Annotated in this window: 57 protein-coding genes and 1 pseudogene (2 of these 58 running past the window's edge); 25 read left to right on the top strand and 33 right to left on the bottom strand. The window is 74.0% G+C overall.

Annotated elements, in window-relative coordinates; all coding sequences use genetic code 11:
• Positions 1 to 948, top strand: partial view of a GNAT family N-acetyltransferase gene (locus ACWEMJ_RS00805; RefSeq protein ID WP_452134750.1) — the 3' portion only. The gene continues 93 nt to the left of window position 1, outside the view; the window shows 948 of its 1,041 coding nt (coding positions 94-1,041); its start codon lies beyond the left edge, outside the window; the stop codon is at positions 946 to 948.
• On the opposite strand, the gene ACWEMJ_RS00800 is transcribed toward ACWEMJ_RS00805, so the two are convergent.
• Complete coding sequence (locus ACWEMJ_RS00800; RefSeq protein WP_452134749.1) at positions 935 to 1,354, bottom strand: YchJ family protein; 420 nt, start codon at positions 1,352 to 1,354, stop codon at positions 935 to 937. The genes ACWEMJ_RS00805 and ACWEMJ_RS00800 overlap by 14 nt on opposite strands.
• Before the next feature lie 291 nt (positions 1,355 to 1,645).
• Between ACWEMJ_RS00800 and ACWEMJ_RS00795 the strand changes: the two genes are divergently transcribed.
• The gene (locus ACWEMJ_RS00795; protein WP_452134748.1) at positions 1,646 to 2,134 is read left to right on the top strand and encodes a hypothetical protein; all 489 of its coding nucleotides are present in this window, start codon (positions 1,646 to 1,648) and stop codon (positions 2,132 to 2,134) included.
• Positions 2,135 to 2,141: 7 nt separating this feature from the next.
• Here the strand turns inward: ACWEMJ_RS00795 and ACWEMJ_RS00790 are convergent, their stop codons facing one another.
• On the bottom strand, positions 2,142 to 2,534 hold the full coding sequence (locus tag ACWEMJ_RS00790; RefSeq protein WP_452134747.1) for an RNA-binding S4 domain-containing protein: 393 nt from the start codon (positions 2,532 to 2,534) through the stop codon (positions 2,142 to 2,144).
• Positions 2,535 to 2,652: 118 nt separating this feature from the next.
• On the opposite strand from ACWEMJ_RS00790, the gene ACWEMJ_RS00785 reads away from it, so the two are divergent.
• The gene (locus ACWEMJ_RS00785; RefSeq protein ID WP_452134746.1) at positions 2,653 to 4,653 is read left to right on the top strand and encodes an oxidoreductase; all 2,001 of its coding nucleotides are present in this window, start codon (positions 2,653 to 2,655) and stop codon (positions 4,651 to 4,653) included.
• A 52-nt stretch (positions 4,654 to 4,705) separates the two neighbouring features.
• Here the strand turns inward: ACWEMJ_RS00785 and ACWEMJ_RS00780 are convergent, their stop codons facing one another.
• Positions 4,706 to 6,139 (bottom strand): M1 family metallopeptidase, encoded by a 1,434-nt coding sequence (locus ACWEMJ_RS00780; protein WP_452134745.1) that lies wholly within the window; start codon positions 6,137 to 6,139, stop codon positions 4,706 to 4,708.
• A gap of 26 nt (positions 6,140 to 6,165) precedes the next feature.
• A complete protein-coding gene (locus ACWEMJ_RS00775; protein WP_452134744.1) occupies positions 6,166 to 7,086 on the bottom strand; it encodes a M20/M25/M40 family metallo-hydrolase in 921 nt (306 codons plus the stop codon).
• A 148-nt stretch (positions 7,087 to 7,234) separates the two neighbouring features.
• On the opposite strand from ACWEMJ_RS00775, the gene ACWEMJ_RS00770 reads away from it, so the two are divergent.
• The 3 genes from ACWEMJ_RS00770 to ACWEMJ_RS00760 all read left to right on the top strand — a co-directional run bounded on the left by ACWEMJ_RS00770 (position 7,235) and on the right by ACWEMJ_RS00760 (position 10,679).
• Positions 7,235 to 7,954: a response regulator transcription factor gene (locus ACWEMJ_RS00770; RefSeq protein ID WP_452134743.1), complete on the top strand. Its 720-nt coding sequence runs from the start codon at positions 7,235 to 7,237 to the stop codon at positions 7,952 to 7,954.
• On the top strand, positions 7,944 to 9,773 hold the full coding sequence (locus tag ACWEMJ_RS00765) for a sensor histidine kinase (protein ID WP_452134742.1): 1,830 nt from the start codon (positions 7,944 to 7,946) through the stop codon (positions 9,771 to 9,773). Before ACWEMJ_RS00770 ends, ACWEMJ_RS00765 begins: the two co-directional genes overlap by 11 nt.
• Positions 9,774 to 9,866: 93 nt before the next feature.
• The gene (locus ACWEMJ_RS00760) at positions 9,867 to 10,679 is read left to right on the top strand and encodes a S1 family peptidase (RefSeq protein ID WP_452134741.1); all 813 of its coding nucleotides are present in this window, start codon (positions 9,867 to 9,869) and stop codon (positions 10,677 to 10,679) included.
• Here the strand turns inward: ACWEMJ_RS00760 and ACWEMJ_RS00755 are convergent.
• Entirely contained in the window at positions 10,637 to 10,879 is a 243-nt protein-coding gene (locus ACWEMJ_RS00755; protein WP_452134740.1) for a hypothetical protein, read from the bottom strand. The two genes, ACWEMJ_RS00760 and ACWEMJ_RS00755, sit on opposite strands and share 43 nt — an antisense overlap.
• A gap of 71 nt (positions 10,880 to 10,950) precedes the next feature.
• Complete coding sequence (locus tag ACWEMJ_RS00750; protein WP_452134739.1) at positions 10,951 to 11,664, bottom strand: carbon-nitrogen hydrolase family protein; 714 nt, start codon at positions 11,662 to 11,664, stop codon at positions 10,951 to 10,953.
• 433 nt (positions 11,665 to 12,097) lie between these two features.
• Here ACWEMJ_RS00750 and ACWEMJ_RS00745 point away from each other — a divergent pair, with 433 nt between their 5' ends.
• The 3 genes from ACWEMJ_RS00745 (at position 12,098) to ACWEMJ_RS00735 (ending at position 15,116) form a co-directional block, all read left to right on the top strand.
• Positions 12,098 to 12,898 (top strand): bestrophin-like domain, encoded by an 801-nt coding sequence (locus ACWEMJ_RS00745; RefSeq protein WP_452134738.1) that lies wholly within the window; start codon positions 12,098 to 12,100, stop codon positions 12,896 to 12,898.
• A gap of 233 nt (positions 12,899 to 13,131) precedes the next feature.
• Positions 13,132 to 14,697, top strand: a complete 1,566-nt coding sequence (locus tag ACWEMJ_RS00740) for a S8 family serine peptidase (RefSeq protein WP_452134737.1) — start codon at positions 13,132 to 13,134, stop codon at positions 14,695 to 14,697.
• Positions 14,698 to 14,828: 131 nt separating this feature from the next.
• Complete coding sequence (locus tag ACWEMJ_RS00735; RefSeq protein ID WP_452134736.1) at positions 14,829 to 15,116, top strand: antibiotic biosynthesis monooxygenase; 288 nt, start codon at positions 14,829 to 14,831, stop codon at positions 15,114 to 15,116.
• A 78-nt stretch (positions 15,117 to 15,194) separates the two neighbouring features.
• Here ACWEMJ_RS00735 and ACWEMJ_RS00730 read toward each other — a convergent pair whose 3' ends face one another.
• Positions 15,195 to 16,055: a S1 family peptidase gene (locus ACWEMJ_RS00730; RefSeq protein ID WP_452134735.1), complete on the bottom strand. Its 861-nt coding sequence runs from the start codon at positions 16,053 to 16,055 to the stop codon at positions 15,195 to 15,197.
• A gap of 237 nt (positions 16,056 to 16,292) precedes the next feature.
• Between ACWEMJ_RS00730 and ACWEMJ_RS00725 the strand changes: the two genes are divergently transcribed.
• Positions 16,293 to 16,814, top strand: coding sequence for a PadR family transcriptional regulator (locus tag ACWEMJ_RS00725; RefSeq protein ID WP_452134734.1), 522 nt, complete (start codon positions 16,293 to 16,295; stop codon positions 16,812 to 16,814).
• A gap of 10 nt (positions 16,815 to 16,824) precedes the next feature.
• Here ACWEMJ_RS00725 and ACWEMJ_RS00720 read toward each other — a convergent pair whose 3' ends face one another.
• Positions 16,825 to 17,478: a TNT domain-containing protein gene (locus ACWEMJ_RS00720; RefSeq protein ID WP_452134733.1), complete on the bottom strand. Its 654-nt coding sequence runs from the start codon at positions 17,476 to 17,478 to the stop codon at positions 16,825 to 16,827.
• Positions 17,479 to 17,708: 230 nt separating this feature from the next.
• Between ACWEMJ_RS00720 and ACWEMJ_RS00715 the strand changes: the two genes are divergently transcribed.
• The 4 genes from ACWEMJ_RS00715 to ACWEMJ_RS00700 all read left to right on the top strand — a co-directional run bounded on the left by ACWEMJ_RS00715 (position 17,709) and on the right by ACWEMJ_RS00700 (position 20,768).
• Positions 17,709 to 18,818 (top strand): LLM class flavin-dependent oxidoreductase, encoded by a 1,110-nt coding sequence (locus ACWEMJ_RS00715; RefSeq protein WP_452134732.1) that lies wholly within the window; start codon positions 17,709 to 17,711, stop codon positions 18,816 to 18,818.
• A gap of 5 nt (positions 18,819 to 18,823) precedes the next feature.
• Positions 18,824 to 19,432, top strand: coding sequence for an FMN reductase (locus tag ACWEMJ_RS00710; RefSeq protein WP_452134846.1), 609 nt, complete (start codon positions 18,824 to 18,826; stop codon positions 19,430 to 19,432).
• Positions 19,433 to 19,442: 10 nt separating this feature from the next.
• Positions 19,443 to 19,799 (top strand): GNAT family N-acetyltransferase, encoded by a 357-nt coding sequence (locus tag ACWEMJ_RS00705; protein WP_452134731.1) that lies wholly within the window; start codon positions 19,443 to 19,445, stop codon positions 19,797 to 19,799.
• Positions 19,800 to 19,901: 102 nt separating this feature from the next.
• Positions 19,902 to 20,768 (top strand): DUF1028 domain-containing protein, encoded by an 867-nt coding sequence (locus tag ACWEMJ_RS00700; protein ID WP_452134730.1) that lies wholly within the window; start codon positions 19,902 to 19,904, stop codon positions 20,766 to 20,768.
• A 72-nt stretch (positions 20,769 to 20,840) separates the two neighbouring features.
• On the opposite strand, the gene ACWEMJ_RS00695 is transcribed toward ACWEMJ_RS00700, so the two are convergent.
• On the bottom strand, positions 20,841 to 22,169 hold the full coding sequence (locus tag ACWEMJ_RS00695) for an erythromycin esterase family protein (protein ID WP_452134729.1): 1,329 nt from the start codon (positions 22,167 to 22,169) through the stop codon (positions 20,841 to 20,843).
• A 257-nt stretch (positions 22,170 to 22,426) separates the two neighbouring features.
• On the opposite strand from ACWEMJ_RS00695, the gene ACWEMJ_RS00690 reads away from it, so the two are divergent.
• Together ACWEMJ_RS00690 and ACWEMJ_RS00685 are read left to right on the top strand one after the other, a co-directional pair.
• Positions 22,427 to 22,906: an Lrp/AsnC family transcriptional regulator gene (locus tag ACWEMJ_RS00690; protein ID WP_452134728.1), complete on the top strand. Its 480-nt coding sequence runs from the start codon at positions 22,427 to 22,429 to the stop codon at positions 22,904 to 22,906.
• Between the two features lie 200 nt (positions 22,907 to 23,106).
• Positions 23,107 to 23,541: an ATP-binding protein gene (locus ACWEMJ_RS00685; protein ID WP_452134727.1), complete on the top strand. Its 435-nt coding sequence runs from the start codon at positions 23,107 to 23,109 to the stop codon at positions 23,539 to 23,541.
• A gap of 156 nt (positions 23,542 to 23,697) precedes the next feature.
• Here ACWEMJ_RS00685 and ACWEMJ_RS00680 read toward each other — a convergent pair whose 3' ends face one another.
• On the bottom strand, positions 23,698 to 24,861 hold the full coding sequence (locus ACWEMJ_RS00680) for an alpha-hydroxy-acid oxidizing protein (protein ID WP_452134726.1): 1,164 nt from the start codon (positions 24,859 to 24,861) through the stop codon (positions 23,698 to 23,700).
• A 62-nt stretch (positions 24,862 to 24,923) separates the two neighbouring features.
• Positions 24,924 to 25,925, bottom strand: a complete 1,002-nt coding sequence (locus ACWEMJ_RS00675) for a LacI family DNA-binding transcriptional regulator (RefSeq protein WP_452134725.1) — start codon at positions 25,923 to 25,925, stop codon at positions 24,924 to 24,926.
• 84 nt (positions 25,926 to 26,009) lie between these two features.
• On the opposite strand from ACWEMJ_RS00675, the gene ACWEMJ_RS00670 reads away from it, so the two are divergent.
• Positions 26,010 to 26,921, top strand: coding sequence for a helix-turn-helix domain-containing protein (locus ACWEMJ_RS00670; RefSeq protein ID WP_452134724.1), 912 nt, complete (start codon positions 26,010 to 26,012; stop codon positions 26,919 to 26,921).
• Between the two features lie 306 nt (positions 26,922 to 27,227).
• Here the strand turns inward: ACWEMJ_RS00670 and ACWEMJ_RS00665 are convergent, their stop codons facing one another.
• Genes ACWEMJ_RS00665 through ACWEMJ_RS00655 form a run of 3 tightly spaced genes read right to left on the bottom strand, consistent with a single transcriptional unit; the run spans position 27,228 to position 29,443 of the window.
• A complete protein-coding gene (locus tag ACWEMJ_RS00665) occupies positions 27,228 to 27,644 on the bottom strand; it encodes an HIT family protein (RefSeq protein WP_452134723.1) in 417 nt (138 codons plus the stop codon).
• Between the two features lie 21 nt (positions 27,645 to 27,665).
• On the bottom strand, positions 27,666 to 28,871 hold the full coding sequence (locus tag ACWEMJ_RS00660) for a hypothetical protein (protein ID WP_452134722.1): 1,206 nt from the start codon (positions 28,869 to 28,871) through the stop codon (positions 27,666 to 27,668).
• A 44-nt stretch (positions 28,872 to 28,915) separates the two neighbouring features.
• Positions 28,916 to 29,443 (bottom strand): SigE family RNA polymerase sigma factor, encoded by a 528-nt coding sequence (locus tag ACWEMJ_RS00655; RefSeq protein WP_452134721.1) that lies wholly within the window; start codon positions 29,441 to 29,443, stop codon positions 28,916 to 28,918.
• A 132-nt stretch (positions 29,444 to 29,575) separates the two neighbouring features.
• Between ACWEMJ_RS00655 and ACWEMJ_RS00650 the strand changes: the two genes are divergently transcribed.
• Both ACWEMJ_RS00650 and ACWEMJ_RS00645 read left to right on the top strand, forming a co-directional pair.
• Positions 29,576 to 31,633 carry an MDR family MFS transporter gene (locus ACWEMJ_RS00650; protein WP_452134720.1) on the top strand — a complete coding sequence of 686 codons (2,058 nt, stop codon included), beginning with the start codon at positions 29,576 to 29,578 and terminating at the stop codon, positions 31,631 to 31,633.
• A gap of 109 nt (positions 31,634 to 31,742) precedes the next feature.
• The gene (locus tag ACWEMJ_RS00645; RefSeq protein ID WP_452134719.1) at positions 31,743 to 32,735 is read left to right on the top strand and encodes a YdcF family protein; all 993 of its coding nucleotides are present in this window, start codon (positions 31,743 to 31,745) and stop codon (positions 32,733 to 32,735) included.
• Here ACWEMJ_RS00645 and ACWEMJ_RS00640 read toward each other — a convergent pair.
• The 5 genes from ACWEMJ_RS00640 to ACWEMJ_RS00620 form a co-directional block, all read right to left on the bottom strand.
• A complete protein-coding gene (locus ACWEMJ_RS00640) occupies positions 32,732 to 33,742 on the bottom strand; it encodes a hypothetical protein (RefSeq protein WP_452134718.1) in 1,011 nt (336 codons plus the stop codon). The genes ACWEMJ_RS00645 and ACWEMJ_RS00640 overlap by 4 nt on opposite strands.
• A 190-nt stretch (positions 33,743 to 33,932) precedes the next feature.
• Entirely contained in the window at positions 33,933 to 34,640 is a 708-nt protein-coding gene (locus ACWEMJ_RS00635; RefSeq protein ID WP_452134845.1) for a sulfite exporter TauE/SafE family protein, read from the bottom strand.
• A gap of 40 nt (positions 34,641 to 34,680) precedes the next feature.
• The gene (locus ACWEMJ_RS00630) at positions 34,681 to 35,016 is read right to left on the bottom strand and encodes a deoxyxylulose-5-phosphate synthase (protein ID WP_452134717.1); all 336 of its coding nucleotides are present in this window, start codon (positions 35,014 to 35,016) and stop codon (positions 34,681 to 34,683) included.
• A 62-nt stretch (positions 35,017 to 35,078) separates the two neighbouring features.
• Positions 35,079 to 36,011: a 1-phosphofructokinase family hexose kinase gene (locus ACWEMJ_RS00625; RefSeq protein WP_452134716.1), complete on the bottom strand. Its 933-nt coding sequence runs from the start codon at positions 36,009 to 36,011 to the stop codon at positions 35,079 to 35,081.
• 99 nt (positions 36,012 to 36,110) lie between these two features.
• Positions 36,111 to 36,965, bottom strand: coding sequence for an Fpg/Nei family DNA glycosylase (locus ACWEMJ_RS00620; protein ID WP_452134715.1), 855 nt, complete (start codon positions 36,963 to 36,965; stop codon positions 36,111 to 36,113).
• A 141-nt stretch (positions 36,966 to 37,106) separates the two neighbouring features.
• On the opposite strand from ACWEMJ_RS00620, the gene ACWEMJ_RS00615 reads away from it, so the two are divergent.
• Positions 37,107 to 37,955: an EamA family transporter gene (locus ACWEMJ_RS00615; protein ID WP_452134714.1), complete on the top strand. Its 849-nt coding sequence runs from the start codon at positions 37,107 to 37,109 to the stop codon at positions 37,953 to 37,955.
• A gap of 66 nt (positions 37,956 to 38,021) precedes the next feature.
• Entirely contained in the window at positions 38,022 to 38,159 is a 138-nt protein-coding gene (locus ACWEMJ_RS00610) for a hypothetical protein (protein WP_452134713.1), read from the top strand.
• Positions 38,160 to 38,223: 64 nt separating this feature from the next.
• On the opposite strand, the gene ACWEMJ_RS00605 is transcribed toward ACWEMJ_RS00610, so the two are convergent.
• Positions 38,224 to 39,639: an aminotransferase-like domain-containing protein gene (locus ACWEMJ_RS00605; protein ID WP_452134712.1), complete on the bottom strand. Its 1,416-nt coding sequence runs from the start codon at positions 39,637 to 39,639 to the stop codon at positions 38,224 to 38,226.
• Positions 39,640 to 39,683: 44 nt separating this feature from the next.
• Here ACWEMJ_RS00605 and ACWEMJ_RS00600 point away from each other — a divergent pair, with 44 nt between their 5' ends.
• On the top strand, positions 39,684 to 40,604 hold the full coding sequence (locus ACWEMJ_RS00600) for a DMT family transporter (RefSeq protein ID WP_452134711.1): 921 nt from the start codon (positions 39,684 to 39,686) through the stop codon (positions 40,602 to 40,604).
• 22 nt (positions 40,605 to 40,626) lie between these two features.
• Here the strand turns inward: ACWEMJ_RS00600 and ACWEMJ_RS00595 are convergent, their stop codons facing one another.
• The 9 genes and pseudogenes from ACWEMJ_RS00595 to ACWEMJ_RS00555 form a co-directional block, all read right to left on the bottom strand.
• On the bottom strand, positions 40,627 to 41,400 hold the full coding sequence (locus ACWEMJ_RS00595; protein WP_452134710.1) for a glycosyltransferase family 2 protein: 774 nt from the start codon (positions 41,398 to 41,400) through the stop codon (positions 40,627 to 40,629).
• Between the two features lie 33 nt (positions 41,401 to 41,433).
• Entirely contained in the window at positions 41,434 to 42,378 is a 945-nt protein-coding gene (locus ACWEMJ_RS00590) for a reductase (RefSeq protein WP_452134709.1), read from the bottom strand.
• An 85-nt stretch (positions 42,379 to 42,463) separates the two neighbouring features.
• A complete protein-coding gene (tgmC, locus tag ACWEMJ_RS00585; RefSeq protein WP_452134708.1) occupies positions 42,464 to 43,609 on the bottom strand; it encodes an ATP-grasp peptide maturase system methyltransferase in 1,146 nt (381 codons plus the stop codon).
• Positions 43,606 to 44,547, bottom strand: a complete 942-nt coding sequence (tgmB, locus tag ACWEMJ_RS00580; RefSeq protein ID WP_452134707.1) for an ATP-grasp ribosomal peptide maturase — start codon at positions 44,545 to 44,547, stop codon at positions 43,606 to 43,608. Before tgmB ends, tgmC begins: the two co-directional genes overlap by 4 nt.
• A gap of 29 nt (positions 44,548 to 44,576) precedes the next feature.
• Entirely contained in the window at positions 44,577 to 44,765 is a 189-nt protein-coding gene (locus ACWEMJ_RS00575) for a putative ATP-grasp-modified RiPP (protein WP_452134844.1), read from the bottom strand.
• Between the two features lie 268 nt (positions 44,766 to 45,033).
• Positions 45,034 to 45,880, bottom strand: a pseudogene (locus ACWEMJ_RS00570) (helix-turn-helix domain-containing protein).
• 26 nt (positions 45,881 to 45,906) lie between these two features.
• Entirely contained in the window at positions 45,907 to 46,434 is a 528-nt protein-coding gene (locus ACWEMJ_RS00565; RefSeq protein ID WP_452134706.1) for a DUF6879 family protein, read from the bottom strand.
• Positions 46,406 to 46,669, bottom strand: a complete 264-nt coding sequence (locus ACWEMJ_RS00560; protein ID WP_452134705.1) for a hypothetical protein — start codon at positions 46,667 to 46,669, stop codon at positions 46,406 to 46,408. Before ACWEMJ_RS00560 ends, ACWEMJ_RS00565 begins: the two co-directional genes overlap by 29 nt.
• 224 nt (positions 46,670 to 46,893) lie before the next feature.
• Positions 46,894 to 47,220 carry a rhodanese-like domain-containing protein gene (locus tag ACWEMJ_RS00555; RefSeq protein WP_452134704.1) on the bottom strand — a complete coding sequence of 109 codons (327 nt, stop codon included), beginning with the start codon at positions 47,218 to 47,220 and terminating at the stop codon, positions 46,894 to 46,896.
• A gap of 43 nt (positions 47,221 to 47,263) precedes the next feature.
• Here ACWEMJ_RS00555 and ACWEMJ_RS00550 point away from each other — a divergent pair, with 43 nt between their 5' ends.
• Complete coding sequence (locus tag ACWEMJ_RS00550; RefSeq protein ID WP_452134703.1) at positions 47,264 to 47,899, top strand: TetR/AcrR family transcriptional regulator; 636 nt, start codon at positions 47,264 to 47,266, stop codon at positions 47,897 to 47,899.
• Positions 47,900 to 48,011: 112 nt separating this feature from the next.
• On the opposite strand, the gene ACWEMJ_RS00545 is transcribed toward ACWEMJ_RS00550, so the two are convergent.
• The 4 genes from ACWEMJ_RS00545 to ACWEMJ_RS00530 all read right to left on the bottom strand — a co-directional run bounded on the left by ACWEMJ_RS00545 (position 48,012) and on the right by ACWEMJ_RS00530 (position 51,664).
• Entirely contained in the window at positions 48,012 to 48,518 is a 507-nt protein-coding gene (locus tag ACWEMJ_RS00545) for a hypothetical protein (protein ID WP_452134702.1), read from the bottom strand.
• 197 nt (positions 48,519 to 48,715) lie between these two features.
• Positions 48,716 to 49,228 (bottom strand): hypothetical protein, encoded by a 513-nt coding sequence (locus ACWEMJ_RS00540; protein ID WP_452134701.1) that lies wholly within the window; start codon positions 49,226 to 49,228, stop codon positions 48,716 to 48,718.
• Between the two features lie 172 nt (positions 49,229 to 49,400).
• Complete coding sequence (locus tag ACWEMJ_RS00535; protein ID WP_452134700.1) at positions 49,401 to 50,486, bottom strand: sugar ABC transporter substrate-binding protein; 1,086 nt, start codon at positions 50,484 to 50,486, stop codon at positions 49,401 to 49,403.
• Between the two features lie 161 nt (positions 50,487 to 50,647).
• Entirely contained in the window at positions 50,648 to 51,664 is a 1,017-nt protein-coding gene (locus tag ACWEMJ_RS00530; RefSeq protein WP_452134699.1) for an EamA family transporter, read from the bottom strand.
• Positions 51,665 to 51,895: 231 nt separating this feature from the next.
• Here ACWEMJ_RS00530 and ACWEMJ_RS00525 point away from each other — a divergent pair, with 231 nt between their 5' ends.
• Positions 51,896 to 53,347 carry a lipase maturation factor family protein gene (locus tag ACWEMJ_RS00525; protein WP_452134698.1) on the top strand — a complete coding sequence of 484 codons (1,452 nt, stop codon included), beginning with the start codon at positions 51,896 to 51,898 and terminating at the stop codon, positions 53,345 to 53,347.
• Positions 53,348 to 53,596: 249 nt separating this feature from the next.
• Positions 53,597 to 54,519, top strand: the beginning of a protein-coding gene (locus tag ACWEMJ_RS00520; protein WP_452134697.1) for a hypothetical protein. 1,381 nt of this gene lie beyond the right edge of the window; the window shows 923 of its 2,304 coding nt (coding positions 1-923); the start codon lies at positions 53,597 to 53,599; the stop codon falls past the right edge of the window.

Raw genomic sequence — 54,519 nt, 5'->3', positions numbered from 1 at the left:
TCGTGGTTCGCCGGGCCGGACTGGGTGCTGGCGTGGTGGCGGACGCTGGGGGCCGGGCGGCGGGGCGAGGTCGCGGTGTGGCGCGGGGCGGGGGGCGAGGTGGAGGCGGTGCTGCCGCTGGGGCGGGAACGGGTGCGGTGGGAGCACCGGGTGCCGCTGGGGGTGCCGGTGCTGAGCCTGCTCGGGGCCGGGCCGGGGGCCGCCGACCACTGCGGGCCCGCCGTCCGGCCGCACCGGCGGGGCGAGGTCGCCGAATGGCTCGCCGCCGAGGCCCGCCGCCGCACCCTGTGGCTGCCCGCACTGGACCCGGCGCACCAGGACCTGCTGCCGCCCGGCGCCCGGCCCGTCACCCGCACCGCCTGCCCGCGCCTGGACCTCACCGCCGGGCCGGACCGCCTCGGGTCGCGCGACTTCCGGGCCGCCAACCGGCGCGCCCACCGCCGACTGGCCGCCGCCGGCGTCACCTTCTCCTGGCTGCCGCCCACCGCCGCCGAACCCGCCCTGCTGGACGAACTGCTCCGCCTGCACAGGCTGCGCCGCCGGGCCGCCGCCGGCGGGGCCAGCAGCTTCGACGAGAGCCGACTGCCGCTGCACCGCGCACTGCTGGCGAGCGCCCGCCCGGACTTCGGCCCGGCCTTCCAAGTGGCGCGCCACGACGGCGAGTTGATCGGCGTCCTGTACGGATTCCGGTGGGCCGACCGGTTCGCCTACTACCAGATCGGCTGGGACCAGCGGTGGGCTGCCGAATCGCTGGGCACCGCCCTGATCGACGCGGCGGTGCGCAACTGCGCGGCGCAGGGCGTGCGGGTCTTCGACTTCCTGCGCGGCGACGAGCCGTACAAGTACCGCTTCGGCGCGCAGGACCGCACCGACACCGGGTGGCTGCTGCCGCGAGGCGTCGGCGGGGCGCTGCTCGGCCTCAAGTACCGGCTGCTCAGGGCTGGATGACGCCGTCCACGTACACCCACTCGCCCTGGTGGCGGACGAACCGGCTGTGCTCCCGCATCGCCCCGGCCCGCCCGCGCTCGCGGTAGTGGGCGCGGAACTCGACGGTGCCGTCCTGGTGGAACGGCCCGCCGTCGGTCGCGCCGAGGATCTCCAGGCGCTCCCAGCGCAGCGACGGGTCGAAGTCCACCGACGCGGGCCGGGTCTCCGGGTGCCAGGACCGCAGCAGGTACGGCTCGTCCCGCACCGCGAAGGCGCTGAACCGGGACCGCATCAGCTGCTCGGCGCTGCTCGCCGCCGCCTCGCCGCGGTGCAGCCGCCCGCAGCAGTCGGCGTACGCGGCGGGCCGCCCGCACGGGCAGTCGACCGGGGCGGCGGGGGAGGGGGAGGGGGTGCGTCGACGGGCCATGGCACCCATTATCGCCGCCACCGGCCCGGCCCCCGCCCCCAGGCGTTCTGCGGGCCCGGGCGCGGACGAGGGTGAAGTCCATCGGCCGGCGCTCGCGGAGGTTCTGGTCGAGTGGGCGGAGCGGTTCGTCGAGGAGCCGGTCCTCGACCTGCCCGACGGCAGGCGCTCGCACCGGCGGTCCGCCGCGCCGGGCGCCGCCGACGGGCGTGGTGCGGCCGTTCCGGGGCAGGATGGGCGAAGTCCGTGCCCGGACGGGGCGGACGGCGACCGGTCGGGCGAAGGAGATCCGCGATGAGCGACCACCACCACAACGTGCTGCTGCTCGGCTTCGCCGACGGGGAGGCGTGCCGCCGGGCGTACGAGGACGCGATGCACCTGCCGGGGCTGCGGCAGCTCGCGGTGCTGGAGCGCAGCGCCGAGGGGATCGTCGACATCCCGGAGAGCCACATCCGCGGCGCGGGCGTGCCGACCGTCGGCTCGGGCCTGGTGGGCGGGCTGGTGGGCCTGCTCGGCGGCCCGATCGGGGCGCTGCTGGGCTTCGCGGCGGGCGCGGCGATCGGCAACGCCGCCGAGCAGAGCGAGATCACCGACGGCGGCGCGGGCCTGATTGTGCTGTCCTCACGGGTGGAGAACGGGCGGGCGCTGCTGGTGGTCGACCTGGTCGAGCACGACAGCGCACCCGCCGACGAACTGGCCGCGAAGTACGGGGCCCCGGTGGAGCGGATCTCCGCCGAGCAGTTCGCCGAGCAGGTGCGCGCCGCGAAGGAGAGCGCCGGCTGAGGCGGGCTCAGAAGTACGGGCGGTAGCCGTCGCGGAGCTTGTCGAGGTCGCGCCGCTCGCGCTTGGTGGGCCGCCCGGCGCCCCGGTCGCGCAGGCCGACCTCGGCGGGGCGTTCGGCGCGGGGCGGCGGCGGGGGGCTGTGGTCCACGTAGCAGGTCTCGGCGACGGGGGCGCCGACCCGCTTGGCGATCGGCCGGACCACCTGGACGATCCGCTCCCGGCCCTCGATCCGCACCCGTACGTCGTCGCCGGGCTTGACGTGCTGCGCGGGCTTGGCGGTGGCCCCGTTGACCTTCACGTGCCCGGCCCGGCAGGCCGCGCCCGCCGCCGAGCGGGTCTTGATCAGTCGGATCGCCCAGATCCAGCTGTCGATCCGCACGCTCGCCTCGTCCGTACTCATGGCCCGACCCTATCGCCGCGCGCGGCCGGGCCGGGAAGCCCGGAGCTTTGTGCAACTAGTTGCAGAGAGAGTCCGCCGCGCCCTACCGTTGGGTAACAAATCCTGACCGGAGGCGTCGATGACTGCTGCGTACCCCCACCTGCTGGCCCCGCTCGACCTGGGCTTCACCACGCTGCGGAACCGGGTGGTGATGGGTTCCATGCACGTCGGCCTGGAGGAGGCCGAGCACGGCTTCGAGCGGATGGCCGCGTTCTACGCCGAGCGCGCCCGGGGCGGCGTCGGCCTGATCGTCACCGGCGGCATCGCCCCCAACGAGGCCGGCCGGCCGTGGGGCGGCGGCGCCAAGCTCACCACCGAGCAGGAGGCCGCCGAGCACCGCGTGATCACCGACGCCGTGCACGCCGAGGGCGGAAAGATCGCCCTGCAGATCCTGCACTTCGGCCGCTACGCCTACCACCAGGACCTGGTCGCCCCGTCCGCCCTGCAGGCCCCGATCAGCCCGTTCGTCCCGCACGAGCTGACCGAGGACGAGATCGAGCAGACCATCGAGGACTTCGCCCGCTGCGCCGAACTCGCCCGCTCCGCCGGGTACGACGGCGTGGAGATCATGGGCTCCGAGGGCTACCTGATCAACGAGTTCATCGCCCGCCAGACCAACCACCGCACCGACGGCTGGGGCGGCTCGTACGAGAACCGGATGCGCTTCCCGATCGAGATCGTCCGCCGGGTGCGCGAGCGGGTCGGCGCGGACTTCATCCTGGTCTACCGCCTGTCCATGCTGGACCTGGTACCCGGCGGCTCCACCTTCGACGAGGTGGTGCGGCTCGCCGGCGAGATCGAGGCGGCCGGCGCCACCATCATCAACACCGGCATCGGCTGGCACGAGGCGCGCATCCCCACCATCGCCACCTCGGTGCCGCGCGGCGCGTTCGCCTGGGTCACCAGGAAGCTGATGGGCAAGGTCGGCATCCCGCTGGTCACCACCAACCGCATCAACACCCCGGAACTCGCCGAGGAACTGCTCGCCACCGGCCACGCCGACCTGGTCTCGCTGGCCCGCCCGATGCTCGCCGACGCTGCCTTCGTCAACAAGGCCGCCGCCGGCGCCCCCGAGGCCATCAACACCTGCATCGGCTGCAACCAGGCCTGCCTCGACCACACCTTCAGCGGGAAGATCACCTCCTGCCTGGTCAACCCGCGCGCCTGCCACGAGACCGAACTCGTGCTCTCTCCCACGCGGTCGAGCAAGCGGATCGCCGTGGTCGGCGCCGGCCCGGCCGGCCTGGCCTTCGCCGTCTCCGCCGCCGACCGGGGCCACCGGGTCACCCTGTTCGACGCCGCCGAGGAGATCGGCGGCCAGCTGAACGTCGCCCGCCGCGTCCCCGGCAAGCAGGAGTTCGACGAGACGCTGCGCTACTACCGCCACGAACTCGACCGCACCGGCGTCGAGTTGCGCCTCGGAACGGTCGCCGACGCGGACGCCCTGACCGGCTGGGACGAGGTCGTCCTCGCCACCGGCGTCACCCCGCGCGTCCCCGAGATCGACGGCATCGACCACCCCAGCGTGGTCGGCTACCTCGACGTGCTGCGCGACGGCGCGAAGGTCGGCGACCGGGTCGCGGTGATCGGCGCGGGCGGCATCGGCTTCGACGTCGCCGAGTACCTCACCGACCCGGGCAGCGAGGACTTCCTCGCCAAGTGGGGCGTCGACGCCGAGCACACCACCCCCGGCGGGCTCGCCGCCCCCGCCCGCCCCGCCGTGCCGCGCAGCGTCCACCTGCTCCAGCGCAAGACCGGCAAGGTCGGCGCGGGCCTCGGCAAGACCACCGGCTGGATCCACCGCACCGAACTGCGGCACCGGGGCGTGGTGATGGTCCCCGGCGTCGAGTACCGCCGCATCGACGACGCCGGCCTGCACGTCACCGTCGGCGGCGAGGAGCAGGTGCTCCCCGTCGACACCGTCGTGCTGTGCGCCGGCCAGGAACCCCGCCGCGAGCTGGTCGACGCGCTGCGCGAGCGCGGCGTCGAACCCCACCTGATCGGCGGCGCCGACGTGGCCGCCGAACTCGACGCCAAGCGGGCCATCGACCAGGGCACCCGCCTGGCCGCCGCCCTCTGACAGCCGCCACGGCGGGCGCGGGGGGTGCGGGAGGCGACTCCCGCGCCCGCCGTCAGGCCAGTGCGGCCAGGCTGCCCGGGTAGAGGTACTCCTTCGCGGGGAGCGTCGTCCCGTGCGCCCAGGCGTCGAAGAAGCCCGTGAGGTCGCGGCCGGACACCCGCGCCGCCAGCGCCTCGAACTGCGGGAACGAGGCGTTGCCGTAGGCGTGGTCGGCGGTCCAGCGGCGCAGCGTGGCGAAGAACGCGTCGTCGCCGACGGTGCGCCGCAGGGCGTGCATCATCAGCGAGCCCTTGAAGTACAGGGCGGCGTCGAGCTCCTTGCCCGCGCCGGGGTCGTACAGCTTCGTCGACCAGTAGGCGGGGTCGTCCTTCGCGGAGGCCAGCTCGGCGGCGTAGAACCCGGTGTCGAGGTCGGCGCCCTTGTGCTCCTCCCACAGCTGGTTGGCGTACTGGGCGACGCACTCGGCGAGGCAGCCGTCGCGCCAGTCGGAGAACGAGACGCTGTTGCCGAACCACTGGTGGGCGTTCTCGTGCACCACCGGCGCGTCGAAGATCGCCCCGCTGTACGTCGGCCGGCTCTGCGTCTCCAGGGCCACCGGGCCGGCGTTCTCGTCCCGCGCCGCGCCCACCACGATCGCGCCCGCCGAGGAGAACGGGTACGGGCCGAACTTCGAGGCCAGGAACGCCAGGATGTCCCGCTGCTCGGCCTCCGCCGCCGGGTCGATCACGGCGTCCGGGCTGTACGCGGTGATGATCGGTGTGCCGTCGGGCAGTTGGTCCCGGTGGACGGTGAACCGGTCGATGGCGACCGTGCTCAGGTACGTCGCCATCGGGCGGTCCTCGTGCCAGCGGAAGGTGGTGCTGCCGCCGCCGGTGGTGGTCGGCCCCGGCCGGCCGTTGCCGATGGCGGTCCAGCCGTCGGGGACGGTCGCGGTGAGCGAGAAGGTGGCCTTGTCGGACGGGTGGTCGTTGGACGGGTACCAGGACGTCGCGGAGTGCGGCTCGCCCGCCGCGCTCGCGCCGCCGTCGGCCAGCGTGTGCCAGCCCTCCGGGTCGGGCCGGCCCGCGTACTTCACCCGGACGGCGAACGCGGCGCCCCGGGCGATCCGCTGGGCCGGGACGACGTCCAGCTTGTGCTCGCCGGAGCGCGAGAACGACCGGGCCGGCACGCCGTTGACGGTGACCGAGGCGACCGTGAAGCCCTTCAGGTCCAGGCTCAGGCGCTCCAGCGCCCGGGTGGCCCGGGCGGTGACGGTGGTGTCGCCCGTCAGGTGGTCGGCGCGGGCCGGGTCGTAGGCGATCCGGACGTCGTAGTGACCCACGTCGTAGCCGGAGTTGCCGTCGTCGGGGAAGTACGGGTCGCCGATCCCGGTCGCGGTCCCGGCCGTGGTCGCGTTCGCGTTCGCGGCGGAGGCGGGCAGGGCGGTCAGGGCGACGCCGAGGGCGGTCGCGAGGGCGAGGGCGGTGGCGGTCGGTCGGGTGCGCATCGGTGCTTCCTGGGGGTGGCGGGCGGTCACGGGCGGGTGGCGGCGAGCTGCCACACCACGCCGATCAGGGCGTTGGTGCTGGTGGTCTCGACGGCCGGATCGACGTTGGCGAGGTTGTCGCAGGCCTCGTGGATGCAGTCCGAGATGCCGGTGCTGAAGCCGGAGGACGGGATGCCGGCGGCGCCGAACGACTCGTTGTCCGACCCGCCGACGCCGATGTCGAAGGTGTCCAGGCCGCGGGCGGCGAACCAGGAGGCGAAGGCCCGCCCGGCGGCCTCGTCGGCCCCCGGCCCGTCCTGCACCACGAGCCACTTGTCGGTGTCGCGGCTGCCCGTCTGGTCGAAGTTCAGGTAGAGGTCGATCGCCCGGCGGTCACGATCGGTCAAATTCCGGACGTAGTGGGCGGAACCGATCAGCCCGACCTCCTCCGCCCCCCACCAGGCGAACCGCAGGTGCCGGGCCGGCCGGAGCCCGGAGTCGGCGACCCGGAGCGCGGCGGCCAGGACCGCGGCCGAGCCCGAGCCGTTGTCGTTGATCCCTGGCCCCTCGGCGACGCTGTCCAGGTGGGCGCCGGTGAGCAGCACGTGGTCCGGGTCGCCGCCCGGCCAGTCGGCGATCAGGTTCCAGCCCGCCCGGCCGTCGTGCTCGAAGCGCTGCAGCTCGGTGCGGAAACCCGCCCGGTCCAGCGCGCGGCGCACGTACGCCAGCGACTGCGCGTAGCCCGCCGTGCCGTGCGCGCGGTTGCCGCCGTTGCGGTCGGCGATCCGCTGCAGGGCCTCCAGGTGCGGCATCACGTCCCGCGCCGAGACGGTCGGAGCGGCCGGGAAGGTCCGGGCGACGGTGGCCGGAGCAGCCGGGGCGGCGGTGGCCGTGGCCGCCGTCGGCAGCAGGGACAGCGCGAGCGACGCCCCGAGGACGCGGACGGCGAGCGGCAGGGAGGACTTCACACGGAGGCCTTTCGACGGGAGCCGGCGGACACCGCCACCCTGGCCGCCCCGTGTCAGGAAGTTGTCAGGAACCGGTGGGGAAGCCGTCCCGGAGCCGCCCGCACCGGCCGGCGCACCGTCCACCCGAAGCCCTCTTACGATCATCGGCATGTGCGCACACGTCGTCGTCGCCGAGGACGACCCCAAACAGGCCGACCTCATCCGCCGCTACCTGGAACACGAGGGACACCACGTCGTCGTGGTCCACGACGGCCGCTCCGCGCTGCGGGAGGCCCGCCGCGAAACGGCCCAACTCCTGGTCCTGGACGTGATGATGCCGGTGCTCGACGGCCTCGACGTCTGCCGGGCCCTGCGCGCCGAGTCCGCCCTGCCGGTGCTGATGCTGACCGCCCGCACCACCGAGGAGGACCTGCTGCTCGGCCTCGACCTCGGCGCCGACGACTACCTCACCAAGCCCTACAGCCCCCGCGAACTCGTCGCCCGGGTCCGCGCCCTGATCCGCCGCGGCACCCCGGCCGCCCCGCCCCCGCCCGCCGCCGGGACGCCGCCCGCCGCGCTGCGCGCCGGACCGCTGACCGTCGACCCCGCCCGCCACGAAGTCACCGCCCACGGGCGGCCCGTCACCTGCACGCCCGCCGAGTTCCGGCTGCTGGAGGTCCTCGCAGCCCAGCCCGGCCGGGTCTTCACCCGCGCCCAGCTGCTGGAACACCTGCACGGCATCGACCGGTACACCACCGCCCGCACCGTCGACACCCACGTGATGAACCTGCGCCGCAAGATCGAACCGCACCCGCGCCGCCCCAGCACCCTGCTGACCGTCTACGGCATCGGCTACAAGCTCGCGGAGGTGCCGCGCGTTGCCCCGTGACACCCCGCTGCGCCGCAGCCTGACCGCCCGGCTGCTCGCACTCTCCGCCCTGGTGTCGCTCTGCTCCATCGCCGCGACGGCCTGGCTGGCCGCCCGCACCACCACCGGCGCGATCCAGCAGGAACAGACCCAGGCCATCGCCGACCACACCCGGATCTACCGCCAACTGCTCGGCTACGCCGCCACCCACCCCGACTGGAACGACGCGCAGGACACCGTCCGGCAGCTTGCCGCCGCCACCGGGCAGCGCATCGTCCTCACCACCCCCGGCTTCGAACCGGTCCTCGACTCGACCCCCGGGCAGGGCGGCCCGGCCCTGCCCCGCACGCCCACCGGCATCGTCGACCCGCTCTCCGTCGACCTCGCCCTGCAGCCCGACGCGCCCGCCGACCGGATCGACGCCCGCGCGGCCGGCCCGTTCCGGCCGACCCCGGACGAGCAGCGGAGCCTGCGCAACGAACTGCAGCAGCAGGCCGACTGCCTGCGCGCCACGCTCGGCGTCGAGGCCACCGTCACCGACGACCCCGCCGGGCGGCCGCGCCTGCGCACCCCCGACAGCCGGCCCCTCGGGGTGCGCTGCTCGACCCCCATGGTGGCCAGCGCCCCCACCCGCACCGAGGACGCCGCCCTGGCCGACCTCACCGGACTCGTCAACGCCTGCCTGGCGCGCCGGCAACTCCCGCCCGTAGCACTCGAATTGGGCCCGGACGGGGTGCCCGTCGCCGACCCGGGGGAAGGCCGGGCGGTCTCCGCCTGCCTCACCAACGCCCGCCGGCAGCAACTCGTCGAGTACGTGGCGCCGCCCCTGCTGCTGTTCGTCGGCACCCCCGCCGGCCCCGCCGACGCCGCCGGCCCCGCCCCCGTGCTGACCGCCGCGCACCCCGGGCGGGTCACCGAAGTGGCCGCCCTGGTCCTGGTGGTGACGGTCGCGGTCACCCTGACGGTCGGCCTGCGGCTCTCCCGGCCGCTGCACGCGCTCACCCACGCGGCCCGCCGGATGGCCGACGGCGACCTGACGGCCCGGGTACGGGTGACCGGCCGCAACGAGATCTCCATGCTGGCCGCCGCGTTCAACGCCATGGCGGAGCGGCGCAAGCAGCTGGAGGACCTGCGCAAGGCCATGGTCGGCGACATCGCGCACGAACTGCGCACCCCGCTCAGCAACATCCGCGGCTGGCTGGAGGCGGTGGAGGACGGCCTCGCCACCGCCGACCGCGCCCTGACCGGCTCCCTGCTCGAAGAGGCCATGCTGCTCCAGCACCTCATCGACGACCTGCGGGACCTCGCCGCCGCCGACGCGGGCGAGCTGGTCCTGCACCGCGAACCTGTCGACGTCGGCGACCTGTTGGCGCAGGTCGCGGGCGCCCACGGCGCACAGGCCCGGGCCGCCGCGGTGGCGCTGGCCGTCGAGACCTCCCCGGCCGCCGCCGAGGTCTTCGCGGACCCGGTCCGCCTCCGGCAGGCCGTGGGCAACCTGGTCTCCAACGCCGTCCGCCACACCCCGCCCGGCGGCGCCGTCACGCTGCGCGCCCGCACCGAGGGCGCCGCCCTGCTGCTCCAGGTCGCCGACACCGGCACCGGCATCGCCGAGGCCGACCTCCCGCTGGTGTTCGAGCGCTTCTGGCGCGCCGACCGCTCCCGCACCCGGCAGACCGGCGGCACCGGCCTCGGCCTCGCCATCGTCCGCAAGCTCGCCGAACTCCACGGCGGCGACGCCCACGCCGCCAGCACCCCGGGCGCGGGCTCGACCTTCACCCTCCGCCTCCCGCTGGAACCGGGGGCGTTGCGGGGGACAACCCCACCATCCCGCTCCGGCTGACCGGACGCGGTTTCCGCCTGCTGCCACCATGGGCCGGTGGATCTTGGTGGCGCAGGCTGGGCGGGCAAGCACTTCCGAACGAAGGACACCCGCGTGTTCAAGCTCAACTCCCGTCGCGCCGCCGCCCGGACGGCCGTCGCAGGCGCACTGGCCGCCCTCGCCTGCACCACCGTCATGGCGGGCAGCGCCGGAGCGATCATCAACGGCGACGCCGCCGGCGAGCGCTACCCCTTCATGGCGGCGATCCCCATGGCGGTCCCCGAGGCCGGGCTGCTGGACGCCAGCTGCGGCGGCTCGCTGATCGACCGCCAGTGGGTGCTGACGGCGGCCCACTGCGTGACCGGCGAGGGCATCGAGCTGGCCGGCACCGTCCGCGTCGGCAGCGACCGGCGGACGTCCGGCGGAACCGTCCGGAACATCGACCGGACCTTCGTGCACCCGGGCTACGTGAACGGCGGCGGCACCAGCTACAACAAGGACGACGTCGCCCTGATCCGCCTCGACCGTCCGGTCGCCCAGCAGCCCGTCCCGATCGCCAGGGCGGCGGGAGCGCCCGGGACGCCCACCCGGCTGCTCGGCTTCGGCACCACCGTGGAGGGCGAGTTCGCCTTCTCCGAGCAGCTGCGGCAGCTGAACACCCGCCTCGGCGCCGTCTCCGAGTGCGCCCCCGGCTACGCGGACTCCACCAGGCTCTGCACCGTCAGCCTCAAGGCCGAGGCGATGGCCTGCCACGGCGACTCCGGCGGCCCCCAGCTCCAGAAGGCCCGCAACGGCCGCTGGGAACTGGTCGGCGTCACCTCGGGCCCGGGCGCCCCGGGCGTCCCCTGCTCGGGCGGCCCGGGCCTGTACAGCAGCGCGCCGGCCTACGCGCCCTGGATCAAGCAGACCATGAAGGCCAACGGCTGAGCCGTCTCCGGCACCTGCTCGCGCACCAGCACCGCGGTGGCCTCCTGGGCGGCGGTCAGGGCCTTCTCGTCCAGTGGCGGCCTCGGGTCCGGCCCGGCGGCGGTACGCGGTGCTCGCCCGGTCGGCCGGGGCGCGTGGCGGCCGGTCGGCGCCTTCTCCCGCGGTTCCCCGGGGTCGAAGGCCCACCGGATCCACGCCACCCGCATCACGGCCGCGACCTGATCATCAGGGGCTTACCGCTGACCACGTCCTGATTGATCCGAACGCCGCTTCAGCCGACCTCGGCGAGCACGTAGCCCGGTGCCTCGGTGCCGGCGTCGGCGGTCCGTTCGCCGTCCGGGCCCCAGGCGCCGGCGGCGCCGCAGCCCACGCCGTCCTCGTTGTCGCCGAGGACGTTGCCGAGCACCACGTGGAGACCGAACTCCCGGGCCCGCACCGGATAGACCTGCTCGAACGAGTCGTTGTCGGCGGAGAGCACCGAGCTCGCCAGGTAGACGGTGCAGCCGTCGGCGGCGGCCCGCTCGGCGAGCTCCGGGAAGCGGTTGTCGTAGCACGTGGCCAGCGCGAACCGGGTGCCCTCCAGCTCGAAGCGGCCGTCCCGGCCGCCCGCTGCGAAGACCTCCTGCTCGATGCCGTACAGGTGCTGCTTGTCGTACCGGGTGAGAAGTCCGCCGTCCGGGCCGATGACGAGGGAGGTGACTGCGGGCCGGCCCTCCGCCGTGTGCACGGGACCGTTGACGACCGCCGCCGCCGAGACGAGGCGGCACGCCTCCCGTACCGGTTCGAGGCGGGCGTCGTCCTCGGTGAGGACGAGGCCGGGGGTGTCGCGGATCAGCGTCGGCTCGTAGCCGGTCACGGCGAGCTCGGCGAAGACGACCACGCGGGCGCCGGCGGCCCCGGCGGCCCGGATCAGCCCGGCGATGGTACGGACGTTGGCGTCGATGTCCCCGGCGACCGGGGCGAACTGGGTGGCTGCGACGATCATGGCCTCCATCATCGCCGACGGCCGGACCGCGGAAGAACCCAGCCCCACAGGGCGGGGAGGCGCTGGAGATCACGGAAAGTCACCGCCGCGTTCGGCAGCACCGACAACTCGCGCCAGGTGAACACGCGAGCCCACCAGTCACAGTTGATCCTGTGGTGGGAGGGGCAACGGACGCTGCGTGGGCCCGGATCGAGCCGCTGCCGCCGCAGCGGGACGGGGCCGGGCGTTCTTGGCGGGATCACCGGCGGGCACACCGCGTGCAACGGCCGACCCCGGGGCGTCTGCTCCCGATGGAGCAACTCCCGCACCCATGTCGCGCACCCGGACGATTCGGTCCCCGGCCCCGGAGCACCGCTCGCCGATGATCCGAATGCCCGCCCTGCCCGCACGCCGCGCGGCAGGGGTCCGTTCCCGCATCCCGGAGGTGCCCGTCGTGGTCCTGGTCATCGTCGTCGCCGCCGTCGCACTGCTGGTCGGCCTCGCCGCCAACCGCTACCTGCGCCCGCTGCTGCTGAAGGAGGACGACGACACCGGCATGGCCGTCAAGGACCTCGTCGGCCCGCTGCTCACCCTGACCGTCCTGCTGCTCGCCTTCGTCCTGGTCACCGCCAACGGGTCCTACGGCAAGGCCGAGGTCTCCGCCCGCGGCGAGGCCCGCGCCCTCGACCAGCTCGTCGAGACCGCCGAATACGCACCCGCCGCCCAGCGCAACCGGATCCAGGCCGACGCCGTCTGCTACGCCCGCGCGGTCCGGCTCCAGGAGTGGCCGGCGATGTCCGACGGCCACGGCTCCAGCGCGCCCAACGCCTGGACGGCCGACTTCCGGCAGACCTTCGGCGAACTCCAGGGCCAGGCCGTCTTCGGCATGCTGATCTCCGCCGACAACACCCGCTCCGACGAACGCGACGAGCGCCTCACCCAGGCGTCCGCCAGCATCCCCAGCGCCGTGCTGTGGTTCCTGCTCGCGACCCTCACCATCACCGTGGTCGCGCTCGGCGTCTGCCTGCCCCGCCGCAACAACCGCGGACAGATCATCACCCTCGTCGTGATCACGGCCCTGCTGACCACCGCCCTCGTCCTCATCCGCGACGTCGACCGGCCCTTCGGCGGGATCATCGACGTCAAGCCCACCGCGATCGCCGAGATCGAGCGCCAGGCCTACCGCGACTTCCACGCCAACGACCCCAACGGCCAACTTCCGTGCGACGACCGGGGCAACCGCCGCTCCGCCTGACCCGGATCCGGAGCACCGCCGGCCGTCCGCTCGTCCAGGGGCGGCCGGCGGCACAACCCGGCGCTGCGGGCGGCGCGGCGACGCCGTGACTACGTCGGACGACGGACCGGCCGATGGCCCGTTCGTCGTGCTTGCCGGTTTCCTGATTGCACGTCAATCTCCTTGTGCCCGACGGTAGTTGGAGATATCGGACGGGCGCGGCGAGCCGCGCCCGAGGGGGCAGGGGGATGGCGATGGCGGTGCGACGGCGGGTGCTCCGGCGGGTGCTCCGGGGGGTGGCCGCGGGGGCGGCGGCCCTGGTGCTGGGCGTGGGGGGTGCGGCGCCGGCGGCGGCGAGCGCTCCGGAGGGGGTGGTGCAGGGGGCGGGGACGCCGGGGGCGATCGCCGGGAGCTACCTGGTGGTGCTCGCCCCGCAGAAGGCGGGGGCGGTCGCGCAGGTCGGCGCTTCGCTGGCCGCCCGTTACGGCGGGGCGGTGGGGCGGACGTTCGAGACGGCGCTGCGCGGCTTCTCGGTGCGGCTCCCGGAGCGCCAGGCGCGGCGGCTCGCGGCCGACCCCGCGGTCGCGCTGGTGTCGCAGAACCACCGGGTCTCGGCCGACGGCAGCCAGGCGGGCCCGCCGTCCTGGGGGCTGGACCGGATCGACCAGCGGCGCCCGCCGCTGACCGACCGCTTCGACTACCCGGCCGGCGGCGGGAAGGGGGTGACGGTGTACGTCGTCGACACCGGCGTCCGGATCAGCCATGACGACTTCGGCGGCCGGGCCTCCTACGGCTTCGACGCCATCGACGGGGACGCCGTGGCGGACGACGGCCACGGGCACGGCACCCACGTGGCCGCCACCGCGGTGGGCGCGACGTACGGGGTGGCGAAGCAGGCGTCGGTGGTGGCCGTCCGGGTGCTGGACGACGACGGGAGCGGCACGACCGAGCAGGTCGTCGCGGGCGTCGACTGGGTGACCTCGCACGCCGTCAAGCCCGCCGTCGTCAACATGAGCCTGGGCGGCGAGCCCGACGAGGTGCTCGACACCGCCGTGCGCAACTCGATCGCCTCCGGTCTGACGTACACGGTCGCGGCCGGGAACCAGGGCATCGACGCCTCGCAGCACTCCCCGGCCCGGGTGCCGACCGCCATCACGGTGGGCGCCACCGACGTCGAGGACGACGTCGCGTCGTACTCCAACTACGGCCCGCTGGTGGACCTGCACGCGCCCGGGGACGAGATCACCTCGGCCGGGATCATCTACGACCAGGACTGGACCACGATGTCGGGCACCTCGATGGCCTCCCCGCACGCCGCGGGCGCCGCCGCGCTGTACCTGGCGGACCACCGCACCGCGACACCCGCTCAGGTCTCCACCGCGCTGACCGCGGCGGCCACCAGCGGCTCCATCGGCGCGCTGGAGCCGGGCACCCCGGACCGGCTGCTGTACACCGGCACCATCCCGAACCGGCCGCCCGGCCCGCGCTTCACCAACGACACGGACACCCCCGTCGAGGAGGCGCCGCTGCTGTCGGCCATCACCGTCACGGGGATCGCCGGGCGCGGCCCGGCCAACCTCGACGTCGCCGTGGACATCGTCCACAGCTGGCCGTACGACCTGGTGATCGACCTGATCGCGCCCGACGGCACCGCCTACCGCCTCAAGGACGCCGACTTCAGCGGCCCGTACAACGACGTCCACCGGCTCTACGGCGTGGACGCCTCCGCCCGGATCGCGAACGGCGTGTGGCGGCTGCGGGTGACCGGCGGATCGGAGTACTTCGAGGGCTACCTCGACCGCTGGGCGCTGCAGTTCTGACGCCGGCCGGCGGCGCGGCGACCCGCCGGGAGCGCGTGGTCCAGCTCACAGGGCGACGCGTTGTGCGGTTGCGTACATCGAGCCTAGGGTGTCGTTGTACGCAGCCGTACAAGTAAGGGGAGGGCACCGTCGTGTCGTTCGGTTTCATCGCGTTCCACTACCCGAGGCCCGAGTACGTGGAGGAGTTCGTCGGCCGCTGCCACCTGGTCCGCGAGGTGCTCGAACGGCAGCCGGGGTTCGTGCGGGCCGAGGTCTGGGTCACGCTCGACGGCGAGGCCGTCGTCACCGCCGGCGAGTTCGGGTCGCAGCAGGCGTTCCGGGGCGCGTTCGCCGCCGTGGGGCGGGAGTGCGGCGAGGCGGTCGTGTTCGACGAGCGCGAGGCCAGGCCGCGCCAGGTCCACGCGCTGCTGCCGCGCTGACGCGGCCGGGGCCCCCTCGGGCCGGTGCGGGTCCGAGGGGGCCGGGGCGTGCTCGGTGCGCTCGGTGCGGCGAGGCGCTCAGTACAGCGAGACGCCGTACGCGGAGAGGGCTGCCGTGACGGGCTGGAAGAACGTGGTGCCGCCGCTGCTGCAGTTGCCGCTGCCGCCGGAGGTGAGGCCCAGGGCCTTGGTGCCGTCGTACAGCGGGCCGCCGGAGTCGCCGCCCTCGGCGCAGACGTTGGTCTGGATCAGCCCGCGGACGGTGCTGCCGTCGGAGTAGCGGACGGTGGCGTTCAGCGCGGTGACGGTGCCGCTGTGGGTGCCGGTGGTGGAGCCGGTGCGCTTGACGGCCTCGCCGACGTACGCGCTGGCCGCCGTGTAGCCGCCCGGGTGGCTGGTCGAGGTGTACTTGACCAGGGCGTAGTCGGTGCCCGGGAAGCTGGAGCTGCTGGTGGTGCCGACCTGGGTGGTCTGGCCGGAGTTGCTGTACCAGGTGCCGGCGATGTTGCCGCAGTGGCCGGCGGTCAGGAAGTAGTAGACGCCGCCCTTGACCACGTTGAAGCCCAGCGAACACCGGTAGCCGCCGCCGTAGATGGCCGCGCCGGCCGACAGCAGCGGGTTGAACGTTCCCGCGGTGCGCTCGATCTTCAGGTGCTTCGTCCCGGCGGCCCTGCTCAGCTTGGCGAGCGCGGCCGGGGTGACGCTGCTGTCGGCGGTGACGACGACCTGGCCGGTGGCCCGGTCGGTGTGCCAGGCGATGCCGTTGACGCCGGCCTGGTCGATCGCGGTGCTGACCTGCGCCAGGGTGTCGGCCGCCGGGGTTGCGGCCATGGCGCCGGGCGCCGCGAGGGCGGTCGCCGCGGCGAGCGCGACGGCGATGGCGAGCACCCGTCCGCGGGCGCGGGACGGGGCGGTGGGGGTGGTGCGCATGGTCCTCACAGTTCTCCTCCTGGGGTGTGGGGGAGGCCCGGACAGTCGACGGGCCGTGAGGCGCGGGCAGGCGGCGATCGCGGTCCGATCGACTCCCGGACCCAGTACTGATCTGCCCCTGACAAGCGCTGCAGGGAGTATTTCGGCACCGGGCGAACCGGCGCAAGACCCCGGACAGCGCTTTCCGGTGACGGCCCTTCGGGTGCCGGGGCCCGCCCCCTCGCCGCAGACCCGTACCATCGCCGCATGTCACTGCCGCACGCGATCCTCACCGCTCTGCTGGAGAAGCCGTCCTCGGGGCTGGAGTTGACCCGGCGGTTCGACCGGTCGATCGGGTTCTTCTGGTCGGCGACGCACCAGCAGATCTACCGCGAGCTGGGGCGGCTGGAGGGTGAGGGGCTGGTGCGGGCCTCGGGGCCGGGGGCGGGGCGGGGGCAGCGCAAGGAGTACGAGGTGCTGCCGGCCGGGCGGGAGCGGCTGCTCGCGTGGGTCGGGCAGCCGCAGGACCCGAAGCCGATCCGGGACCCGCTGCTGCTGCGGCTGCGCGCCGCCGCGGTGCTCGGGGTGGACGGCCTGACGGAGGAGCTGGCGCGCCACCGGGAGCTGCACCGCGCGCAGTTGGCGGAGTACCTGGAGATCGAGCGCCGCGACTTCCCGCCGGAGCGGGCGGAGACGGAGAACCGCCTGCAGCACACGGTGCTGCAGGCGGGCATCCAGCTGGAGTCGTTCTGGCTGGCCTGGCTGGACCAGGCGCTGGAAGGCAGTTGAGCCCCGCCGGTCAGACCAGGCGGGCCAGGTACCCGTTGTCGACCAGCCAGCCGACGTTGATCCGCTCCGGCGCGCCCGGCACCAGCGCGGCGTCCAGCTGGTACTGGAGGCCGAGGCCGGGCTGGCCGAACCAGGGGGCGATCGGGCCGGAGTGCACGGTGAACGCCTTGAGCACCCGGTAGTCGTGGTAGTTGCAGCCGGCGGCCGGGTTGCCGTCCAGGCTGGACGGCGGGATGGAGCGGGTGGCGTACGGCAGGCCCTCGGGGGCGAGGAAGGAGCCGTACTCGCTGCCGTAGCGGTCGATCGCCTGGCCGGGCCGCAGCGTGGTGTTGTACTCGATCGGGGTGCCGTCGGGCATCAGCAGGTAGCCGTTGGACGGCGGATACTTCCAGCTGCCGGCCGCGCTGTCGTAGTAACGGGCCAGGAACTGCTGCTCGCTCTGCAGCCCGGTGCGCAGGTAGCCGATCAGCTGGCGGCCGACGGGGCCGGAGTCGGGCAGCTGGTCGGGGCCGAGGCGGGAGTCGCCGTGCCGGAAGTCGGCGGAGCACTCGGTGGTGAGGGTGATCCGCAGCTCGGCGGGGGCCGCGGCGGCCGCGGTGGGCGCGGCGGTGGCGAACAGGGCGACGGCGGCGACGAGCGGGGCGAGGAACTGGCGCAGGCGCACGGACACTCCGGTGGACGGCAGGAGGGCGCGGCCGTGGCGCTCCGCGCCCGAGGGCGTGCATCAGGTAAGCGGAATGCCCGACTACCAGTCAACTCTGCGTATCCGATCGACTGCTGAGAGTGTCGGCGTTTCGGCCATTCCCGGCCGAATCCTGGCGGGAATAGGCCGGGCTGGCGTCCCGTTGCACCGAGTGGTTGAATGTTGAATCAACCGAGAAGGAGTTGAGAGCGGTGCAGTTCGGCATTTTCAGCGTCGGCGACGTGACCACCGACCCCACCACCGGGCGGACCCCCAGCGAGCACGAGCGCATCAAGGCCATGGTCGCCATCGCGCTCAAGGCGGAAGAGGTCGGCCTCGACGTGTTCGCCACCGGCGAGCACCACAACCCGCCGTTCGTCCCGTCCTCGCCGACCACCATGCTCGGTTACATCGCGGCCCGCACCGAGAAGCTGATCCTCTCCACCTCCACCACGCTGATCACCACCAGCGACCCGGTGAAGATCGCCGAGGACTACGCGATGCTCCAGCACCTGGCCAACGGCCGGGTGGACGTGATGATGGGCCGCGGCAACACCGGCCCGGTCTACCCGTGGTTCGGCAAGGACATCCGCCAGGGCATCCCGCTCGCCATCGAGAACTACGCGCTGCTGCACCAGCTCTGGCGCGAGGAGAACGTCGACTGGCAGGGCCGCTTCCGCACCCCGCTGCAGTCCTTCACCTCCACCCCGCGCCCGCTCGACGACACCCCGCCGTTCGTCTGGCACGGCTCGATCCGCAGCCCCGAGATCGCCGAGCAGGCCGCCTACTACGGCGACGGCTTCTTCCACAACAACATCTTCTGGCCGCAGGAGCACACCCGCCGGATGGTCGAGCTGTACCGCACCCGGTACGCGCACTACGGCCACGGCACCGCCGAGCAGGCCATCGTCGGCCTCGGCGGCCAGGTGTTCATGCGCAAGAACTCCCAGGACGCGGTGCGCGAGTTCCGCCCCTACTTCGACAACGCGCCGGTCTACGGCCACGGCCCGTCGCTGGAGGAGTTCACCGAGCAGACGCCGCTGACCGTGGGCAGCCCGCAGGAGGTCATCGAGCGCACCCTCGGCTTCCGCGACGTGGTCGGCGACTACCAGCGCCAGCTGTTCCTGATGGACCACGCGGGCCTGCCGCTGAAGACCGTGCTGGAGCAGCTGGACCTGCTCGGCGAGGAGGTCGTCCCGGTGCTGCGCAAGGAGTTCGCCAAGAACCGGCCCGCCGACGTCCCGGACGCGCCGACCCACGCCACGCTGAAGGCCGCCCGGGAGCAGGCCCGCGAGAACGAGAAGGAGGAGGTCGCCAAGTGAGCACGCTGAACCTGGTCGTGGTGGCGGCCGGCCTGTCCGTGCCGTCCTCCACCCGGCTGCTCGCCGACCGCCTGTCCGCCGCCGCCGGCCGCGAACTGGCCGCCGCCGGACGGGAGGTGAACGTCCGGGTGGTCGAACTGCGCGAGCTCGCCCGGGACATCGCCGACAACCTGACCACCGGCTTCCCGCCGCCCGCGCTGCGCGACGCCGTCCGGGCGGTGGAGGAGGCGGACGCCCTGATCGCCGTCACGCCGATCTTCTCGGCCTCCTACAGCGGCCTGTTCAAGTCCTTCGTCGACGTCCTCGACAAGGACGCGCTGAACGGCACCCCCGTCCTGATCGCCGCCACCGGCGGCACCGCCCGGCACAGCCTCGCCCTCGAACACGCCATGCGGCCGCTCTTCGCGTACCTGCGCGCCGTGGTCGTCCCCACCGCCGTCTTCGCCGCCTCCGAGGACTGGGGCGCCAACGGCGCCGACGGCTCCCTCGCCGGACGCGTCGACCGCGCCGCCCGCGAACTCGCCGCGCTGCTGGCCGCACGGCCCGCCGCGAGCGGCCCCGTCGAGCAGGTTGTGCCCTTCGAGCAACAACTCGCTGCGCTCCGAGCACAGTGACGGCCCGTCGATGACTTATCTTCCCTCCGAGAACCCCGACCACGAGGAGCAGCGCCCGATGGAACCCCAGGTCACCGACAACACCGAGCAGTCCCGCTTCGAGATCGCCACCGACGCCGGACTGGCCGGATTCGCCGAGTACCAGCTCCGCGACGGCGGACGGATCGCCTTCGTGCACACCGTCATCGACCCCGCCTTCGAGGGCCAGGGCCTCGGCGGCAAGCTGGCCCGCGCCGTCCTGGACACCGCGCGCGAGCGCGGCCTGGGCGTCCTGCCGTACTGCCCGTTCATCCGCGGCTGGATCGCCAAGCACCCCGAGTACGTCGACCTGGTGCCCGCCGACAAGCGGGCCAAGTTCGACCTCTGAGCCGCCGCGCGGGCACGGGTGCCGGGGACGAGACCGGCGCCCGTCGCGCGGCCGACGGCGCTCCCGCACGGAATGTGCGCTGGTGGGAAGCGTCTTGACGGAATGTGCCGGAGCGGGACGCACCGTGGACGAAACGTTCAGCTCCGGCTATCGTCGCCGCTCGTGACCTTCTCCATCGTCGCTCGACACGGCAGCGCCTACGGTGTCGCCGTGGCCAGCAAGTTCCTCGCCGTCGGGGCCCTGGTGCCCGCCGCCGAAACCGGCATCGGCGCCCTCGCCTCGCAGGCCTGGGCCAACCTCGCCTACCGCCCGCAGGGCATGGCCATGCTGCGCAGCGGCGCCTCGCCCGCCGACACCGTCGCCGCGCTGCTCGCCGCCGACGACGGCCGGGTGCACCGCCAGATCGGCGTGGTCGGCCCCGAGAGCGCCGTCAGCTGGACCGGCGAGGAGTGCCTGCCCTGGGCGGGCGGCACCGCCGGCCAGGACTACGCGATCCAGGGCAACATCCTCGCCGGGCCCGAGGTGGTCGCCGAGATGGCGGCCGCCTGGCACGCCAGTGCCGAACTCCCGCTCGCCGAACGCCTGTTGGCGGCCCTCGCGGCCGGCGACGCGGCCGGCGGCGACTCCCGCGGCCGGCAGAGCGCCGCGCTGTACGTGGTCGACCCCGGCAAGGGCGTCGGCGGCTGGGGCGACACCTCGCACGACCTCCGGGTGGACGACCACGCCGACCCGGTCGGCGAACTGCGCCGCCTGCTCGGCCTGCACGACGTCCTGCACGGCACCCCCGACCCCGCCACGCTGCTCCCGCTCGACGGCGAACTCGCCGACGAGGTGGGCGCGCTGCTCGCCGGACTCGGCTACGACAACCTCGACCGCTGGGCGGGCGTGGAGAACCTCGAAGGCCGCCTGGTCGAGGGCCGGATAGACCCCCTCGTCCTCACCCACCTGCGCACCGTCGCCGCCCGCTAGGCCCGCGCCGACCCTGGGCCCTCGCCGACCGGCCGCGCCCCCGACCCCGCCCCCGAGGCCGGGGCGCGGCCGTCAGAGCGGCCGCGCGGCGGTCACCTCGTGCAGGTGGACCAGCACGTCGTAGGCGGTGGAGAGCGCCAGGCGGGCGGTGGCGTTCGGGTCGTAGGTGGTGCCGGCGTCGTAGGTGGGGCGGGCGGTGGCCAGCCAGCCGCTCGCCGGGGCGGGCAGCCGCCGCAGCGGGAGGTAGAAGTCGCGGTGGCGGACCTGGTCCAGGGTGTGTTCGAGGCTGCCCGGGGCGGCCGGCGGGACGCTGACGGGCTGCCAGGCGCCGCCCGCGCCCTCGCCGGTGGTCAGGAACGAGCCCCGGTCGAAGGTGGTGCCGATCGCCAGGTAGTGGCTGCCGAGCGCCCGGCGCAGCTGCGCGCCCTGCGGGAACGGGTAGAGCTCCGGCAGGGTGGACGCGTAGCCGGCGTGGCCGTTGTGCGCGGAGAGCAGGATGCGGTGGCCGGTGCGCCGGTGCCACCACAGGACGTTGTGCGCCATCGCGCGGTCGCGCAGCTGCTCGGCGGCGGCGACCGTCGTCATGTCCGAGGCGTCCATGGTGAGGAAGGCGAAGGTGTCGGCGATCACCCGGGCGTGCTGCACCGCCTGCTCCTCGCCCACCGATTCGACCAACTCGAAGGCCCGGCGGCCGAGTTCGGCCTTCTCCCGGCGTTCGGCGAGCGGCCGTCCGAGGTAGCCGATCACGTCGTCCAGCGGGCGCAGCGGCGCGTACAGTTCGGCCAGCCGGGCGGTCTCCTGCGGGCGGGCGGCGCGGACCAGGTCGAGGACGCGTTCGAAGATCCGGTCGCCGAGGGCGGGCAGGCCGAGGTCGGCGCCGAGGAAGTGGACGGGGCGGCCGGGGTGGCGGCGGTTGTGCTCCCGCATCCAGGCGATCAGTTCGGCGAACTCCTCGCGGTGCCACGGTGATTGGGCGAGGACGCGGTCGGCGACCTGGCGGGCGTCGCCCTCGCCGCCCTGGAGGAACTCGTCGATCTCCAGGCCGGCCGTCCAACTCGCCTCCAGGGCGAAGGCGGTGAAGCCGCGCTCCTCGACCAGGTGGCGGAAGACCCGGTGCTTGAGGGTGAAGAACTCGTGGGAGCCGTGGGTGGCCTCGCCGAGGCCGACCACCTGCGCGTCGCCGACCAGGTCGCCGAGCGCCGCCAGGTCGGTGCTGCGGCCGCCCGGCGCGGTGGACCGCAGCGGGTGCGCGGCGGCCTCCAACTGCTCGATGACGAGCGCCTGTTGGCGGTCCGTCCGGTCGGCCGCGGCGGCCGCCGGGAGGCGCAGCGCCGGCACCGTGACGGCTGCGGCGGCGGTGAGCAGCCCCCGCCGGGTGAGGTGTCGCCAGTGGGCCGTCATGCCGGTTCCTCCTTGTCCGGGCCGCCCGGTGCGGCCCCTGATGACGATCATGGACGGGCGGGGCGTCCCGGCGCGCTGGGGTGCGCCACCGGACCGGTGCGGGGGAAAACCCCCGCATCCGGGGGCGCCGCCGCCCCGGCCGGGGGGATGCCGGCGGTGAACGGGCCGACGGGCGGCGGCAGTTGCGGCATTCGGTCGTTCGGCGCGGCCCCGGCGCGCTCTTGCGGGTGTTCGGTGCGGGCCGCCAGGCTGGGGGAGTGCCGAACATCCCACGGGCGCGCGCGGCGCTGGACGAGACCGACCGGGCCATCGTCCGGGCGCTGCTGGCCGACGCCCGGATGGCCAACAACGCGCTGGCGGACCTGGTCGGGGTCGCCGCGTCCACCTGCCTGACCCGGGTGCGGGCGCTGCGCGAGCGCGGGGTGATCCGCGGCTACCACGCGGAGGTGGACCTGCCGGCCGTCGGCCTGCCGCTGCAGGCGATGATCTCGGTGCGGCTGCGGGAGCACACCCAGGAGCAGAACGGCAGCTTCCGCGCCGCGGCGCCCCAACTGCCGGGCGTGCTGGCGGTGTTCCACATGGCCGGCAGCGAGGACTACCTGCTGCACGTGGCGGTCGCCGACCCGGAGGCGCTGCGCCGCTTCGTGGTGGAGCACCTGACCGCCCATCCGGCGGTCGCCCGGACCCGCACCAATCTGGTCTTCGAGCGGATCCCGGGCGAGACGCCCCCGCTCTGACGCGCGATCGCCGCGCGCGGGTGGCGAGTTGTGGCCACTGTCCACCATCCGCCGCCGCAGATCGGGCCGGTGGGCCGTACCGTGAGGAACGGGTATCTGTCCGGTTCTTTTCGGACGGGGCAGGGCCGCCGCCCCCCGATGCGGCCGGACCACGGCGCACCCCGCCCCGCCCCGGTCGCCCCGCTGCGAAGGGACCGACCATGGCTGTCGCGGACCCACCCCAGACCGTGCGGTACTGCCTGAGCCTGGCGACGGTGCCCGAGTCCGTCCCCGAGGCGCGCCGCAGCGTACGCGCCGAACTGGCCGCCCGCGGCCTGGACGCGGACCATCCGCTGACCGACGCCGTGCTGCTGGTGGTGAGCGAACTGGTCACCAACGCCGTCCGGCACGCCGCCCTGCGCTCGCCCCGCGCCACGGTCGAACTCGACTTCGCTCCGGACGAGTTGACCGTCCGGGTGCACGACCGCGACCCGCGCTGTCCGCGCCGCCGCGAGGTGCCGTACCCGGACGGCAGCGGCGGCTGGGGGCTGAACCTGGTGCACGAGACGGTGCGGCTGGCCGGCGGCGACACCGCGACGCTGGCCGATCCCGACGGCGGCGGCAAGGCCATGGTGGTGCGGCTGCCGCTCGCCTGAGACCGCGGGGGTGGAAGGTCGGCGCGGGGCCGGACGCCGTGTCCCGGCGGGCGCCGGTTGGGAAGACGATCGGAGGACGACCCCGCAGGCTCACTCTGCTGCATACTTTCTGTTATTGCAAGTAGCTCGCAATAAGGCGGGCGGTCGGGCCCGCGCTCAGCAGCGCCGCAACGCCCCCGGCGCACGCAACGACGCCACCGACGGATAGCCGTCCACCGCCATCAGCAGATCCGCCTCCGCCAGCAGCGACCGCAGCACGTGCACCACCCCCGCCTCGCCGCCCAGCGCCGCCCCGTACACGTACGGCCGGCCCACCCCCACCGCCGTCGCACCCAGCGCCAGCGCCTTCACCACGTCCGCGCCGCTGCGCACCCCGGAGTCGAACAGCACCGGCAGGCCGTCCGCCGCCGCCACCGCGCCGGCCAGCGACTCCAGCGCCGGCAGCCCGCCGTTCGCCTGCCGGCCGCCGTGGTTGGAGCAGTAGATCCCGTCCACGCCCGCATCCCTCGCCCGCCGCACGTCCTCCGGGTGGCACAGGCCCTTCAGGATCAGCGGCAGATCGGTCAGCGAACGCAGCCACGGCAGGTCGTCCCAGGTCAGCGGGTTGCCGAAGACCTGCACCCAGTCCATCACCGCGCCGCGCGGATCCCCGTCCGGGTCCTTCAGCCGGGCCCGGAACACCGGGTCCGAGGTGTAGTTCGCCAGGCAGTGGCCGCGCAGCTGCGGGAAGCTGCCGCTGCCCAGGTCGCGCGGACGCCAGCCGGTCACCCAGGTGTCCAGCGTCACCACGATGCCCTTGAACCCGGCCGCCTCCGCCCGGTGCACCAGCGACTCGGCGAGCGCCCGGTCGGTCGGCGTGTACAGCTGGAAGAAGCCCGGCGTGTCGCCCAGCTCCGCCGCGACCCGCTCCAGCGGATCCACCGACAGCGTCGACGCCACCATCGGCACCCCCGTCCGGGCCGCCGCCCGCGCCGCCGCCAGGTCCCCGTGCCCGTCCGGCGCGCACAGCCCCAGCACCCCCACCGGGGCCAGGAACAGCGGCGACGCCAGCTCCATCCCGAACAGCTCGGTGCCCAGCTCCCGCTCCTTCGCGCCCACCAGCATCCGCGGCACCAGCCCCCAGCGCTCGAACGCCGCGACGTTCGCCCGCTGGGTGTGCTCGTCGCCCGCCCCGCCCGACACGTACGACCACACCTCCGGGGGCAGCGCCGCCTGCGCCCGCTCCGCCCAACCCGCGTACGACATCGGGAACTTGGGGGCGACGCCGAACAGCGCCTCGAAGTAGATCTCGTTCTGGTAGTCGCCGAACTGCGGGGCCATCCGCGCTCCTCGATGGGTGATCGACCGGTGGCGGCCACCCTCCATCCGCCACCGGCGGGCGGTCAAGAGCCCGCGGGCGCACCGCGCAGGACCAGCCGGGTCGGCACCGTCTCGGTCCGCGGCGGCGAGACGTCCCCGTCCAGCCGGGCCAGCGCCAGCCGCACCGCCGCCGCACCCAGCTCCGCCGGAGCCTGCGCCACCGCCGACAGCGGCGGATCCAGCACCTCCGCCAGCGGCAGGTCGTCGAACGCCAGCAGCGCCACCTCCCGGCGGCCCGCCCGGCCCAGCGCCAGCACCGCGCCGGTCGCCGCGTTCACATGGGACGCGAACAGCGCCGTCGGCGGCTCCGGCAGCGCGAGCAGCCGCAGCACCGCGGCCTCGGCGTCCGCCGCCGTCCCGGCCGCCGCGAGCAGCGTGTCGTCCGCCGCGAGGCCCGCCTGCGCGAGCGCGTCCAGGTAGCCCGCCAACCGCTCCCGGCGGGTGTACAGCTCCGGCGGCAGATCGCCCAGGAACGCCACCCGGCGGTGCCCGGCGCCGATCAGGTGGGCCACGCCCTCGCGGGCGCCCGCCCGGTTCGAGGACACCACGCAGTCCGCGTCCGGACCCGGCCGGTCCACGAACACCAGCGGCACCCCCGCCGACCCCGCCTGCCGCGCGGACGGCGCCCCGTCGGCCGCCGGAACCACCAGCAGCGCGGCCGTGCGACGCGCCAGGAAAGCGCTCACCACGTCCGCCTCGCGCACCGGATCACCGCCCGAACACCCCAGCAGCACCGTCAGCCCGCGCGCCCGCGCGGCCCGCTCCACCCCGTCCGCCAACGCCCCGAAGAACGGATTGCGCAGGTCCGGCACCACCAGCCCGACCGTCGAATCCGGGCCGCCGGTCCGGATGCTGCGCGCCAGCAGGTTCGGCCGGAACCCCAGCCGCTCCGTCGCCGCCAGCACCCGCGCCCGGGTCGCCGCCGCCACCGGCCCGTCCCCGTTCACCACCCGCGACACCGTCTTCGCGCTCACCCCCGCCTCGCGCGCCACATCGCGCAAGGTCGCCCGTCGCTCCATCCCCACCGCCCTCCGCCGTTTCACCGACCGTACCGCCGCCCTCCCGGCGGAAGATCCACCGGAGGTAGCCTGGCCTCGGATGTGGTGACCATGCGAGGCAGTGACAACCCGACGTCCGGGACGGCGATCCCCGAGGTCCCGTTCGCCGCACCCCCCGGCGGACCGGCCGGCGTCGAAGTGATGACCCTCGCCGAACTCCGCGCCCGCCGCGCCACCGCCACCGACCGCACCTTCCACCGCCCCCAGCGCCCCGCCTTCCACCACCTGCTCACCCTCGACCGCGGCACCCTCCACCACACCGTCGACTTCACCGAACACGCCGTCCACCCCGGCAGCTGGCTCTGGGTCCGCCCCGGCCAGGTCCAGCAGTGGGGCGCCCTCGACGACGCCGACGGCACCCTCGTCCTCTTCGAACCCGGCTTCCCCGACCCCGCGACGGTGGCCGCCGCCCGCCTCGACGACCCCTTCGCCGCCGCCGTCCTGCACACCGCCGGCCCCGAACGCGACGCGCTGCGGCGGGCCCTGCGCCACCTCCACCACGAATACGCCTCCGGCGCCGACCTGCCCGCCGACATCCACCACGCGCTGCTCCGCCACCTCCTCGCCGCGCTGCTGCTGCGCCTCGCCAACCCCGCCACCCCCTGCGGCTCCACCCCCACCGAACCCGGCGAGACCTACCGCCGCTTCCGCCACGCCGTCGAACACCACTTCACCCGCACCCGCCGCGTCGACGACTACGCCAAAGCCCTCGGCTACTCCCCCCGCACCCTCTCCCGCGCCACCCTCGCCGCGACCGGCGTCGGCGCCAAGGAATTCGTCGACCGCCGCGTCATCCTCGAAGCCAAACGCCTCCTCGCCCACAGCGACACCCCCGCCGCCCGCATAGCCGACCACCTCGGCTTCGCCGACGCCGCCAACTTCGCCAAGTTCTTCCACCAACGCACCGGCACCACCCCCATCGCCTTCCGCACCACCATCCGCGGCACCCCGGACGAAACCTGAGCCCTGCGGGGGCAGGCGGTGGAGACGGACACCGAGGGCGCTCCGGCCGCCCCGCCCGCGCAGCGTGGCGTTGCCGGGGGCACGTTCGGGTTCGCTCGCTTTCTGCCCGCGCAGCGTCGCCTCCTCGGCGCCCGGCGGAGGGTCTTCCGCGAACCGGCCGGGGCCGTGGGTGGCCGCGACTCTCGCCGGGGCGGCGGGTGTGTACCTGGTCGGTTCGATCGTCGACTCGACGGGCGGCCCGCGCAGCGTGGTTTCTCCTGGTTCCTGACGGCGGTGGGGTGTTCGGGTGGGTGGGTGGGCGCAGGCTCAGGGCCGGGGGAGGGCGGCGCGGATGCGGGCGGCCGTCGCTGCCGCGTGCGCCGCGTCGCGGTAGCGGGTGCGGGGCCAGAAGAAGCCTCGGAGGCCGTCCTTGGGGTTGCGGGGGACGATGTGGGTGTGCAGGTGGGGGACCGACTGGCTGATCCGGTTGTTGGCGGCGACGAAGCTCCCGGCCGCGTCCGTGCCGCGTTCGACGGCGGCGGTGAGGAGGCGGACCCGGGTGTAGTAGGGGCCGATCAGGTCCTCGGCGAGGTCGGTCAGCGTCGGGACGTGGCGGCGCGGGATCACCAGCAGGTGGCCGGGGAACAGCGGCCGGTGGTCCAGGAAGGCGTGGACGACGTCGTCCGCGAAGACGGTCTCGACCGTGACCTCGCCCTCCACGACCCGGCAGAACAGGCAGTCCATCACCCCATCATGGAGCTCCCGTCACACGCGCGCCCAGGACGGCGCGGTGACCAGCGCCAGCAGCTGGTCGTCGCCGAGCGCGGGCGGCACCGCGGCGAACCGGTGGTCGGGCCCGTACGTCCAGACCCTGGCGGTGACCAGGGTGCCGTCGGGGAGCAGCGCGCCCGCCATCCGCTGGGCGCCCCGCGTGCCGTCGGGGCCGGAGAGCTCGTTGGTGAAGACCAGCGTGCCGTCCGGGGTCCGGTCGAAGCTCCCGTTGGGCGCGAGGTCGCGGAACCTGGCGGCCGGCTCGGTGGGGAAGCCGCGCTGCCAGCCGTGTTCGACGGTGACGAGCAGCTGGCCGGTGGCGCCGCCGAGGGAGACCGTTCCGTGGGCCCGGCCCCAGCCGCGCTGCTCCTCGGTGCCCGGGTCGAAGGTCGCCCCGGCGGGCAGCGCGGCGGGCAGCGCGGTGAGCACGGCGCGGGCGTCGACGGGCGCGGCGGGCGCCACGGTGGCGGCGGGGAGGTGGGCGAAGGCGGGCCGCCAGGCGTCGGAGGAGGCCACGGCGAGGAGGCGTTCCTCGGTCAGCGGCGGCCGCTCGCGGGCGGGCTGCCCGGGCCGGCCGGAGGCGATCTCGGTCGCGGTGACCATCCGGCCGTCGGGGGCGGCGTAGGTCGCCGTCCAGACGCGGTCGTCGCCGTCCCAGCGCGGCGTGGTGGCGGTGGTGACCAGGTGGGAGCCGTCGGCGCGGGTGGTGAGCCGGCAGGTGGCGGTCGGCTGGGCGAGGGTGTCGGGGCACTGGAGGGCGGTCGTGCCGTCACCGATCGGGGTGGCCAGCCGATCGACGGTCAGCAGGATCCGGGCGGGGCCGTCGCCGTCGTCGTAGTCCAGCCAGGCCATCGGGGTGCGGCCGGGCTGGAGCTCGTCGGGGGAGGTGCCGGAGAGGTCGCTGACGCGTCCGTCGGCGGGCATCAGGGAGTTCAGGGTGTCGGACATGAACGTCCGGCCGACGGGCGTGGTGGCCGGCGCGGGGCGCGCGGGGTCGCGGTCGGGCAGCAGGGCCAGCGCGCAGCCGGCCGCGGCGACCAGCGCGAACGCCGAGGCGCCGGCGGCCCGGCGGCGTCGCACCCGGGCGCGGCCGCGGCGTTCGGCGGCCATCGCGAACAGCTCGGTGGACGGCTCGGGGGCGAGGTCGGCGGAGGCCCGCAGGGCGCGGGCGAAGTCCTGTTCGGAAGTCTCGGAAGTCATCGGCATGCTCCGGAAGCGGTGCGGAGGGAAGGTCGGGAACGGCGTCAGGGCCGGACGAGCTCGTCGAACTGCCCGCCCAGGCGGGTGCGCAGGCGGCCGAGCGCGCGGGAGGCCCGGGAGCGGACGGCGCTCGGGGTCAGCCGGAGGGCGGCCGCGGCCTCCTCCACGCCGAGGTCCTCCCAGTAGCGCAGGACGAGCACCGCCCGGTCCTGCTGCGGGAGTTCGGCGAGCGCCCGGAGCAGGGTGACGCGCAGCGCGTGGTCGGCGGCGGGCGCGGCGGACTCGGCGAAGGTGTCGGTGACGTGCTCGCGGCTGGCGCGCCGGCGGCGGTGGCTGAGGAAGGTGTTGACCAGGACGGTCCGGGCGTACCCGGCGGGGTTCGCCATCCGGGAGACCCGACGCCAGTTGCCGTAGAGCTTGCCGAGCGCCTCCTGCGCGAGGTCCTCGGCGAGGTGGGCGTCGCCGCCGGTCAGCAGGTAGGCGGTGCGCACCAGGTGGCGGCCGCGGGCGGCCGCGAAGTCCCGGAACTCCAGGGGCCCGCCGTCGTCCCCGGTCGTGGTCGTGCTGTCCATGCCCCTCTAACGCGATGGGTCGGTGTTCTTGTCGCATCGTCGAATGAACGGCGGTGCTCGGCAGTTGAGCACCCTCGGCGCGTGCGGGGTGTCGAAAACGGACACCGGAGGGCAAAGTGTGACGATGTCGCGGTGACCACCACCAGCGAGATCAGCCCGGCGGCCCCGCCCGTCCTCGACCGGCGGCAGCGCAACATCGTCTTCGGCACCATCATGCTCGGCATGCTGCTGGCCGCCCTCGACCAGACCATCGTCGGCACCGCGCTGCCCACCATCGTCGCGGACCTCGGCGGCGCCGCGCACATGTCCTGGGTGGTGACGTCCTACCTGCTCGCGGAGACCGTCACCACCGCGCTGGTCGGCAAGATGGGCGACCTGTTCGGCCGCAAAGTGGTCTTCCAGGTCTCCGCGATCGTCTTCATCACCGGCTCCTTCCTGTGCGGCCTGGCCACCAACATGACGCTGCTGATCGCCTGGCGGGCCGTGCAGGGCGTCGGCGCGGGCGGCCTGATGGTGACCTCGATGGCGCTGATCGCCGACGTGATCCCGCTGCGCGAACGCGGCAAGTACCAGGGCGCGATCGGCGCGGTGTTCGGCGTCGCCACCGTGGTCGGGCCGCTGCTGGGCGGCCTGTTCACCGACCACCTGACCTGGCGCTGGGCGTTCTACGTGAACGTGCCGATCGCCGTCCTGGTGGTGGTCGCCGCGGCCCGCACCATCCCGGTGGTGCGCTCCGCCGCCCGCCCGGTGGTCGACTACCTGGGCATCGCGCTGGTCGCGATCGGGGCCAGCGCCCTGATCCTGGCGACCAGTTGGGGCGGCAACGAGTACGCCTGGGGCTCGCCCGTCATCATCGGCCTGTTCGCCGGCGGCGTGGTCGCGCTCGGCCTGTTCTGCTGGGTGGAGACCCGCGCCGCCGAACCCACCCTGCCGATGCGGCTGTTCCGCAGCCAGGTGTTCACGGTCTGCTCGGTGCTCAGCTTCATCGTCGGCTTCGCGATGCTCGGCGCGATGACCTTCCTGCCGACCTTCCTGCAGTACGTGGACGGCGACTCGGCGACCGTCTCCGGCGTGCGCACCCTGCCGATGGTGCTCGGCCTGCTGATCGCCTCGATCTTCTCCGGCAACGTGGTCTCCAAGACCGGCCAGTACCGGATCTTCCCGATCATCGGCTCGCTGGTGATGGCGGCCGGCCTGTACCTGCTGTCACTGCTGGAACCGGGCACCAGCGCCTGGCTGGCCAGCCTCTACATGTTCGTGCTCGGCACCGGCATCGGCCTGTGCATGCAGGTGCTTACCATCGCCGTGCAGAACACCGTCGACTACGCCGACCTCGGCACCGCCACCTCCGGCGTCACCTTCTTCCGCACCCTCGGATCCTCCTTCGGCACCGCCGTGTTCGGCACCATCTACGCCAACACGCTGCGCACCAACCTCGCCGACGGCATCGCCGCCGCCGTGCGGGCCACCGGCGGCAGCCCGGAGCAGATCGCCGCCGGCGCGCAGAGTCCGCACGGCGTCCAGGAGTTGTCGCCGGCCGCCGCCGAACCGGTCATCCAGGCGTACGCCGACTCGCTGCACACCGTCTTCCTGTGGACGGTGCCGGTGGCGCTGCTCGGGTTCGTCGTCGCGCTCTTCCTCAAGCAGGTCCAACTCCGCGACTCGGCCCGGGCCGGCTCCACCGGCATGGGCGAGGGCTTCGCCCAGCCGTCCTCCGGCGACAGCGCGCGGCTGCTCGAACTCGCCGTCGGGAAACTGCTCGGCGGCGCCGGCCTGGACACCGCCCGGCAGGTCGTCGCCGACTCCGGCACCCGGCTCGACGTGGCCGGCTCCTGGGCCGTCATGCAGGTCGAGCTGTTCACCCGCACCGTCGGCCACGCCACCCTCAACCTGATCGCCGCCCACCGCCGGATCCCGCCGGAGGTCCTCCAGCCGGTGTTCGACCGGATGGTCGCCGAAGGCTTCCTGGACGAGGCGGGCGGCTTCTACACGCACACCGGGGCCGGCGAGCGTGAGGCCGCGGCCATCACCCGCGCCTGGGGCCAGTGGCTGCGCCACCGCCTGGAGCAGGATCTCGGCCACCCCAGCAGCGCCGAACTGCGGGCCGCCGCCGACACCATCGCCAAGCGGGTGCTCGCCGAGGACCTCGCCGAAGGGTACCCGCAGGGCGCCGGGCTGGTGCGGAGCTGAGCCGACGACCGGTCAACTCCCTTGCGCAGTAGTCGTGTTGGCGAATCAGGGGGCCGGCCGTTCCGGGGTGCGGTACCGCCCCGGCCGTGCCGGTCCCTAGGCTGGCTCCATGCTTCTGTACGCTCCCGCAGTCTTCTTCCTGCTCCTTGCCGCCGTCGGCGTGCTGCGCGACCGACGACGTTTCAGCAACGCCGTGTACCTCGGGCTCGCCGTCACCTTCCTGGCGTTCGCCCTGCTCGCCTCCCTCGGCCAGGTCCACTCCGTCCTCGCCGAGGTCGTGGTGATCGCCGTCGTCCTCGTCCCGGCGCTCGGCGCCCTGCTGCTCGCGGGCCTGCTGATCGCCAACGGCTTCAAGATGATCCGCAAGGAGGGCCGGCGGCTGGCCAACCTGCTGTCGCTGCTGTGCGGCATCGGCATCCTGGGGGTCGTCGCCCTGCTGATCGCCGCCGTCCAGGCCGACTCGCCCGTGCTGGCCGTGGTCGCCCGCACCGTGCTGCTGCTCTCCTGCTACCTGTCCTTCCTGTTCGCCTGCTTCGTCGGCTACGCCTACCTGTACGGCCGGCTGAACCCCCGGGAGGAGGTGGACTACGTGGTCGTCCTCGGCTCCGGCCTGCTCGGCGGCACCCGCGTCTCGCCGCTGCTGGCCAGCCGCCTGGAGCGGGGCCGCGCCCTGTACGAGCGGCAGGCCGCGCACGGCCGCCCGCCGCTGCTGGTCACCTCCGGCGGGCAGGGGCCCGACGAGCAGCTCCCCGAGTCCCACGCGATGGCCGACTACCTGCTCGAACGGGGCTTCCCCGCCGACCGGATCGTCCGCGAGGACCGCTCCCGCACCACCGACGAGAACCTCCGCTTCTCCCGCGAGCTGATGGCCGCCGCGAACCCCGACTACCGCTGCGTGGTGGTCACCAACAACTTCCACGCCTTCCGCGCCGCCCTGCTGGCCCGCCGGGAGGGCGTCAACGGCCAGGTCGCCGGCTCGCCCACCGCCGCCTACTTCTGGCCCAGCGCCACCATCCGCGAGTTCGTCGCGGTGCTGGTCGCCCACAAGTGGGTCAACCTGACGGTCTGCGGCCTGCTGGCGCTGGTCTCCGTCACCGCCTAGGACGCGCCCGACGCGGCGACGAAGGTGTACGCGCCGAGTTCGAGGAACAGGGCGTCCGCGAGCTCGGGCACACCGGTCAACCGGACGGCGATCCGGCGCTCCCGCGCCCCCTGGCCGCCGGTCACCGGGGTGTACGCCCGCAGCACGATCCGGGCGTCGCACGGCAGCGGCCGGTCGAACCGGACCACCACCGTGACGGTGCCCGAGTAGTTGGCGGGCAGCAGCACCGAGCGGGTGTACCCCTCGTCGGTGCCGGGCGAGTAGATCTGCGCCGTCAGGCTGAACGGGGCCTGCTGGTCGGTGTTGGAGAAGGTCGCGGTGCCGTCCGGCAGGTCGGTGCCGGAGACCCCGAAGACGAACCGGGTCGGGACGCTGTTCAGGTTGCAGATCGCCAGGTTCGCCAGGACGTACTCGGTCTGCCGGCACGGGATCACGTCGATGTTGCGCCAGCCGACGTTGGGGTTGTAGCGCACCCAGTTCAGGTAGTCCACGAGCGAGTTGAAGGTGGGCAGCGTCGCCGGCATCGGGTGGGCGGGGGAGTCCACGGTGGTGATCGTGCAGTAGTGGCCCGGCGGTGTCTGGCTCGGGAAGAGGAAGGCGGACCTGCTGACGCAGATCCGCCCGGGCGGGATCTCCCGGGAGCCGCCGCGGACGGTGAACGGCACGCTGGTGCCGCCGCCCTCCGCGGGGATCGGCGTCCAGGCGCGCGGGTCCAGCAGCAGCCCGCCCGGGGCGAAGTACAGCCGGACGTCGCCGGAGCTCGGGCAGCCGGTGCGCAGGTTCCGCCCCCGGACGTAGATGCGGTTGAGCTGCCCCTGCACGATCGGGTGGCCCAGCCCGAGGTCGGGGCCGCCGTAGCTGGACTCCAGCAGGTCGAAGTCGAGGATGTCGCTGCCGAACGGGATGATGTCCGGGGACTCCCAGACCGGGTCGGCGGTGGGGGTCTGCCCCTGGTCCTGGAAGTTGTCCCGCACCAGGATGTCGTCCCAGTTGGCGGCCGCGTTCATGGTTCCTCCCGAGAATCGTCGCGCCGGGGCGCGCGGCGGTGGCCGCGCGGTCCGGCGGGCTGTTCCGTGCTGGGATCGGGACGGCGGAATACACCCGTTCGGGGGAAGGTCCCGACGCAGTCAATGTACGTGCTCGAACCATTCGGCCCAATCCATCGAACGGGTGAAGGTGCGTCAGGGGCGGACGCCGTCACAGGCCGGCGGCGAGGCCCTTGACCAAGGTGAGCAGCCCGCCGGCCAGCGCCACGGCCAGCACCAGCCGCCGCACCGGACGGTCCGGCACGCGGCCCGCCAGCAGGTGGCCGACGGCGGTGCCCGCCGCCACCGCGCCACCCGCCACCGCCCACTGCGCGGCGGACAGCACCGGCAGGCCCTTCGCGGAGAGGGACATCGCGTTCACCGCCAGCGCGAAGAACTGGGCGTTCGGCAGGAACTCGCGCGCCGTCCAGCCGCAGTTCGCCGCGTACAGCGACACCGCCGGGCCGCCCACCCCCGCCGCCGCGTTCAGCAGCCCGCCGGCCGCGCCCGCCGCCACCGCCCCCGGCACCCCGCGCAGCGCCGCCGCCCGCACGCCGAGCATCACCGCCACCGAGGCCGCGCTCACCACCGCGCCGATCGCCGCCAGCAGCGCCGCCTCCGGCGCGACGGCCGCCAACCGCGCCCCCAGCGGGACGGCCGGCGCGGCCGCCAGCACCAGCGGCACCATCCGCCTCGCCCGCACCCCGCGCCACCCGGCCGCCAGCCCGACCACGCTGATCGCCCCCGAGGCGCAGTTCGACAGCCCCACTCCGCCGGCCGGCCCGAGGACCAGCACCAGCACCGGCGCGGCGATCAGCGCGAACCCCACCCCCGACAGCCGCTGCACCGCCGCCCCGGCCAGCACCACGAGCCCCAGCACCACGAGCCCCGGCGCCGCCGTGCCCACCGCCCGACCCCCGTCAGCCCCGGGGCAGTTCGGGCGTGACCAGCGCCCGGGCGAAGGGCACCCCCGTCCTGCGGGCGTGCGCCATCCGCTCCCGCACCTCGCCGAGGGTGCGCGGCCGGTAGCCGGGGCCGCCGCAGCAGCCCATGGGGAAGCGGACGCCCGCGTGCAGCAGCACCGAGAGCACCCGCCAGCCGGCGGTGTCCCGCCGCTTGGGCGCGGCGAAGGCGGCGCCCACGTGGATCAGCGGCTCGGCGCAGCGCGCGCAGCGCCGCTCCCGCCCGTCCGGGCGGCTCTGCTTGTACGAGGCACGGCAGGGCAGGCAGACGAACGAGGTGTGGGCGTAGGCCATCCGGCCAGGGTAGGGCCCGCGCCGCGGCCCGATCGACCGGATTTCCGCGCGGGCCGCGGGAGTCACCAGGAGGCGGCCGGGGGCGTGCCGAGCCGGGAGGCGGTCAGGGTGTGGCGCAGGCGGCGGTAGGCGTCGTCGTCGAAGCGGCCCGCCCGGGGGTGCAGGACGGTCGCGGCGGACAGCGCCACCGCGTCCGGCAGGATCGCCGACCAGCCGGCGTTGCCCGCGAGGCCGGCCGCGAGCGCCGCGACGGCGGAGTCGCCCGCGCCGGTCGGATTGCCGGCGACGCTCGCGGGCGGGGCGCACCGCCACGCGCCGTGCGCGTCCACGGCGAGCAGGCCGTCGGGGCCGAGGGAGGCCAGCACGGACTCGGCGCCGCGCCGCAGCAGGGTGCGGGCGGCGTCGTGCGGGTCGGGCAGGCCGGTGGCGGCGGTCAGTTCGGCCGCGTTCGGCTTGATCGCGGTGGGCCGGGCGGGCAGCGCGGCGAGCAGTGCCGGGCCGTCCGCGTCCAGCACCACCGGGATGCCGAACTCCCGTCCGAGTGTGACGAGTTGCGCGTAGCCGTCGGCGGGTGCGCCGGGCGGGAGGCTGCCGGACAGCACCAGCACCGCCGCCTGCGGCAGCTGCCGTCCGGTCTCCGCGAGCAGGGCGTCCCACTCGGCGGGGGCGAGCGCCGGGCCCGGCTCGTTGAACATGGTGGCGTCGGCGGTGTCGACCACGGCGACGGTGCGGCGGGTGTCGCTGGCAATCGGGACGGTCGCGTGGTCGAGGCCCGCCGCGACGAGCTCGGCCCGCACCGCCTCGCCGGTCGGGCCGCCCAGCGGCAGCACGCAGCGCGCCGGGCGGCCGAGCGCGGTCAGCACCCGGGCCACGTTCACGCCCTTGCCGCCGGCCTGGGCGGCGATGTCGGAGACCCGGTGGCTGGTGTGCGGGCGGAAGTGGGGGACGGTGTAGGTGACGTCCAGCGCCGGATTGGGTGTGACGGTGAGGATCACGACGGACGCCCCCAGGAAATCGACTCTGCTGACTGAAACTGCTTGATCATAGTCGGATTCGCGCAGCTTCGATCAATTTCCGGGCGGTGAGGTGCGCAGTCATTTGAGCAGCCGGGACAGTCGGCGGTCGGCCAGCACCCGGCCGCCGGTCTGACAGGTCGGGCAGTACTGGAGCGAGGAGTCGGCGAAGTTCACCGAGCGCACGGTGTCGCCGCAGACCGGGCAGCGCTCGCCCGCCCGGCCGTGCACCGCCAGGCCGGCCTTCTTCTCCGACTTCAGCCCGCCGACCGGCACCGCCCTCAACTGCTCCAGCGCGCCGCCCAGTTCGTGCCCGATCGCGGCGTGCAGGCGGGCCAGCCGCTCGGCGTCCAGCGAGGCCGCCATGGCGTACGGGGAGAGCTTGGCGGTGTGCAGGATCTCGTCCGAGTACGCGTTGCCGATGCCCGCCAGCACCGTCTGGTCGGTGAGGAAGGTCTTCAGCCGCTGCCGGGCCCCGGCGGCCAGCGCGGCCAGCTGCTCCGGGGTGACGGCGAGCGCGTCGACGCCCAGGCGGGCGACGCCCGGCACCTGCCCGGGCTCCGTCACCACGTAGGCGGCCAGCCGCTTGGTGCTGCCCTGCTCGGTCAGGTCGAAGCCGCTGCCGTCGTCCAGCACCAGCCGCAGCGCCAGCGGCCCGCGACGGCTCGGCGGCTTCGCGGGGAAGGACTCGCGCCGGTGCACCCAGCCCGCCCGGGCCAGGTGCACCACCAGGTGCGGGCCGTCCTCGGTGGCCAGGTCCAGGAACTTGCCGTGCCGGGACACCCCGCTGACGGCCCGTCCGGCGAGTGCCGCCACCGGCGGGTCGAAGGTCTTCAGCGCGGTGATCGACAGCACCTCCGCGCGCTCCAGGACGCGTCCGGCGCAGGCGGCGGTCATCCGCTCGGCGAGCGCCTGTACTTCGGGGAGTTCGGGCACCCGTCCAGTCTCGCCCGGGTGCGCCGGGGCGGGCCACCGGGGCGGTGGTGCCGGGTGACGACGACACGCTAAGTTGTCTGTACAAGTTGACGGTGGGGCGTTCGGCCGGACACCGCGGGACGTCGGGGGAGGGTGACGCGCGTGAGCCAGGACGCCGTACCGGTGGTGGTGTTGGCGGCGGCGCTGCTGCACGCCGTGTGGAACGCGCTGGTGCACGGGGTGCGCGACCGACTGGCCGGGCTGGCGCTGATGAACGTCGTGTTCGTGGCCTTCGGCGCGGTGTTCGCGCTGTTCGTGCCGCTGCCCGGCGCCCGGGCCGTCCCCTACCTGCTGGCCTCGACCGCACTCCAGACGGGCTACCAGCTGCTGCTCGTCCGGGCCTACCGGCTCGGCGACTTCGGCCAGATGTACCCCCTCGCGCGCGGCACCTCCCCGGCCGCGGTCGCCCTGCTCGCCGCGACCGTCCTGCACCACCCGCTCCCGGCCCGGCAGCTCGCCGCCGTCGGCGTCATCTCGCTCGGCCTCGCCGGACTGGCCTTCGTCGGCGGCCCGCCCCGCCGCGACCAACTCCCCGCGCTGGCCGCCGCGCTCGGCACCGGCGGACTGATCGCCTGCTACACCGTGGTGGACGGCAGCGGGGTGCGCGCCGCGACCTCCACCGGCGGCTACCTCGCCTGGATGTTCCTCCTCCAGGGCCTCGCCGTCCTGACCGCCGTCGCCGCCGTCCGCCGCCGCACCCTGCTGCCCGCCCTGCGCGAAGGCCGCACTGCGGCGCTGGCCGGCGGCCTGATGTCGCTCATCGCCTACGGCCTGGTGGTCTGGGCCCAGACCGTCGGCGACCTCCCCACCATCGCCGCCCTGCGCGAGACCTCCATCGTCATCGCCGCCCTGATCGGCACCCTCGTCCTCCGCGAACGCCTCGGCCCCCTCCGCCTGGCGGCCAGCGCCACGGTGCTCACCGGCATCGCCCTGCTGGAACTCGCCCACTGACCGGCTGCCTCCGGGTGGGCAGTGCTCTGCCGGGGTTCGACCTTCGAGCGGCGGCAGGGGCGGCCGGTGGGGGTCAGCCGCGTGGCGGTCAACCGGCGTGTGGTGTCTGCGGGTTGGCTGCGCATCGGCATCCTCGGCCCGCTCCGCCTGGCGGGCAGCGCTACGGTGCTCACCGGCATCGCCCTGCTGGAACTCGCCCACTGACCGGCTGCCGCCGGGTGGGCAGTGCTCTGCCGGGGTTCGGTCTTCGAGCGGCGGCGGGGGCGGCTCAGGTGAGGGATGCCAGCGCAGTGGCCAGGCGGTGGGCGGCGTCGGTGAGTTGGGTGTGGTTCTCGGCGCCGGCGAAGCTGACGCGGGCCCGGGCGGCGGGCTCGGCGGTGAAGTAGCCCGCGCCCGGGGAGAGGGCGACGCCGTGGCGCAGGGCGGTGGCGGTGAAGGCGGCCGGGTCGACCGGGGCGGGCAGCGGGAGCCACAGGTGGATGCCGCCGTAGGGGAGGCGGGCGGGCAGCAGGGCCGGGGCGCGGTGCGCGAGGGCCGTCGTGAAGAGCTGCCGCCTGGCCGTCAACTCCCGTGCCAGCGCGCGCAGATGACGGGGCCAGTCGGGGGAGGTGACGAGTTCCAGGGCGGCCTCCTGGAGCGGGCGCGGGACGAAGAAGGAGTCCACCGCCTGGACGGTCCGCAGCCGGGCCAGCGCCGGCCCGCGGGCGACCAGCGCGCCCACCCGCAGGCTGGGGGAGGCCGCCTTGGTGAGCGAGCGCAGGTGCACCACGGTGCCGTCCGGATCGTCGGCGGCCAGCGGCGGCGGCAGCTCGGGGGCGTCGGAGTGGGCCAGCATCCGGGCGAAGTCGTCCTCCACCACGAACGCCCCGGCACGCTTCGCCGCCGCCAGCACCGCCCGTCGCCGCTCCGCGCTGAGCACCGTGCCGGTCGGGTTCTGGAACAGCGGCTGGCACACGAACAGCCGCGCCCCCGACACCGCGAACGCCTCCGCCAGCCGTTCGGGCCGCACCCCGTCCTCGTCCACCGGCACCGGCACCGGACGCAGCCCGGCCGCCCGGGCGACCGCCAACAGGCCCGGGTAGGTGGGGGATTCGACCAGCACCGGCGCGCCCGGCGGGGCCAGCGAACGCAGCGCCGTGGTCAGCGCGCTCTGGCCGCCGGCCGTGATCAGCACCTCGGCCGCCGTGACCCCGCCGCCCAGCTCGCGCGCGAACCAGCCGCGCAGCTCCGCCAGCCCGTCCAGCGGCGGCCGGCCCCACGCGCCGGGTCGGCGCCCCGCCCGGCCCAGCGCGGCGGCCAGCGCCCGCTCGGGCAGCAGCGAGGCATGCGGGTAGCCGCTGTTCAGGTCGATCACCTCCGGCGGCGCCAGCGCCAGCGCCGTCAGCACCCCCGAGGCGTCCACCACCCGGGCCGGCGGCGCACCGGCCTCCGCGCTCAGCGCCACCTCCTGCCAGGAGAAGTCTCCCTGCGCGGCGGCCGCGGGCCGCGGCTCGGCGCGGAACACCCCGGCACCCGGACGCGTCACCACCACGCCCTCCGCGACCAGCTCCCGGATCGCCCGGGACACCGACACCGGACTCACCCGGTAACGCTCCACCAGCGCCCTGCTACTGGGAATCCGCTCCCCCGGCGAGTAGCGCAACACCAGGCGGCGCAGCGCATCCGTCAGCTCCTGCACGGTCATTGACAGACCTTCCGATCAGTGTCGCTCGGCTGCTACCGTCCTGTATGTCGGCACAGAATAGCGCTACCGCCCCGCTGTCAGTAGCGGTCACCGGAACCGCCCAGGCCGCCCTGGGCTCGCTCTGCTTCTCCTTCACCTTCCCCGCCACCCGCTGGGCGCTGGACAGCTTCGGCCCCTGGACGCTCACCGGCCTGCGCGGCACCCTGGCCGCCCTGGTCGCGGGCGCCTGCCTGCTCGCGTCCGGCGCCCGCACCCCGCCGCGCTCCGCCTGGCCGGGGCTGGCGGCCGTCGCGGCCGGGTGCGTGATCGGCTTCCCGGTGCTGTCCACGCTCGCGCTGCGGACCTCCTCCACCGCGCACTCCGCCGTGGTGATCGGCCTGCTGCCGCTCGCCACCGCCACCGCCGCCGCGCTCCGGGCCGGCTCCCGCCCGCCGCGCCCGTTCTGGCTCGCCGCCCTCGCGGGGGCCGCCGCGGTGCTGGCCTTCACCGTCCAGCAGAGCGGCGGCGCCGTCCTCACCGCCGCCGACCTGTACCTCTTCGCCGGCCTGGTGATCTGCGCCTTCGGCTACGCGGAGGGCGGCCGGCTGGCCCGCACCATGCCCGGCTGGCAGGTGATCGCCTGGGGCCTGGTCGCCGCGCTGCCCGTGATGGCCGTCCTCGCCGCCCTCGGACCGACCGCCGAACCCGTCCGCTGGAGCCTGCACGGCACCGCCGGCCTGCTCCACCTGGCGCTGGTCTCCCAGTTCGCCGGCTTCGTGGTCTGGTACCGGGGCATGGCCGCCATCGGCGTCCCCCGCGCCAGTCAACTCCAGCTCGCGCAGCCCCTGTTGACGATCACCTGGTCGGTCCTCCTGCTCGCCGAACCGCTCCCCGCCACCGCCGTCCCCACCGCCCTCGCCGTCCTCGCCTGCATCGCCGTCACCCAACGCACGGGCAGCGGCGGGGTCCGCGAGGCCTCCTCGTAGGCCCCGCGACCCGGGTGTCGCGTCAGATCCGCCCCTTGCGCACCGAGTGCCAGGCCGCGCCGGCCAGGGCGCGGGCGGAGCGGGGGAGCGAGAGGTGCTCGTGGTCGCGGTAGAGCGCCCAGTTGTACTGGACCAGGGACAGCTTGTTCGAGGACAGCGAGCCGGCCCGGTGGGCGCGGTAGAGGGCCAGCGGCTCGGGGAGGCCCCGGGCCGGGGTGCCGTCGCGCATGATGGACAGCCACAGGGCGTAGTCCTGGCGCTTGAGCATCTCCGGCATCAGCCGGGTGCCGAGCGCGTTGCGGTCGTACATGGCGGTCAGGGCGCCGATGTAGTCCTGGGTCAGCATCGCCCGGTAGTCGACGTGCTCGCGGGCGTGCACCACCCGCCCGTTCGGGGTGAAGTCGGTGCCGTCGCCCGCGTAGTCGGCGTCCACCTTGTAGTACGAGGTGAACGTCAGCGGTGCGCCGGCGGTCGCTGCGAAGGCCAGCTGCCGTTCGAGCTTGGCCGGCAGCCACATGTCGTCGCTGTCCAGGAAGGCGACGTAGTCGCCGTCGGCCCGCGAGATGGCCAGGTTGCGGGCCCGGGCGGCGCCGCCCTGCTGCGGCGCCGAGCGCGGCGAGACCCGGTCGTCCTGCCGGGCGAACTCCATCAGCAGGTCCATCGAGTCGTCGGTGGACCCGTCGTCGGTGATCAGCAGCTCAAGATCCGTGTGGGTCTGCGCGAGCACCGACCGGATCGACGCGCCGAGCGTGTCCGCCGAGTTGTAGACGGGCATGACGACAGACACCAGGGGCACAGCGCTTCTCCTTGTTTCGGCCAGCGGCGACGGTCAATTCAAACACTGGCCGGAGGGTCGTCCGGCCACGGCCTCGTCGACGGCCCCCGGCAGCCAGTCCGCGGTGCGGGAGAAGACGAAACCCAGCTCCTTCGCGCGGGCGTTGCTCATCGCGTAGTGGCGGTCGAACGAGAACGGCGACGCCTCCTCGCCCGCCGCGACGGTCCGGTGGACGGGCGTCCGGCCGAGCCGGGCGCCGACGGCGGCGGTGAGCCCGCGGACGTCCAGCACCCCGTCCGAACAGGCGTTGACCGGGCCGGTGAACCCCGCCCCGGTCGCCGCCCACCGCAGCAGCTCCGCCAGCTCCCGGTAGTGGACGAAGACGGTCGGCCGGGCCGCCGCGTGCACCGCGACGGCCCGGCCCTCGGCGACCCGCTCGACATAGTGCGCCAGCCGCCCGGTGAACTCCCGCGCCCCGCCGCCCAGCACGTGCGCGCTGCGCACCGAGGCGAAGGCGAAGCCACCCGCACGGGTGAAAACGGCCTCCGCCTGCCGCTTCCCCTCCGCGTAGTGCGCCCCCGCGAAGGCCTCGTCCTGCCAGGGCAGCCCCAGCTCCACCGGCCAGCGTGCCGGATCCACGACCCCCTCCGGCACCGGCGTCCCGGCCGGCACCGCAGGCAGCGCGGCGCTCGCCGGGTCGTACACCTCGATCGTGGACGTCATGACGTAACGCCCCGTGCGCCCGGCGAAGACCCGGGCGGCGACAGCGGCCTGCACCGGCGTGTAGCAGACCTGGTCCACCACGACGTCGAACACCCGCCCCCCGAGCACGGCCCCCAGCGCCGCCTCGTCGTTCCGATCGACCACCAGGTGCTCCACCCCGCCGGGCGGCGCAGCCGAGCCCCGGTTGACCACCGTCACCCGGTGCCCGTCGGCCAGCAGCCGTTCCACCAGGAGCTTCCCGAAGTACCGGCTGCCGCCGATGGCGCAGATCCTCATGCCGCCCATCCTGGAAGCCCCACGCCATCAGCAGAACCCCCGACCTGCGGCACCGGTCGTAAGAAGAACTGCTGACTGCGGGCGCTCAGGCGGGCAGTTGCCAGCTCGGTCCGTCCGGACGGCCGAGCCACACCCACTGGTCCTCACCGGCCACGGTCAAGCCGAACTCCTGCTGTCCCGGTCGGCCGGCCTCCTCCCAGCGCCCGAAGGCATGCTCCACCGCGTCCCACAGCGGCAGGGGCCCGCGCTGGTGCACCGTCCAGCCCGGCCCACTTCGTTCGGTCCAGGCCTGGGACCCGGTGGCGGTGTCCAGCAGGATCGCCTGGGCCCCCGCGCCGAGCAGTTCCGCCGACGGCGCGGCGAGCTGGGCGAGGAACCGCCCGGTCCAGGACCACAGCAGCGCCGGGTCCAGGCCGGTGGGCCGCGTGACGCCCGTGTGCAGGGTGAACGTCGGGCGCGGCGGCGGCTGGTGGGGCCGGGCGAGCATGAAGGACGTCTCCTCCCCGGTGAAGTGTCCGCTCGCGCTGCCGTCGTCCGCCACGGTGAGGTGCACCAGCCCGGAGGCCTGCATCCACCCGCCCAGGCAGGTGGTGACGGTGCCGCCGGGGCGGAGCTGCCACAGCCACGGGTACGGGACGCTGCGCACCGAGCAGGTCGCCACGATCCGGTCGTACTCGACGTCGGGCTGTCGCTCGTCGAGGCCGTCGCCGACGATCAGCGTCGGTGTGTGGCGCAGGCCGTACAGCGCCTTCCGCGCGCGGGCACCGACGGCAGGGTCGACCTCGACGGAGGTGACCAGCTCGTCGCCGAGGCGGTGGCACATGATCGCGGTGGAGTAGCCGGTGCCGGTGCCGATCTCGCGCACTCGATCACCCTCGCGGATCCGGGCGACCTCCATCATTCGAACGACCAGCGAGGGCAGGGTCGAGGAGGAGGTCGGCAGCCCGTACACCGGACCGGTCGCATCGGCGGCGCCGACGCCTCCGACCTGGGTCACCCAGGTCTCGTTGCGGTACGCCATCGTCAACCACTCGTCCTCGGAGACCTCGTGGCGGCGCAGCGGCTCGTAGACCGTGACGCCCCGCGCGTCCCGGCCCGGACGGAAGACGGCATCGCCGAGGAAGACCTCCCGGGGGACGCTCTCGACGGCCTTGCGCCAGACCGGATCGGTGAGGCCGTGCCCAGTGATGCGGTCGGCGAGCTGCCGCCTGAGTTGCGCGGTGTCGGTCATGCGGTTCCTCGCTGGAGCAGGTCGGCCAGGGCGGCGGTCATCGGCAGGCCGGTCGGGGGTTCCAACCAGGCCCATTGGCCGGACGGGTTGCACTCGAGCCACACCCAACTCTCCGGCTTGCGTTCCGGTCCGGTGAGCGCGAAGTCGAAGGCGCCGAAGAGCAGTCCGAAGCGCCCGAGGTAGGCATGCAGGGCCTGCTCCACCGGCTCCGGGACCGGGATCGGTGTGTAGACATGGGTGGAGTAGTCGACGCGCCAGTCCAGCAGGTCGCAGTCGATCCTGACGGCGAACACGCGCTCGCCGATGACGGTGACCCGCACGTCGGCGACCTTCTCGACGCGCTGTTGGAACAGGTGCATGGTGCCGGCCACCGAGTCCTCGATCTCCTCGGGGGCGACCTCGGTGACGGGTACTGTCTGGGCGATGCCGTCGACCAGGTAGGTCGGCATGCTGATCGGCTTGTGGATCACCGGCCCGTGGGCCTTGGCGAACGCGCGGGCCGCGGCGGGCTCGTTGGTGAGCAGAGTCGGCGGGACCTGGAAGCCGCAGGCCGAGGCGGCGGCCAGACCGGACGGCTTGTACTCGGCGTCGCCGATGCGGTGCGGGTGGTTGACGTACCGGCAGCCCGGAAGCGAGACGAGCACACCCCCGAGGCCGTACCGTGCCTGCGCGGCGGCGACCCGGGCGTCCTGGGGATCGAGGTGAGCGAAGGAGAACGCGGAGGGCCGCCGGTAGTACAGCGACCGGATTGCGCCCAGCTCCGCGAGGCGGGTGGGAGTTCGCAGATCCCCCTGCCACTCCCGGGCGCCACCACCGATGCGGGCGGAGCACGACAGGGTGGCGGGGAAGTCACCGGCGTCGAAGCGCACGACCGGGACGCCGCGGGCGTGCAGTGCGGTGATCACCAGGTCCGCGGTCGGATCCTGCAAGTTGGTCACGACCGCGACCGGCCCGTCGGGAGGAGTGGTCACTGGTCGGCGTCGTTTCCTGTGTCGCTGTCCGGGCTGTCCCCGCCCTGAGTGTCTCCCTGACCGGTGGTACCGGTGGGCGGGTTCGTACCGGACGACGTGCCGTGGCCCGGCAACAGCATCGGGAGTCCGGTCGGGTCGAAGCAGCGGGCGGTCTGGGTCGACGCGTCCAGCTCGATCCGGCCGATGACGGGGTTGCCGTCGAACGGCGGGTAGGGCGCGATCCGCCCGACGACGAACGGAACCGCGGTGAGGCGACCCTGTGGGGAGCGGGCTCCCGGTCGGGAACCGGCCCATGTACGCGAACATCGCTGTCTCCTGGGCTTCGGTGCTGCTGATGGCCGTTCAGGCGAGGCCGGAATCGGCAGCTTCGGCGGGTTGCTCAGCCGTTGACAGCAACGACGCTAGGGAACAACTGCTGCTCCGTTCAACGAAGTTGCACCTGCTTGCACGGATTCACCCGAGCGAGTTCAGGGCGTTCTCGATCAGCGCTCGCGCGCCGTCGCCGTACACGGCCGTCTCCGCGAGGCCGGCGAACGCGCGGGCGTAGTCGTCGATCTCGCGGGGCTGCCTGACGTTGATCTCGGCCGTCAGCGTCTCGACGATCAGGTGCCGGTCGTCGTACAGGTAGAAGGCCTCCAGGGGCCACACCGTTCGCGGTGCGCCGAACGGGATGATGCCCAGCGCCACCGAGGCGAGCGGGATGACGTTCAGCAGGTGGCGGAGCTGTCCGGCCATCACCTGGGCATCACCGACACGGTGCCTCAACACGGTCTCCTCCATGACGACCGCGAACCTGTGCCCGCCCTCGTACAGGAAGCGGCTCCGTGCGACGCGGGCGGCGACCGCCTCGGCGACGTCGTCGGGTGTCCGTTGGAAGCGCGTGATCATCTGCAGCAGCTCGGTGATGTAGCCGGGCGTCTGGAAGAAGCCGGGTACGACGTTGGACACGTACGCGCGGCACAGCGCGGCGTTCTCGTGCAGCGCGTAGAAGTCCTCCTGCACCTTGCGCATGCCGTCCCGCTGGAGCCTGCGCCACTCCATGTACATCGACTCGACGGCCCTGCTGGTGGCGATGAGGTCGGCTGCCTGGTCGGTGGCACTGCACGCGGTGCACCAGGCGCGAATGTCGGAGTCCGACGGGGGAGTCCTGGCGTTGATGATCCGGGACGTCTTGGCGGCATGCCAGCCGCAGCGGACCGCCAGCTCCTGCCCGCTGAGCCCCGCGTCCAGCATGATCTCCCGCAGGCGGGCGGCGACGGCTTCACGCGCGGCGCGCGCTGGAGGAGGGCGATGTGGGCATGGCCGGCGGTCCGATGGCAGTCGGGGTCAGAGAGTGAACTCGTCGTGCGGGACGCCGCGTTCCCATACCGTCTGGAAAGCGTAGGAACACAACCGCACCACTGCCTCGTCCTCGGTGAAGACGTGGCCTGCCCAGTCGCCGTCGCCGGTGAACCAGTGGAACAGAACGAGCCGGTTGTCGATCAACCAGAAGTCGTTGCCGGGCAGGGCGATTTCGGATGCCCGGCTGCGCGGCAACCACCGGACGAGTTCTCCGGCAGCGAGGTTCACCACTGTGCCGGCGTGTTCGAACCGGATGTAGTCGGTGACCGGCTCGGACACGATCCGGGCCCGCCGCATGACGACGCCCCGACCGACGGTCTCCCGAACCAGCGGCACCCAGCCGCCCCACTCGGTCGTGTCAGGGTTCGCGTCGGGATGGATGCCGGTGCGCTTGAACTCCTCGAAGTCGGCGGTTTCGTCCCCGACGCCGTAGACGTCGCGCATCTCCAGGTGAACCGCCGAATGCCGGGCGCCGCGCAGGAGTTCAGAGAAGTCCGGCACGTTCTGCGTCATCGCACGCCTTCCTCAGGAGCGGCACCATACGGGCCGGGATGCGGTTCACCACCTCGTGATCGGGAATCCCTGCGTCATGACCGGGAGCCCAACTGGTCTTACTGATGGAGGCGTTGAGTCCGTCGTCGGCCCTCCAGCCTTGGATCACGATCTCGCGGTTCTCCTCGTCCAGCCAAATGGTCGGTGATCCGCCGCCCTGCGTCTCGGGGTCGATTCCGACGAAGCGAAGCTCCATGGTGCCCTCCTGTGCCGAGGCGGCCACACGTACTCGCACGACCACCCTCGCTCAGCTGACGTGTCGTCAAGAATGCTACGGGGGGCGGACCGCCGATGCGGTGGCATTCGAGTGGACAGGCAGCCCGATGCCCTGTGGCGCCGCCGCGCCGGCTCGGCCGGCGGATGGCGCGAGCGGAGGCCCGGAGTCGCACGGCCGGCCGCACGACTCCGGGGGCGAGGGCGTCAGGAGGATTCGACGGGGAGGCCGGCCTCGGTCCAGTCCTGGATGCCCTCGCGGTACTTGCGGACGTCGGTGTAGCCGAGGGCGGTGAGGCGGTCGGCGACCTGGCCGCTGTTGGCGCAGGCGGGGTTGGAGCAGTAGGTGACGATGGCGGCGGTGCGGTCGGGGAGCAGGGTGGCGGCGAGGGTGTCGACCTCGGACGGGTGCAGGGCGAGCGCGCCGGGCAGGTGCTGCTGGGCGTAGTACTCGCCGGCCAGGGTGTCGACGACGGTGACGGCGCCGGCGTCGATCGCGGCCGAGAGCTCGGCGCGGGTGATGAGAGCGGTCATGGCACCTCTCCAATCCGGAAGGAAATCGGACTACAGTCCTCTTATGGATAGAAACGTTAGCGGACCGCAGTCCGGTTCGGCAAGGGTCCCGCAGGAGTTGGAACTGCTCCGGAGCGCGCCGCCCAAGGAGCGCGCCGACGCCGCCCGCAACCGGGCCGCCGTGCTCGCCGCCGCCGCCCGGCTGTTCGCCGAGCACGGGGTGGAGGCGGTCTCGATGGACCAGGTGGCGACGGCGGCCGGGGTCGGCAAGGGGACGCTGTTCCGGCGCTTCGGCGACAAGTCGGGGCTGGCGGTGGCGCTGCTGGACGCGCGCGAGCGGGAGTTGCAGGAGGCGGTGCTGTCCGGGCCGCCGCCGCTCGGCCCGGGCGCGGCGGCGCAGGAACGGGCGGTCGCGTTCGTCGGGGCCTACCTGGACTACCTGCTGCCGCACCTGGCGCTGGTGCGGATGTCGGAGACCGCCGCGCCGGGCGCCCGCTACCGGATCGGCGCGTACCGGTTCTGGCACCGCCACCTGACGGTGCTGCTGGCCGGCACCCCGGACCCGGAGCACGCCGCGCACGCCCTGCTGGCGCCGCTCGCCGCCGAGCACGTCACGGCGCTCCTGCCGGAGCTCGGCGAGCGCCGGCTGCGCGAGGGGGCGGGTCGGCTGGTCCGCGCCGCGTTCGCCGCGACGCCCTGACCGCCGCTCATGCCCGGATCGCCTTCGGCTGCACGCCCATCCAGGCCGGTGCCCAGTCGTACCGCTCCCGGGGCACCGGATCGTGAACACCGCATCCACCGCCGGCGGTGTCTCAGGCGGAGAAGGAGCCCCCGTCCAGGACGTGCAGCGCGGTCCGTGCCGCCTGCCCGTCGTCGGTTCGCGCCAGATCCTCCAACGCCTGGCGATCGGCCCACTCGAACACCGCTCGCAGGTCGCGGGTGAGATCGAATCCGATCCCCCGAGCAACCCAGTCCGCGATCACGAGGGCATCCGCAACGACCGCCGGATCAGCGGCGATCTCCGGCCCCAGCAGCGAGAGGCCTCCGTCGTTGGTCCCGCCGGCCAGCGCCAGCGCCACCCCGGCCCAACGAGCCACCCGGTCGGCAGGGTCGCGGTCCGACTGTGCGCGGGCGTAGCTGTCCAGCTTGTGGATCGTCGCGCGGTCGTTCGCCCAGCCACGCCAGAACTCGTCGTCCCGCGGAAGTGCTTCCAGAGCAGACAGGCCGTCGCTCAGAGCCCGCACCATGCGTTCGGCGAACTCGGCATGGCCGGTGTCGGATCCGGACTGTCGCAGACTGTCGATCACGGCCTGAGTCATCTGATCATCATGAAGGTCGTGCGCGTCCGGCACCACCAAAAGAGGAGGGGCCCCCGCGCTCCGCGCCTGTCCGGGACAACGGGCCGTCAGGACCCGGATCGCCACCTGTCGGCCCGGGCAAACCGGGGCCGCCGCCGGGGGTGGTGCGGGCGGCGGCGGCGCTCGGCGGGCGGAAGAAATCGAGGTCGGGCGGCCGGTCAGCCGGAGAGGCAGCAGTACAGGTGCTGCTCGGCCTTCTGGGCGCGGCGGGCCAGCACGCCCAGGCGGTGGATCAGTTGGACGAGTTCGGCGGCCGGAAGCGGGCGGAGCTCCTCGGCGCGGGCCCAGCGGGCGGCGAGTTCGGGCAGCCGCTTGCGTTCGATGGTGGCGAGGATGTCGCGGGTCTCGTCGGGGAGTTCGACCACCCAGGGGCCGGTCATCCACGGGTCCTCGCGGTCGACCTCGGTGGTCTCGGCGCCCTCGCCGTCCGTCACCCAAGGCTGCGGTCCGGTCGGCCACACGCCGCGGTCGGGCGCGCCGCCGGCCTCGTACTCCTTCATCTCGATGGCCGCCACCAGGCGGCGCAGCACGGTGGTCGGGTCGATCCGCCTGGCCCGCACGGATTCGAACGCCTCGGCGGGCTTGCCCGCCTTGTCGGCCAGCACCGTCCGCACGGCCGTGTCGTCGGAGGCCCGGAAGTAGTCGGTCTGCAGGTCAAGGTCCAGAATCATGTCGCACGCTCCCCTCGCTCGGCAAGGTGCCCAGTGGACCACGGGAAGCGGATGCTTGGGTACCGGGCCGCCGGTTCGCCACCGTCTCGTGACCTGCCCGCCACCCGCCGGAAAGCCTGCGGAGCGGACCGCGCGACACCCTCCGCACCAGGGGTCGCGCGGCCCGTCCCGGTCAGTAGTTGCCGGGGATGTTCGCGGCCCGGCAGGCCTGCGCGTACTGCGGGGTGCAGATCTCCTCGGCCTTGTACAGGCCGGCCGCGACGATGGTCTCGGCGACCTTGGCCTTGGTGACGACCACGGGGCTGAGCAGCATGGACGGGATCTGGTTGCCGCCCGACTCGGTGGTGGCGGCCGCGACCGAGGTGATGTCGATGCCCTTGACCAGGTAGACCGCCATGTTGGCGGCGGCCTCGGCCTCCGGCTGGTACGGCTTGTAGATGGTGTAGGCCTGCTCGCCGGCCAGGATGCGGCGGACGGCCTCCAGCGAGGCGTCCTGCCCGCCGATCGGGACGTCGGTGCGGCCGGCCTTGCGGAGCTCGTCGATGATCGCGCCGGCCATGCCGTCGTTGGCGGAGTAGACGGCCTGGAAGCCGTTCTTGCCGAGCTTGTTCATCGCCTCGTTGATCTTGGCGGCGGCCACCTCGGGCTTCCACTCGCCGGACTGCTCGTAGGCGATCCGCTTGACCTTGCCGTCCAGCGCGCGGTGCGCGCCGGCCTTGAAGTCGGCCGCGTTGGGGTCGGTCTCCGCACCGTTGATCATCACGATCTCGGCGGAGGACGCCTTGCCGCCCAGCGCGTCCAGCAGGGCCCGGCCCTGGAGTTCGCCGGTGCGCTGGTTGTCGAAGGATATGTACGCGGCGACGTTGCCGGCGGCCAGCCGGTCGTACGCGATGACCTTGGTGCCCTTCTTGGCGGCCTCGTCCACCCACGGCGCGGTGACGGCGGCGTTCACCGGGTCGAGCAGGATGACCTTGACGCCGCGCGCGAGCAGCGCGTCGAACTGCTGCTTCTGGGCCTGCTCGTCGCCGTCGGCGTTGGCGTAGTCGACGGTGCACTTGGTGCACAGGCCGCTGACGGCGGTCTCGATCAGCGGCTTGTCGAAGGCCTCGTACCGGGTGGAGGAGGCCCGCTCGGGCAGCAGCAGCCCGATCGCCTGGTTGCCCGAGGAGGGGTTCTTGCCGCTCCCGCAGGCGGCGAGCGACAGCGCCATCGACACGGTGGCCGTGCCGATGACGAGTCGACGCGTCGTCGAATTCATGGTGGGTGGTGCCTCCCTGACAGCGCCGCGTCCCTGCGGCGAGGTGAAGGGGAGTCAAGCCCACCCATCATTTGCCGTCAAGAAGTAAATCATCGGTCAGGGGGGCAGGGCCAAGTCGTTACCTTCTTGAAGGCAAAGGGAAAGCTGCGCCCCGGTGGTGTTCAGCGTTCGTTGCGGGCCACCAGGAACACGCCGCCGACCACTATCGCGCCGCCGAGCAGGATCGGCCAGGTCAGGGCCTCGGACAGGAACAGCCAACCTAGGAACACGGCCACCACCGGGTTGACGTACGCGTAGGTGGCGACCAGCGGCAGCGGCGCGCGCTGCAACAGCCAGGCATAAGACGTGAACGCGACGATCGAGCCGAACAGCACCAGGTACCCCAGGCCCAGCCAGGACGCCGTGGACACCGCCGCCGGATCGAACCCGCCCGGCTCGCCCCGCAGGAACGACAGCGCGAGCGCGCCCGCCGCGCCCGCCAGCATCTCGTACACGCTCGCCACGAACGGGTCGGCCGGCATCGGCAGCCGGCCCGCCAGCACCGAGCCGAGCGCCCACACCAGCGCGGCGGCCACCACCAGCAGCAGCCCCGACAGCCCCACCGTGCCGGTCAGGCCCGGCACGGTCAGCACCGCCAGACCCGCCAGACCGACCAGCACGCCCGCCAGCGTCGCCGGGCCGGTCCGGGTGCCGAACGCCCGGCGCAGCACCACCACCCACAGCGGCACGCTCGCCACCATCAGCGCCGCAAGCCCCGACGGGACGGTGCGCTCCGCCAGCACCACCAGGCCGTTGCCGCCGACCAGCAGCAGCACGCCCACCAGTGCGGCGGAGCCGAGCTGAGGCCACGTCACCCGCAGCGTCCGGGGCCCGCGGCGGGCCGCCAGCCCCGCCGCCAGCAGCACCCCGGCCGCGGCGAACCGCAGCGCACCGGACAGCAGCGGCGGCATGGTCTCCACCACCACCCGGATCGCCAGATAGGTCGATCCCCACACCACGTACACGATGCCGAGCGCCGCCCAGACCGCCGCGCCCAGCCCGGCGGGGCCGCCGGAGCCGGCGGGTTCGGCGTTCGGGCCGGGCGTGGAGCCGCGGCCGGGCCCGGCGTTCGGGCCGGGGGAGCCGGCGGCGGGTGAACAGTCGGGGTCGGCGGCGGGCTGCGGAGAGGTCGCGGACATGTGCGTCTCCTTCTCTTGCTCCTGACGGGGGTCCGGCGGAATGACACCACACTCCGGCCGCGCCCGGCAGGGGGTTTCAGCAGCCGATACCGGCAGAGGCCGCAGCGCGCACGCCGGGCAGGGCCGACCGGATGAACCGGCGCACCACCGCACCCCCAACGGCCCACCCGGATCCGCCGCAGGTGGTAGGCATGGGGGCGGCCGAACGCAGCCGACCCGAGGAGCGGCCGGATGGCATGGTTCGCCGCCCCCGAGTACCGACTCGCCCGCGAGCTCTTCCTGCGCCTGCTCGCCCTCGTCTACCTGTGCGGATTCCTCGCCGCCGCACGGCAGTTCCGCGCCCTGCTCGGCAGCCGCGGCCTGCTCCCGATCCCGCGCTTCCTCGCCCGCGTACCGCCCCGGCACGCCCCCAGCCTGTTCCACTGGCACTACAGCGACCGCTTCTACGCCAACGTCGCCCGCACCGGCGCGCTGCTCGCCGCCGCACTGCTCGCGGGCCTGGCCGACCTGGTGCCGCTGGGCGTCGCGATGGCGATGTGGGCGCTCACCTGGGCGCTCTACCTGTCGATCGTCAACGTCGGCCAGACCTGGTACGCCTTCGGGTGGGAATCACTGCTGCTGGAAGCCGGCGCGCTCGCCGTCCTGCTCGGCAACGCCGACACCGCCCCGCCCGTCCTCGGCATGTGGCTGCTGCGCTGGCTGCTGTTCCGCGTCGAGTTCGGCGCCGGACTGATCAAATGGCGCGGCGACGCGTGCTGGCGCAAGCTCACCTGCCTCTACCACCACCACGAGACGCAGCCCATGCCCGGCCCGCTCAGCTGGTTCTTCCACCACCTGCCCCGGCCGCTGCACAGGGCCGAGGCGGCGGCCAACCACTTCGTCCAACTCGTCGTCCCCTTCGGCCTGTTCCTCCCGCAGCCGATCGCCTCCGACGCCGCCCTGCTGATGATCGCCACCCAGCTGTGGCTGATCGCCTCCGGCAACTTCGCCTGGCTGAACTGGCTCACCATCGCCCTCGCCCTCGGCGCCCTCGACACCGGCACCCTGCGCCGGGCCCTGCCGATCGCCCCCGACCCGCACTACCCGGCCCAACCCGCGTGGTACCAGGCGCTGGTGGCCGCCTACGCCCTGCTCGTGCTGATCCGCTCCTGGCGGCCCGCCCGCAACCTGCTCTCCCCGCAGCAGCAGATGAACCGCTCCTACGACCCGCTGCACCTCGTCAACACCTACGGCGCGTTCGGCTCCGTCAACCGGGTGCGCCACGAGATCGTCCTCGAAGGCACCCGCGACGCCGACGGGGCGGGCGGCTGGCAGGAGTACGGATTCCACGGCAAGCCGGGCGAACCGCGGCGGCTGCCACGGCAGTTCGCCCCCTACCACCTGCGCCTCGACTGGCTGATGTGGTTCGCCGCGATCTCCCCCTCCTACGCCCGCGCCTGGTTCCTTCCGCTGCTCGCCCGCCTCCTCGTCAACGACCCCGACACCCTCCGACTGCTGCGCCACAACCCGTTCCCGGACACCCCGCCCGCCCTCGTCCGCGCCCGCCTCTACCGCTACCGCTTCACCACCGGACCCGAACTGCGCGACACCGGCGCCTGGTGGCACCGCACCCCCCTGCGTGACTACCAGCACCCCGTCGGCCTCGCCGAACTGCACCACCTCACCCCCGGGGCCCACCGGTGATCCGACCCAACTCCCGCCCGCCACCCCGGGAAAGGCGTACTGTCGGTGCCGCTCCCTACCGTACGGACCACGCGACCGGGCCCGCGCCCGACGCCACCGGTCCAGCGCGGCCCGGCAATTCGCGGGGTCAGGTGCGTGCAAGCGTCGAACGCGCACCCGTATTCTGGCCTCCCGCGACGCCACCGCCGCCGCAACCACCCCGCCCGCACCCCCTGCCCGCCGAACGACACGCCACGAACCGGACTTCACATGACAGTGCGCACCCTGAACGACGCCGACGACGCCGCGTCCGAGACCGCGTCCGCGACGGACGGCGAGACCCGCCAGAGCACCCGTGAGGAGCTCGGCCGGTTCGCCGACCAGGGCGGCTTCACGCTCAACCACGAGACCAACCCCTGGCTGGAAGCCGCCGAGACGCTCACCGGCCCCGAGGACGCCCGCGCCGCGTCCACCGTCCTCGCCGAACTCCGCAGCCGCGACACCCGCGCCGTCGGCAAGGCCGCCAACGCCATCGCCGACAAGGCCGGCCTGCGCATCCCCGACACCCTCGGCGGCCTCACCACCCTGCTCGACCTGCTCCAGCGCGTCCACGCCACCAGCACCACGCTGCGCGCCGAGGCCTACCAGCACGACCTCCAGGAGCTCGCCGCCGCGACCGGCACCGGCGCCTACCGCAAGGAGCAGGGCGTCAAGCTCGGCTGGAACCGCCGCCGCGTGCTGCGCGGACAGGCCCGCGCCCTCGCCACCACCGGCAGCCGCACCCCCAACCGCGCCGAACTCCACACCGCGCTGATCGCCGCCGCCGCCGCCCACCGCGACTGGCTGGCCCTCGCCGCCGACGTCGCCGGCTCCTCGCGGCCGTCCGTGCCCGTGGACGGTGCCCTGCTCACCGAGACCGCGAACGTCGTCGAATCCCTGGCCGACGCCGTCCGCTCGCTGGCCCGCCTCCTCCCCGAGCGCGCCCTCGACTCCCTCCCGCTCGGCGAACTCGCCGACCTCGTCGACCGCCTGGCCGCCGACGAGGGCACGCTGTACCGGCTCTCCGCGCTGCGCCAGCTCCGCCAGGAACTCGCGGAGCAGGGGCTGACGGAGCTGCTGGAGGAGCTGACGGAGCGCCAAGCCGACAAGGACGCTGCGCTGGCCGCCTACGACCGCCACCAGGCCGCCCGCGC

This window comes from Kitasatospora sp. NPDC004531, from assembly GCF_053602195.1.
Note: the sequence above shows the minus strand (reverse complement) of the source record. Positions and strands in the feature narration are given on the sequence as shown.

Coding starts and splice junctions, on each gene's coding strand:
- ACWEMJ_RS00800 (WP_452134749.1), bottom strand. CDS start 1,354: ATGGCCCGTCGACGCACCCCCTCCCCCTCCCCCGCCGCCCCGGTCGAC.
- ACWEMJ_RS00795 (WP_452134748.1), top strand. CDS start 1,646: ATGAGCGACCACCACCACAACGTGCTGCTGCTCGGCTTCGCCGACGGG.
- ACWEMJ_RS00790 (WP_452134747.1), bottom strand. CDS start 2,534: ATGAGTACGGACGAGGCGAGCGTGCGGATCGACAGCTGGATCTGGGCG.
- ACWEMJ_RS00785 (WP_452134746.1), top strand. CDS start 2,653: ATGACTGCTGCGTACCCCCACCTGCTGGCCCCGCTCGACCTGGGCTTC.
- ACWEMJ_RS00780 (WP_452134745.1), bottom strand. CDS start 6,139: ATGCGCACCCGACCGACCGCCACCGCCCTCGCCCTCGCGACCGCCCTC.
- ACWEMJ_RS00770 (WP_452134743.1), top strand. CDS start 7,235: ATGTGCGCACACGTCGTCGTCGCCGAGGACGACCCCAAACAGGCCGAC.
- ACWEMJ_RS00750 (WP_452134739.1), bottom strand. CDS start 11,664: ATGATCGTCGCAGCCACCCAGTTCGCCCCGGTCGCCGGGGACATCGAC.
- ACWEMJ_RS00740 (WP_452134737.1), top strand. CDS start 13,132: ATGGCGGTGCGACGGCGGGTGCTCCGGCGGGTGCTCCGGGGGGTGGCC.
- ACWEMJ_RS00725 (WP_452134734.1), top strand. CDS start 16,293: ATGTCACTGCCGCACGCGATCCTCACCGCTCTGCTGGAGAAGCCGTCC.
- ACWEMJ_RS00705 (WP_452134731.1), top strand. CDS start 19,443: ATGACTTATCTTCCCTCCGAGAACCCCGACCACGAGGAGCAGCGCCCG.
- ACWEMJ_RS00700 (WP_452134730.1), top strand. CDS start 19,902: ATGTGCCGGAGCGGGACGCACCGTGGACGAAACGTTCAGCTCCGGCTA.
- ACWEMJ_RS00695 (WP_452134729.1), bottom strand. CDS start 22,169: ATGACGGCCCACTGGCGACACCTCACCCGGCGGGGGCTGCTCACCGCC.
- ACWEMJ_RS00685 (WP_452134727.1), top strand. CDS start 23,107: ATGGCTGTCGCGGACCCACCCCAGACCGTGCGGTACTGCCTGAGCCTG.
- ACWEMJ_RS00680 (WP_452134726.1), bottom strand. CDS start 24,861: ATGGCCCCGCAGTTCGGCGACTACCAGAACGAGATCTACTTCGAGGCG.
- ACWEMJ_RS00670 (WP_452134724.1), top strand. CDS start 26,010: ATGCGAGGCAGTGACAACCCGACGTCCGGGACGGCGATCCCCGAGGTC.
- ACWEMJ_RS00665 (WP_452134723.1), bottom strand. CDS start 27,644: ATGGACTGCCTGTTCTGCCGGGTCGTGGAGGGCGAGGTCACGGTCGAG.
- ACWEMJ_RS00660 (WP_452134722.1), bottom strand. CDS start 28,871: ATGACTTCCGAGACTTCCGAACAGGACTTCGCCCGCGCCCTGCGGGCC.
- ACWEMJ_RS00655 (WP_452134721.1), bottom strand. CDS start 29,443: ATGGACAGCACGACCACGACCGGGGACGACGGCGGGCCCCTGGAGTTC.
- ACWEMJ_RS00645 (WP_452134719.1), top strand. CDS start 31,743: ATGCTTCTGTACGCTCCCGCAGTCTTCTTCCTGCTCCTTGCCGCCGTC.
- ACWEMJ_RS00640 (WP_452134718.1), bottom strand. CDS start 33,742: ATGAACGCGGCCGCCAACTGGGACGACATCCTGGTGCGGGACAACTTC.
- ACWEMJ_RS00630 (WP_452134717.1), bottom strand. CDS start 35,016: ATGGCCTACGCCCACACCTCGTTCGTCTGCCTGCCCTGCCGTGCCTCG.
- ACWEMJ_RS00605 (WP_452134712.1), bottom strand. CDS start 39,639: ATGACCGTGCAGGAGCTGACGGATGCGCTGCGCCGCCTGGTGTTGCGC.
- ACWEMJ_RS00600 (WP_452134711.1), top strand. CDS start 39,684: ATGTCGGCACAGAATAGCGCTACCGCCCCGCTGTCAGTAGCGGTCACC.
- ACWEMJ_RS00590 (WP_452134709.1), bottom strand. CDS start 42,378: ATGAGGATCTGCGCCATCGGCGGCAGCCGGTACTTCGGGAAGCTCCTG.
- tgmC (WP_452134708.1), bottom strand. CDS start 43,609: ATGACCGACACCGCGCAACTCAGGCGGCAGCTCGCCGACCGCATCACT.
- ACWEMJ_RS00565 (WP_452134706.1), bottom strand. CDS start 46,434: ATGACGCAGAACGTGCCGGACTTCTCTGAACTCCTGCGCGGCGCCCGG.
- ACWEMJ_RS00560 (WP_452134705.1), bottom strand. CDS start 46,669: ATGGAGCTTCGCTTCGTCGGAATCGACCCCGAGACGCAGGGCGGCGGA.
- ACWEMJ_RS00555 (WP_452134704.1), bottom strand. CDS start 47,220: ATGACCGCTCTCATCACCCGCGCCGAGCTCTCGGCCGCGATCGACGCC.
- ACWEMJ_RS00550 (WP_452134703.1), top strand. CDS start 47,264: ATGGATAGAAACGTTAGCGGACCGCAGTCCGGTTCGGCAAGGGTCCCG.
- ACWEMJ_RS00545 (WP_452134702.1), bottom strand. CDS start 48,518: ATGACTCAGGCCGTGATCGACAGTCTGCGACAGTCCGGATCCGACACC.
- ACWEMJ_RS00540 (WP_452134701.1), bottom strand. CDS start 49,228: ATGATTCTGGACCTTGACCTGCAGACCGACTACTTCCGGGCCTCCGAC.
- ACWEMJ_RS00535 (WP_452134700.1), bottom strand. CDS start 50,486: ATGAATTCGACGACGCGTCGACTCGTCATCGGCACGGCCACCGTGTCG.
- ACWEMJ_RS00530 (WP_452134699.1), bottom strand. CDS start 51,664: ATGTCCGCGACCTCTCCGCAGCCCGCCGCCGACCCCGACTGTTCACCC.
- ACWEMJ_RS00525 (WP_452134698.1), top strand. CDS start 51,896: ATGGCATGGTTCGCCGCCCCCGAGTACCGACTCGCCCGCGAGCTCTTC.